The sequence below is a fragment of the Microcystis aeruginosa NIES-843 genome, assembly GCF_000010625.1.
Lineage (GTDB): Bacteria > Cyanobacteriota > Cyanobacteriia > Cyanobacteriales > Microcystaceae > Microcystis > Microcystis aeruginosa.
In genome coordinates this window covers 1032333-1090003 of record NC_010296.1, presented here as the reverse complement: position 1 = coordinate 1090003, position 57671 = coordinate 1032333, and the positions used below count along the sequence as shown (strand labels likewise).

Annotated in this window: 52 protein-coding genes and 3 pseudogenes (2 of these 55 cut by a window edge); 26 read left to right on the top strand and 29 right to left on the bottom strand. The window is 42.8% G+C overall.

Annotation, left to right across the window (positions count from 1 at the left end; genetic code table 11):
- The 4 genes from MAE_RS34735 to crtH form a co-directional block, all read right to left on the bottom strand.
- On the bottom strand, positions 1–4345 hold the 5' portion of the coding sequence (locus tag MAE_RS34735; RefSeq protein ID WP_012264681.1) for a Calx-beta domain-containing protein. It extends 3260 nt beyond the left edge of the window; 4345 of the gene's 7605 nt are visible here — the first part of the coding sequence; the start codon lies at positions 4343–4345; its stop codon lies off the left edge, out of view.
- Positions 4346–4625: 280 nt separating this feature from the next.
- Complete coding sequence (locus tag MAE_RS31640; RefSeq protein ID WP_148204728.1) at positions 4626–4814, bottom strand: hypothetical protein; 189 nt, start codon at positions 4812–4814, stop codon at positions 4626–4628.
- A 56-nt stretch (positions 4815–4870) separates the two neighbouring features.
- Positions 4871–6550: an ABC1 kinase family protein gene (locus tag MAE_RS05455; RefSeq protein ID WP_012264678.1), complete on the bottom strand. Its 1680-nt coding sequence runs from the start codon at positions 6548–6550 to the stop codon at positions 4871–4873.
- Between the two features lie 214 nt (positions 6551–6764).
- On the bottom strand, positions 6765–8276 hold the full coding sequence (gene crtH / locus MAE_RS05450) for a carotenoid isomerase (protein WP_012264677.1): 1512 nt from the start codon (positions 8274–8276) through the stop codon (positions 6765–6767).
- Between the two features lie 563 nt (positions 8277–8839).
- On the opposite strand from crtH, the gene MAE_RS05445 reads away from it, so the two are divergent.
- Positions 8840–10744, top strand: coding sequence for a polysaccharide biosynthesis protein (locus tag MAE_RS05445; protein ID WP_041804563.1), 1905 nt, complete (start codon positions 8840–8842; stop codon positions 10742–10744).
- Positions 10745–11077: 333 nt separating this feature from the next.
- Here the strand turns inward: MAE_RS05445 and MAE_RS05440 are convergent, their stop codons facing one another.
- The gene (locus tag MAE_RS05440; protein ID WP_002784873.1) at positions 11078–11266 is read right to left on the bottom strand and encodes a hypothetical protein; all 189 of its coding nucleotides are present in this window, start codon (positions 11264–11266) and stop codon (positions 11078–11080) included.
- Between the two features lie 203 nt (positions 11267–11469).
- On the opposite strand from MAE_RS05440, the gene cobW reads away from it, so the two are divergent.
- The 8 genes from cobW (at position 11470) to MAE_RS05400 (ending at position 20512) form a co-directional block, all read left to right on the top strand.
- Entirely contained in the window at positions 11470–12504 is a 1035-nt protein-coding gene (gene cobW, locus MAE_RS05435) for a cobalamin biosynthesis protein CobW (protein WP_004163337.1), read from the top strand.
- Positions 12505–12886: 382 nt separating this feature from the next.
- Complete coding sequence (locus MAE_RS36355; protein ID WP_002798471.1) at positions 12887–13189, top strand: hypothetical protein; 303 nt, start codon at positions 12887–12889, stop codon at positions 13187–13189.
- Positions 13173–15224 (top strand): M3 family metallopeptidase, encoded by a 2052-nt coding sequence (locus tag MAE_RS05425; RefSeq protein WP_002798473.1) that lies wholly within the window; start codon positions 13173–13175, stop codon positions 15222–15224. Before MAE_RS36355 ends, MAE_RS05425 begins: the two co-directional genes overlap by 17 nt.
- A gap of 301 nt (positions 15225–15525) precedes the next feature.
- Positions 15526–15750: a hypothetical protein gene (locus MAE_RS05420; protein ID WP_002784870.1), complete on the top strand. Its 225-nt coding sequence runs from the start codon at positions 15526–15528 to the stop codon at positions 15748–15750.
- Complete coding sequence (locus MAE_RS05415; RefSeq protein WP_004163338.1) at positions 15747–16028, top strand: type II toxin-antitoxin system RelE/ParE family toxin; 282 nt, start codon at positions 15747–15749, stop codon at positions 16026–16028. Before MAE_RS05420 ends, MAE_RS05415 begins: the two co-directional genes overlap by 4 nt.
- A 388-nt stretch (positions 16029–16416) precedes the next feature.
- The gene (locus MAE_RS05410) at positions 16417–18723 is read left to right on the top strand and encodes a sensor histidine kinase (protein ID WP_012264674.1); all 2307 of its coding nucleotides are present in this window, start codon (positions 16417–16419) and stop codon (positions 18721–18723) included.
- Positions 18662–19108, top strand: a complete 447-nt coding sequence (locus MAE_RS05405; protein WP_002758488.1) for a response regulator — start codon at positions 18662–18664, stop codon at positions 19106–19108. The genes MAE_RS05410 and MAE_RS05405 overlap by 62 nt, the downstream gene beginning before the upstream one ends.
- 228 nt (positions 19109–19336) lie before the next feature.
- Entirely contained in the window at positions 19337–20512 is a 1176-nt protein-coding gene (locus MAE_RS05400) for a hybrid sensor histidine kinase/response regulator (RefSeq protein ID WP_012264673.1), read from the top strand.
- 270 nt (positions 20513–20782) lie between these two features.
- Here MAE_RS05400 and MAE_RS05395 read toward each other — a convergent pair whose 3' ends face one another.
- The 4 genes from MAE_RS05395 to MAE_RS05380 all read right to left on the bottom strand — a co-directional run bounded on the left by MAE_RS05395 (position 20783) and on the right by MAE_RS05380 (position 25213).
- The gene (locus MAE_RS05395; RefSeq protein ID WP_012264672.1) at positions 20783–21658 is read right to left on the bottom strand and encodes an N-acetylmuramoyl-L-alanine amidase-like domain-containing protein; all 876 of its coding nucleotides are present in this window, start codon (positions 21656–21658) and stop codon (positions 20783–20785) included.
- Between the two features lie 272 nt (positions 21659–21930).
- Complete coding sequence (locus tag MAE_RS05390; RefSeq protein ID WP_012264671.1) at positions 21931–23427, bottom strand: P-loop ATPase, Sll1717 family; 1497 nt, start codon at positions 23425–23427, stop codon at positions 21931–21933.
- Between the two features lie 6 nt (positions 23428–23433).
- Positions 23434–24687, bottom strand: coding sequence for a KGGVGR-motif variant AAA ATPase (locus tag MAE_RS05385; protein ID WP_231859726.1), 1254 nt, complete (start codon positions 24685–24687; stop codon positions 23434–23436).
- Between the two features lie 94 nt (positions 24688–24781).
- Positions 24782–25213, bottom strand: a complete 432-nt coding sequence (locus MAE_RS05380) for a HEPN domain-containing protein (protein ID WP_012264669.1) — start codon at positions 25211–25213, stop codon at positions 24782–24784.
- Between the two features lie 712 nt (positions 25214–25925).
- Here MAE_RS05380 and MAE_RS05375 point away from each other — a divergent pair.
- From MAE_RS05375 to MAE_RS28570, 5 genes are all read left to right on the top strand, one after another.
- Positions 25926–29912, top strand: a complete 3987-nt coding sequence (locus MAE_RS05375; RefSeq protein ID WP_012264667.1) for a magnesium chelatase subunit H — start codon at positions 25926–25928, stop codon at positions 29910–29912.
- A 186-nt stretch (positions 29913–30098) separates the two neighbouring features.
- Complete coding sequence (locus MAE_RS05370; RefSeq protein ID WP_231859725.1) at positions 30099–30512, top strand: hypothetical protein; 414 nt, start codon at positions 30099–30101, stop codon at positions 30510–30512.
- An 8-nt stretch (positions 30513–30520) separates the two neighbouring features.
- The gene (locus MAE_RS05365) at positions 30521–31027 is read left to right on the top strand and encodes a hypothetical protein (protein WP_012264665.1); all 507 of its coding nucleotides are present in this window, start codon (positions 30521–30523) and stop codon (positions 31025–31027) included.
- Positions 31028–31554: 527 nt separating this feature from the next.
- A complete protein-coding gene (locus MAE_RS05360; protein WP_041803841.1) occupies positions 31555–32058 on the top strand; it encodes a hypothetical protein in 504 nt (167 codons plus the stop codon).
- Between the two features lie 8 nt (positions 32059–32066).
- A complete protein-coding gene (locus MAE_RS28570) occupies positions 32067–32240 on the top strand; it encodes a type II toxin-antitoxin system HicB family antitoxin (protein ID WP_004163352.1) in 174 nt (57 codons plus the stop codon).
- A 183-nt stretch (positions 32241–32423) separates the two neighbouring features.
- On the opposite strand, the gene MAE_RS05355 is transcribed toward MAE_RS28570, so the two are convergent.
- Positions 32424–33458, bottom strand: coding sequence for a hypothetical protein (locus MAE_RS05355; RefSeq protein WP_012264662.1), 1035 nt, complete (start codon positions 33456–33458; stop codon positions 32424–32426).
- Positions 33459–33842: 384 nt separating this feature from the next.
- On the opposite strand from MAE_RS05355, the gene MAE_RS05350 reads away from it, so the two are divergent.
- Positions 33843–34709, top strand: a complete 867-nt coding sequence (locus MAE_RS05350) for a 6-pyruvoyl trahydropterin synthase family protein (RefSeq protein ID WP_041803839.1) — start codon at positions 33843–33845, stop codon at positions 34707–34709.
- A gap of 99 nt (positions 34710–34808) precedes the next feature.
- On the opposite strand, the gene MAE_RS33960 is transcribed toward MAE_RS05350, so the two are convergent.
- Positions 34809–34946: a hypothetical protein gene (locus tag MAE_RS33960; RefSeq protein WP_002732996.1), complete on the bottom strand. Its 138-nt coding sequence runs from the start codon at positions 34944–34946 to the stop codon at positions 34809–34811.
- Positions 34947–34989: 43 nt separating this feature from the next.
- The gene (locus MAE_RS05345; protein WP_012264659.1) at positions 34990–35799 is read right to left on the bottom strand and encodes an SDR family NAD(P)-dependent oxidoreductase; all 810 of its coding nucleotides are present in this window, start codon (positions 35797–35799) and stop codon (positions 34990–34992) included.
- Between the two features lie 434 nt (positions 35800–36233).
- Between MAE_RS05345 and MAE_RS05340 the strand changes: the two genes are divergently transcribed.
- Complete coding sequence (locus MAE_RS05340; RefSeq protein ID WP_012264657.1) at positions 36234–36644, top strand: VOC family protein; 411 nt, start codon at positions 36234–36236, stop codon at positions 36642–36644.
- Here the strand turns inward: MAE_RS05340 and MAE_RS05335 are convergent.
- The gene (locus MAE_RS05335) at positions 36611–37795 is read right to left on the bottom strand and encodes a class I SAM-dependent rRNA methyltransferase (RefSeq protein ID WP_012264656.1); all 1185 of its coding nucleotides are present in this window, start codon (positions 37793–37795) and stop codon (positions 36611–36613) included. The two genes, MAE_RS05340 and MAE_RS05335, sit on opposite strands and share 34 nt — an antisense overlap.
- Positions 37796–37981: 186 nt before the next feature.
- Between MAE_RS05335 and MAE_RS05330 the strand changes: the two genes are divergently transcribed.
- The gene (locus MAE_RS05330) at positions 37982–38776 is read left to right on the top strand and encodes an MlaE family lipid ABC transporter permease subunit (RefSeq protein ID WP_012264655.1); all 795 of its coding nucleotides are present in this window, start codon (positions 37982–37984) and stop codon (positions 38774–38776) included.
- Between the two features lie 235 nt (positions 38777–39011).
- Here MAE_RS05330 and MAE_RS05325 read toward each other — a convergent pair whose 3' ends face one another.
- From MAE_RS05325 to MAE_RS36335, 6 genes and pseudogenes are all read right to left on the bottom strand, one after another.
- Positions 39012–40364, bottom strand: coding sequence for a TIGR03279 family radical SAM protein (locus MAE_RS05325; RefSeq protein WP_012264654.1), 1353 nt, complete (start codon positions 40362–40364; stop codon positions 39012–39014).
- Between the two features lie 103 nt (positions 40365–40467).
- Positions 40468–40800, bottom strand: a complete 333-nt coding sequence (locus MAE_RS05320) for a DUF4164 family protein (protein ID WP_012264653.1) — start codon at positions 40798–40800, stop codon at positions 40468–40470.
- Between the two features lie 852 nt (positions 40801–41652).
- On the bottom strand, positions 41653–41859 hold the full coding sequence (locus tag MAE_RS36350) for a hypothetical protein (RefSeq protein ID WP_002758504.1): 207 nt from the start codon (positions 41857–41859) through the stop codon (positions 41653–41655).
- Between the two features lie 9 nt (positions 41860–41868).
- Positions 41869–41979: pseudogene (locus tag MAE_RS36345) on the bottom strand (DUF2887 domain-containing protein); the annotation flags it as partial.
- Between the two features lie 269 nt (positions 41980–42248).
- On the bottom strand, positions 42249–42455 hold the full coding sequence (locus tag MAE_RS36340) for a hypothetical protein (protein WP_002758504.1): 207 nt from the start codon (positions 42453–42455) through the stop codon (positions 42249–42251).
- A 9-nt stretch (positions 42456–42464) separates the two neighbouring features.
- The gene (locus tag MAE_RS36335; protein ID WP_422730594.1) at positions 42465–42869 is read right to left on the bottom strand and encodes a DUF2887 domain-containing protein; all 405 of its coding nucleotides are present in this window, start codon (positions 42867–42869) and stop codon (positions 42465–42467) included.
- Positions 42870–43043: 174 nt separating this feature from the next.
- Here MAE_RS36335 and MAE_RS05300 point away from each other — a divergent pair, with 174 nt between their 5' ends.
- From MAE_RS05300 to MAE_RS05290, 3 genes are all read left to right on the top strand, one after another.
- Positions 43044–44042: a hypothetical protein gene (locus tag MAE_RS05300; RefSeq protein WP_012264649.1), complete on the top strand. Its 999-nt coding sequence runs from the start codon at positions 43044–43046 to the stop codon at positions 44040–44042.
- Positions 44043–44408: 366 nt separating this feature from the next.
- The gene (locus tag MAE_RS05295; protein ID WP_002739031.1) at positions 44409–44606 is read left to right on the top strand and encodes a hypothetical protein; all 198 of its coding nucleotides are present in this window, start codon (positions 44409–44411) and stop codon (positions 44604–44606) included.
- A complete protein-coding gene (locus tag MAE_RS05290; protein ID WP_004163371.1) occupies positions 44603–44989 on the top strand; it encodes a type II toxin-antitoxin system death-on-curing family toxin in 387 nt (128 codons plus the stop codon). The genes MAE_RS05295 and MAE_RS05290 overlap by 4 nt, the downstream gene beginning before the upstream one ends.
- A 301-nt stretch (positions 44990–45290) precedes the next feature.
- On the opposite strand, the gene gatA is transcribed toward MAE_RS05290, so the two are convergent.
- Positions 45291–46742, bottom strand: a complete 1452-nt coding sequence (gene gatA, locus MAE_RS05285; protein WP_004163372.1) for an Asp-tRNA(Asn)/Glu-tRNA(Gln) amidotransferase subunit GatA — start codon at positions 46740–46742, stop codon at positions 45291–45293.
- A 135-nt stretch (positions 46743–46877) separates the two neighbouring features.
- Here gatA and MAE_RS05280 point away from each other — a divergent pair, with 135 nt between their 5' ends.
- The 3 genes and pseudogenes from MAE_RS05280 to MAE_RS05270 form a co-directional block, all read left to right on the top strand.
- On the top strand, positions 46878–47888 hold the full coding sequence (locus tag MAE_RS05280) for a DUF6398 domain-containing protein (RefSeq protein WP_012264647.1): 1011 nt from the start codon (positions 46878–46880) through the stop codon (positions 47886–47888).
- Positions 47889–48084: 196 nt separating this feature from the next.
- On the top strand, positions 48085–48447 hold the full coding sequence (locus tag MAE_RS05275) for an ArsR/SmtB family transcription factor (RefSeq protein ID WP_002758508.1): 363 nt from the start codon (positions 48085–48087) through the stop codon (positions 48445–48447).
- A gap of 54 nt (positions 48448–48501) precedes the next feature.
- A pseudogene (locus tag MAE_RS05270) lies at positions 48502–48642 on the top strand (pentapeptide repeat-containing protein); the annotation flags it as partial.
- Positions 48643–48660: 18 nt separating this feature from the next.
- On the opposite strand, the gene MAE_RS05265 reads toward MAE_RS05270, so the two are convergent.
- Positions 48661–49929, bottom strand: a complete 1269-nt coding sequence (locus tag MAE_RS05265; protein WP_012264345.1) for an IS701-like element ISMae34 family transposase — start codon at positions 49927–49929, stop codon at positions 48661–48663.
- A 77-nt stretch (positions 49930–50006) separates the two neighbouring features.
- Here MAE_RS05265 and MAE_RS05260 point away from each other — a divergent pair.
- Positions 50007–50531, top strand: a pseudogene (locus tag MAE_RS05260) (pentapeptide repeat-containing protein); the annotation flags it as partial.
- Between the two features lie 139 nt (positions 50532–50670).
- Here MAE_RS05260 and MAE_RS05255 read toward each other — a convergent pair.
- The 7 genes from MAE_RS05255 to remA all read right to left on the bottom strand — a co-directional run bounded on the left by MAE_RS05255 (position 50671) and on the right by remA (position 55826).
- Positions 50671–50808, bottom strand: a complete 138-nt coding sequence (locus MAE_RS05255) for a photosystem II reaction center protein K (protein WP_008206475.1) — start codon at positions 50806–50808, stop codon at positions 50671–50673.
- A gap of 50 nt (positions 50809–50858) precedes the next feature.
- Positions 50859–51983 (bottom strand): tRNA guanosine(34) transglycosylase Tgt, encoded by a 1125-nt coding sequence (gene tgt, locus MAE_RS05250; RefSeq protein ID WP_004163377.1) that lies wholly within the window; start codon positions 51981–51983, stop codon positions 50859–50861.
- Between the two features lie 80 nt (positions 51984–52063).
- A complete protein-coding gene (locus tag MAE_RS05245; RefSeq protein ID WP_004163378.1) occupies positions 52064–52525 on the bottom strand; it encodes a hypothetical protein in 462 nt (153 codons plus the stop codon).
- A gap of 211 nt (positions 52526–52736) precedes the next feature.
- Positions 52737–53378 carry an ATP-dependent Clp endopeptidase proteolytic subunit ClpP gene (clpP, locus tag MAE_RS05240; protein WP_223210720.1) on the bottom strand — a complete coding sequence of 214 codons (642 nt, stop codon included), beginning with the start codon at positions 53376–53378 and terminating at the stop codon, positions 52737–52739.
- An 18-nt stretch (positions 53379–53396) separates the two neighbouring features.
- Positions 53397–54683 (bottom strand): RNA-guided endonuclease InsQ/TnpB family protein, encoded by a 1287-nt coding sequence (locus MAE_RS05235; RefSeq protein ID WP_012264645.1) that lies wholly within the window; start codon positions 54681–54683, stop codon positions 53397–53399.
- 306 nt (positions 54684–54989) lie between these two features.
- Positions 54990–55544, bottom strand: a complete 555-nt coding sequence (gene gmk, locus MAE_RS05230) for a guanylate kinase (RefSeq protein WP_004163380.1) — start codon at positions 55542–55544, stop codon at positions 54990–54992.
- Positions 55545–55556: 12 nt separating this feature from the next.
- Positions 55557–55826 (bottom strand): extracellular matrix/biofilm regulator RemA, encoded by a 270-nt coding sequence (gene remA, locus MAE_RS05225; RefSeq protein WP_002737924.1) that lies wholly within the window; start codon positions 55824–55826, stop codon positions 55557–55559.
- A 455-nt stretch (positions 55827–56281) separates the two neighbouring features.
- On the opposite strand from remA, the gene MAE_RS05220 reads away from it, so the two are divergent.
- Positions 56282–56488: a hypothetical protein gene (locus MAE_RS05220; protein WP_002735525.1), complete on the top strand. Its 207-nt coding sequence runs from the start codon at positions 56282–56284 to the stop codon at positions 56486–56488.
- Between the two features lie 128 nt (positions 56489–56616).
- Positions 56617–57102, top strand: a complete 486-nt coding sequence (gene psbV, locus MAE_RS05215) for a photosystem II cytochrome c-550 (RefSeq protein WP_012264644.1) — start codon at positions 56617–56619, stop codon at positions 57100–57102.
- Positions 57103–57154: 52 nt separating this feature from the next.
- Here psbV and MAE_RS05210 read toward each other — a convergent pair whose 3' ends face one another.
- Positions 57155–57671: the 3' portion of a DUF3226 domain-containing protein gene (locus MAE_RS05210; RefSeq protein ID WP_012264643.1), read on the bottom strand. The gene runs 5 nt beyond the window's last position; the window shows 517 of its 522 coding nt (coding positions 6–522); the start codon falls outside the window, past its right edge; it ends in the stop codon at positions 57155–57157.

The window sequence follows — 57671 nt, the reverse complement described above, 5'->3', positions numbered from 1 at the left end:
CTAAACTGGGGTCATTGTAGTCGCTGCCGAGGGTAGCAGTACCCGCCAGGGTGTAGTTAACCGTTAAGGCACTGGAGAGGTCGCCGGTGCGGGTGAGGGTAAAGACACTGCTTACTAAACCGGCTTCCTTACCATCGGTGGTTTTCCCCAGAGTGAGGGTGCCAAGGTCGTCATCGATGATTGTCGCCGTCGCCGTGTCGGGTCCACTGATAGTGTAGCCGGTGGGGGCGGTAATTGTGGTGATGATGGTTTCACTGGGGTCTACCACAATATCGTCGGTGGTGGGCAGGATGATGGTGGCTTTGTCCGCACCTGCCGCAAAGGTGGCTTGGCCTAAACTGGGGTCATTGTAGTCGCTGCCGAGGGTAGCAGTACCCGCCAGGGTGTAGTTAACCGTTAAGGCACTGGAGAGGTCGCCGGTGCGGGTGAGGGTAAAGACACTGCTTACTAAACCTGCTTCCTTACCATCGGTGGTTTTCCCCAGAGTGAGGGTGCCAAGGTCGTCATCGATGATTGTCGCCGTCGCCGTGTCAGGTCCACTAATAGTGTAGCCGGTGGGGGCGGTAATTGTGGTGATGATGGTTTCACTGGGGTCTACCACACTATCATCTATGGTGGGCAGAGTGATGGTAGCAGTGGGGGAACCTGCCGCAAAGGTGGCTTGGCCTAAACTGGGGTCATTGTAGTCGCTGCCGAGGGTAGCAGTACCCGCCAGGGTGTAGTTAACCGTTAAGGCACTGGAGAGGTCGCCGGTGCGGGTGAGGGTAAAGACACTGCTTACTAAACCGGCTTCCTTACCATCGGTGGTTTTCCCCAGAGTGAGGGTGCCAAGGTCGTCATCGATGATTGTCGCCGTAGCCGTGTCGGGTCCACTAATAGTGTAGCCGGTGGGGGCGGTAATTTTGGTGATGATGGTTTCACTGGGATCTACCACACTATCATCTATGGTGGGCAGAGTGATGGTAGCAGTGGGGGAACCTGCCACAAAGGTGGCTTGGCCTAAACTGGGGTCATTGTAGTCGCTGCCGAGGGTAGCAGTACCCGCCAGGGTGTAGTTAACCGTTAAGGCACTGGAGAGGTCGCCGGTGCGGGTGAGGGTAAAGACACTGCTTACTAAACCGGCTTCCTTACCATCGGTGGTTTTCCCCAGAGTGAGGGTGCCAAGGTCGTCATCGATGATTGTCGCCGTCGCCGTGTCGGGTCCACTAATAGTGTAGCCGGTGGGGGCGGTAATTTTGGTGATGATGGTTTCACTGGGATCTACCACACTATCATCTATGGTGGGCAGAGTGATGGTAGCAGTGGGGGAACCTGCCACAAAGGTGGCTTGGCCTAAACTGGGGTCATTGTAGTCGCTGCCGAGGGTAGCAGTACCCGCCAGGGTGTAGTTAACCGTTAAGGCACTGGAGAGGTCGCCGGTGCGGGTGAGGGTAAAGACACTGCTTACTAAACCTGCTTCCTTACCATCGGTGGTTTTCCCCAGAGTGAGGGTGCCAAGGTCGTCATCGATGATTGTCGCCGTCGCCGTGTCAGGTCCACTAATAGTGTAGCCGGTGGGGGCGGTAATTTTGGTGATGATGGTTTCACTGGGATCTACCACACTATCATCTATGGTGGGCAGGATGATGGTGGCTTTGGAGGAACCTGCCGCAAAGGTGGCTTTGCCGGCTCCAGGGTCATTGTAGTCGCTGCCGAGGGTAGCAGTACCCGCCAGGGTGTAGTTAACCGTTAAGGCACTGGAGAGGTCGCCGGTGCGGGTGAGGGTAAAGACACTGCTTACTGAACCTGCTTCCTTACCATCGGTGGTTTTGGCGATCGAGATTGATTTTGTCGTAATCCCCCCATCACCATAGATTTTGACATCATCAAGGTTCCACGAACTTACTGTAAATACATCAGTGCTACCAACATTGAACCCGAAACGAATTTGAGTTGAGGCACTCTTGTAGGCACTAATATCAAATTGTTGAGGGGTCCAAGCGTTATCTTGGACTCCTGGAGCCTCGTCGAAATTGTTAGGCAAAAGATTGACCCAGCTAGAACCGTTGAAGATCTCAACTTTGTTCTGCACAAAGGGAGTGTAGTCACTATTGAGCCAACGGGCAAATTCAAAGAACAGCTTATTAGCGGTGCTGGTGTTGATAACCGGACTGGTTAAATAATAGAAGCCGTGCAAGGCTGTAGAGGCATTTCCACCAATAACAACCCCAGCTACACCATTATCGGCTGTGGGAGTATTGTCCGTTCCGGGATCAGGGTTCCCATAATTTTGACCTGTAGAAGTTGTGGCGGCACCGATTTGCCATTCTTTCCCCAGAGTCCAACCCTTCGTGTTATTGGCAAAATCATCCGAGAAGTAGGTGGTAAACCCTTCCTCAGAAATAATAGTTCCCGTTGCTGTATTAGGAGAACCATCAATGTAGCCCGTCCCAGAATTGACGGTTAAAATAACTGATTCGCTGTTTTCCTGTACGGTGTCAGCAATCGGATCAACCACGACCGTTGCCGTTGTCGCACCGGCGGCAAAAGTGACGGTTCCCAATTTCGTCGTCGGGTCGAAGATGACACCACTACCTGTTAATACGTTGTAATCGGCTGGGTCGCTTCCCACCGGGGCGGCGTTGGCTATGCCACTCGCCCCGAAGTTAACGGTCAGGGGAGAACTCAGGTTTAAGTTAGTGCGAGTAAAGGTATAAACCAAGTTAGTCGTACCGTCTTCCTGCACACTGGCCGGGCTGACACTGACGGTGACAGAAGGTAAGTTAGCCCCCAAAGCATTAAAAACATTGAGCCGCTTACCAGAAACCGTTTTACCGGCAAGGGATGCCAGGGGGTCGCCCGTGTTCATTAAGGTGTTTTTCACCTGTTGGGCTGTCCAAGTAGGATTTTGTGACCACAATAAAGCCGCCGCCCCAGTTACATGGGGACTGGCCATGGATGTCCCTGAATAGGTGGCATAGTTATTGTTGGGAGTGGTGCTGTAAATGTCTGAACCAGGTGCGCCTAAATCTACGCTGGTTAAGCCATAGTTGGAAAACGACGAGAGAGCATCGGTGCGGGTGGTGGACGCAACCGAAATAATGTTGGCAAGGTTGTAGGCAGCGGGATACATGGGATTGATATCGGCGTTAGCCGAACTATTACCAGCCGCCGCAATAAATAAAGCCCCCGCCTGACCCGCCGCGTTAATCGCATCGTAGAGCGCTTGACTAAAACCGCCGCCTCCCCAGGAATTATTGGTGAGCTTAACTCCTTTGGCCGTCGCATAGTTAATTGCCTTAATGGCATTGGAGGTAGAGCCTGATCCTTGATCATTCAAAAACTTCAGCGGCATGATTTTGGCATTCCAAGCCACCCCCGTCACGCCTACCCCATTATTTCCTTTGCCAGCAATGGTTCCCGAAACATGGGTTCCGTGACCATAAACATCACTGGGGTTATTGTCGTTATAGGCAAAGTCCCAACCGCGAATGTCATCAATGTAGCCATTGCCATCGTTGTCAATGCCGTCGTTGGCAATTTCCCCTGGGTTTGTCCAGATGTTGCCAACTAGGTCTTGGTGATTGTAGTCCACCCCCGTATCAATAACCCCAATCACTAAATTAGGATTGCCGGTCTGAATATCCCAGGCTTCAGGGGCATCAATATCGGCATCGGGAGTACCACCATTTTGTCCGGTGTTATGCAGTCCCCAAAGTTGATTAAAACTGGGGTAATTGGGGAATGTGGCCTGGGGAGTAAATGCACCCACCGTCCGAATATAGTCGGGTTCAATGTATTCAAAAATCGGATTGGAGCGATATTGTGCCAGAATCTTCTCCACAGAGAGCGACCCGGATAACTTCCAAACCTGCGCCCCCGTCAGTTTAATCGTCTGGGTTCTGACAGCACCAAAGAGGGACTGAAACTGAGCAACTTGGGCACTGGCGATCCCCTGCTTAAACTTGACAATGAGTTGATTGGGAGCATGGGGGGCAAGAGTCCTAGTTGCTGCCGGTTCTAGCTCTGAGGTGACGGGGGCAGCGGTGGGTACAGAGGCAAGACCCAACCCTGGACTGGTGGTGACGGGGGCAGCGGCGGGTACAGAGGCAAGACCCAACCCTGGACTGGTGGAATAACGAGAAGAGTTAATACTAAGAGGAGCGGGAAACAATGGGGAACTCTTAGCAGTAGGGGAGGCTGAAACCGTGGGGGCCTCAGAGGATACTGTAGATGGGGAGGAGTTAGAGTTCAGGACTCCTAAGGGAGGGGTTTCGATGGATACACTTAAATCCCCAGAACCTGTTAAATCAGCCGTGATTGGGAAGGCTCCATCAAAACTCAAAGAATCTGCTAGAGATGGCATATATGTAAATCGGAGCTTACTTGTGTTGTTTTCATGGTTAGTGGGACTTAGGCGTTTTCGGTAAGCAAAAAAGGCTCAAACCATTACGGGACAAAGGGTTAACCTCGATTTATGATTTTCCCTTGATATATCTGGGTTTCAGCGATTTTGGGCTTCTCGAAGTAAATCCCAAGCGGGGATTGGAGTTGCGGCTTTTCTCGATTTGTTTTTTGTCTAAGTCCCATTAGGGAAAAGGACAAGCCCAACCTTTCTGCCCTGGGGCTAAATTTATTATTTACCATTAATTATAACGGTTCTTCGTTACTTGGTATGGTTCGATCAGGGGGCAGAAATCGGCTAAATCCTTATGGTTCTTCGTTGCTTGGTATGGTTCGATCGGGGGGCATAAATCGACTAAATCCTTATCTGGCAAAAGACTTAATTGATTAGTTCGTTCTAGATTAAAAACAATTGACAAAAATCGCCAAATACCTTATAGGGTTTGCTGACTAACCCCACCAACAAACTTTTTGCCGCCAACCCTATTTACTTTTCTAACATTTTATCTAATCTTTCCTGAATCAATAAAGCCATGGAAGAACGCAGAAAAAATAAAGCAAATAACCCAGCTAAACTGAAGGGAATAATGGCCAGTTTGCTATAGTTGCTGTCTAATAAAAATATGGCTGAGATAAGGCTAAATCCCAATAGACAGACATTAATTAATATTTTAATTCCCAGATAAATTCTTTTCAGAAGTCGTTCATTTTCCCGTGACTTAACTTGAAAAACTAAATTTCCTCGCTCGATTTTTTCCTCTAATTGACGGATCATTCTCTGGTTTTTATTACCTTTTTGCCATTGTTGTTTAAGAAAAGTGCGCGCTTGATTAGCTAGGGTAAGCATTGTGTTGGTAGTTCCTCCCGATACCGCTAGACTTTTCACAAAAGGTTGACTAGCTGCTAATAAATTATACTGGGGATCTAAAGAGCGGGCAATCCCATCCAAAGTGGTGACAGATTTAATAATAAAAGTCATTTGGGGAGGTAAGCGAAAAGGTTGCTGTTTAAACATTAAATACACTTGATCGCTAATTTGTTCAAAGGCCCTCACATCTACTGGTTTATCGCGAAATTCATCTAAGAGAAACTGCACGATATTTCGCACGGGTTGCAGCTCTCTAACGGGTTCAATTAACCCCATATACATCAAGGTTTTTAAGACTGTTTCCGTATCCTTTCTCAAGATAGCGAAAAAGGTTTCAATCATTTGATCTTTAGCGACGGACTTTAACTCGAACATCGTGCCGAAATCGTAGAAAATTAACTCCCCTTCCTGACTGACTGCCATATTACCCGGATGGGGATCCGATTGAAAAAAACCATCCTGTAATAGTTGTTTGAGATAGGAACAGATCCCCAGTTGAATAATCCCATCTACATTAATACCGTTAGCTAGTAAAGTCTCTCGATCATCCACTTTAATCCCCGGCACATACTCCAAAGTTAATACCCTGCGGGTGGTATATTGCCAGTAAACTAAAGGGACTTTTACTTGAGGATAATTCTTAAAATTTTCCCGAAAGCGATCGGCATTTTTGCCCTCATGAATATAATCGATTTCTTGAAAGAGTAGCTCAAAGAATTCTTGGTAGATAGCTTCTAAATTATATTTTTTCACCACGGGGAAAATATTTAACCAACGGGTGAGACGATGCAACACTTCAAAATCGAGATTAAATAGTCCTTCTAGATTCGGTCTTTGTACCTTAATAACGACCTCTTCCCCACCTAATAACCGCGCTCGATGCACTTGTCCTAAACTGGCACAAGCGAGGGGAGACACGCTAAAACTTGCAAATAAATTATCTAGGGTTTGTCCTAATTCTGTTTCAATAACTCGGATCGCTTCTTGACTATTAAATTCGGTAACTCGATCCTGTAATTGGGTTAATTGTTCGATATATTCGAGCGGAATTAAATCTGCTCGCGTCGATAAAGATTGCCCAATTTTAATAAAAGTTGGTCCCAAATTAATGAGGCGATCTACTAACCATTTCGCTCTCCTTTGCCGTTTTTTGCCCCTATTAGCCCCCGTTAAACGATCCCAGAGCAAAAAAGTCAAAAACTGCATTGTAAAGCCAAATATCTCCAATTGACGAACAATCGGCGCTCGCAAGCTTTGCTGCCAATGTAAAGATTTGGGGGAATCAAAGGGAGTAAGCATCAGTTATCAGTTATCAGTTATCAGTCTTCAGTCTTCAGTTATCAGTTATCAGCAAAACCGATCTACAGCGTTTCTCGTCAAGGTGACGTATGAATTAAACCTTGCCGAAGTAAAAACTCCAGTCGCAAAAATGCACCTCATCTATCTGAGAAACGCTGTCAAGTGTTACCTTCCCGTTTCAGAATTCGCAGGTGAAAATCCTGATTTTCAGCTTTTAATCTCTGCGAGTAGGTAAACCGAGATCTACCGCTAGACGATGACTGCAAGCAAAACCAGAAAAGGCCACCGCGTTTAATCCTTGACCCGGGAAGGTACTATCTCCCACACAATAAAGATTAGGAATAGCTGTACGATTAAAAGGCATTCCTAATAAACCTAACAGTTTTCTTCGCGGTATTGGGCCGTAACTGCCATCGATTCTATTCAAAAAGCGGCGATGGGTGCGAGCCGTGCCAATTTCGATATAATCTAATCCTGTATCTAGTTTGGGAAAGAGTTTTTTCAGGCGCTCGATGAGACGATGAGCAGCGGCCTCTTTTTTCTGTTGATATTCTTGGGGGGGCAGTTTTTGCCATTGATCAATCCAGCTAGGGGTGAAAGCATGAATGATATGATGGTCCGGGGGTGCGAGGGAGGGATCGAGTAAGGTAGGAATAGAAACAAAGATAGTTCCCTGTTCTGCTTCCATATTTTCCCAATCTTCTAGTAAAATATGGTGACATTCGCTTCCTGATGGTAATACATCGGCCTTAACTCCCAGATGCAAACTCAGGAAACTGGGGGATTTTTGATAGCGTTTTTGCCATTTTTTTTCGCTGCCGGGGAGAGATTCCGGGGGGAGTAGTTTCTCGAAGGTATCCCAACGGGTGGCATTAGAAACAATCTTTTTAGCGTAATATTCCTTACCATTGGTCAATCTTACCCCGATCGCTCGTCCCGCATCTAAAATAATCTTATTCACTCTCGCTTGATACTGGATTTCACCACCAGCTTTTTCCAATCCCGCGACTAACTTGAGAGCAATCTGTCCCACTCCCCCTCGAGGATAGTTAATTCCACCGTAATGGCGATCGCTAAAGACCATTCCCGCATTAATCATCGGAGTGCGATCGGCGGGTACTACCGACCAACAATAACATTCCATATCGATAAATTTCAATAATTTCGGGTCTTTAATATATTTTCTGGCCACATCTCCCGCATTTTGGGGTAAATACTTGACCAATCCCAAACAGGATAAAGGATGCTGGAAAAAAACCCTAGTCAGATAGCGGGGTTCTTCCAGCGATAGTAAATCCATACTATTGAGACAATTAAACACCTGCCAGCATTCATCGTAAAAGCGCCGGATACCGGTTTTTTCTGCGGGAAAATGGCTAATTAATTCCTGTAAAAATTGTTCGTAGTCGCGATGAACTTTTAGGTCTAATCCGTCCGGGAGATGATAATGGATCTGGACGGGATCGGCAATGGTTTCGATACTCATATCCACCGCTGCCAAAGCTTTGGTTAGGAGGTTAGTCGTCCCCTTTTTGCCAAAACCAAAAATCATCGAAGCACCCACATCAAAACGATAACCCTCTCGTTCAAAATAACCCGCGCTGCCCCCCGGGATCAGATAACTCTCTAGAACTAAGACTTTTGCTCCTTTTGCCGCTAATTGTGTCGCTGTCACCAATCCCCCGATTCCCGACCCAATCACGATCGCATCGTACTGATTACTCATAACTTGACTCGATAAATTTTTGTATCAATTCTTGATTGTAACCCTTGACTAGCGGTCATTTATCGGCTAGTTTGCGGGAGCAAAAAATTTTTTGCCAGCGATGAAAAGCTGGTGATCTGTATTGCATTGAAACTGCCTAGGGAAAATTTTAGAACAAATGATCGACCTCCCTCCTCGGCACTCCCAACTCCGGTGCAGTCTTAACGAGTAATTTAGATAGTCAACAGCTTAAAGGCAAGAGCGACGAATCTACTTTTGGGTGAGAAATACTTAGTGGTCTGTCAAGATTGAATTGCAGGATAAATATCTGCCAGCTTCCTCCCCCCGTCTGCTACCCCTGCTTGTCTCAACCAGTCATTTTAAAAGCCAAAACCTTTTGCTGTTTTTTCTTGCTCCTGTTCTTGTTTGAGATTAGAACTTGATTATGTAGTCAATTGAGATTGAGAATATCAATGCCAGAGTTTATAAGGTTTTCATCGGTCTAGAGCGTATCAGAACCATCTGAAATGATTATAATTTGTCAAGTACACTTTATACTAATTTAGATGAGCTTACCCCAGATGATGTATAGAAAACTGGCGAACAAAATCCTTAAATTGGCTAATTCCCTATCTAGGTCATCGAAGCGATCTCTTCTAATTATCACCGATGGCCTGATTTTTTGTCTAAGCATCTATCTGGCCTTCTCTCTCAGATTTAATCTGAGCCTCGAATATCAGGAAATTAGACCTTTTTTAGGGGAAATATTCGGTTTAATCGCCATTAAAACTCTAGTTTTCTATCTCAAAGGTATTTACAGTCCCGTAGTACGTTATACAGGATTAGAGTTTCTTTCCTCCGTACTGCAAGCAGTCCTCTATAGTTCAGGGGTTTTAATCAGTCTTGCCTACTTTCAAAGGGATGCCTTTTTGCCGCGTTCAGTCCTGATTATCGACGCCTTGTTAACCCTAGTATTGGTTATCGGGGTGAGATTGTTGATTCGTTCTGTCTTTCACCGTCTGAATATTTACATCAGTAGTGTGGATAGAGAACCGACAATTGTTATCTATGGTGCGGGGATTGTGGGTTGTCAATTGGCACGTTCCCTGCAAAATGACCCCCACTATCGTTTATTAGCTTTTGTTGATGATAATCCCGATTTGCAGCAGCGAGTGGTCCAAGGCATTAGGGTTTATCCCCCCTCTCAATTGGCACTACTGCACCAAAAACGGGCCTTTGACTGGGTTGTTCTCGCTATTCCGAATGTAGCCAAGGCCAAAAAGCGGCAAATCATCGAAAGTCTAGAAACTTTACCCATCGTCATCAAAACCGTCCCTCCCCTCTCAAAAATTTTATCGGGAGAAGCGGCCATCAATCAGATTCGCAGTGTCGATGTCTCGGAATTATTAGGACGGGAAGAAATTCTACCCCATCCCGAACTTTTGGCAAAAAATGTCACGGGTAAAGCGGTGTTAGTCACCGGGGGTGGTGGTTCCATCGGTTCGGAATTATGCCGACAAATCGCCTTCCTCAAGCCAAAATGCTTGGTAATCTACGAATTAAATGAGTTTTCCCTCTACAAAATCGATCTCGATTTAAGCGAAAATTATAGCGATTTACGCAAGTATGCCTATTTAGGCAATGTTCTCGACCGCAATCATCTGGCCCGAGTCATCCAACAACACCAGATTGAGACAATTTATCACACGGCCGCCTATAAGCACGTTCCTCTTGTGGAAGCCAATGCTAGTCAGGGGGTTTACACTAATGTTTGGGGTAGTTTAAATGTCGCTCAGACCGCGATCGAGAATTCGGTTAGTAATTTAGTTCTTATTTCCACTGATAAGGCCGTCAGACCGACTAACATTATGGGGGCCAGTAAACGCTGTGCTGAGTTAGTTATACAAGCTTTGGCCGCTTTACCCGACACTTCCACCTGTTGCGCTATCGTCCGCTTTGGCAATGTTCTTGATAGTAGCGGTTCCGTGGTGCCGCGTTTCCGGGAACAAATCGCCCAACGTAAGAATATTACCCTCACCCATCGCGATATTATTCGCTATTTTATGTCTATTCCAGAGGCGGTGCGTTTGGTTATGCAAGCAGGAGCCATGGCTAAGGGGGGTGAGGTATTCCTATTAGATATGGGTGAACCGGTAAGAATTTACGATTTGGCCCTACAGATGATCCGTTTAAGTGGCTTGGAATTAGGGCAAGATATCGATATTGAAATCACAGGATTAAGACCGGGGGAAAAACTCTACGAAGAATTATTAATCGATACCGATAAAGCTCGTCCCACCGATCACCCAAAGATTTTTTGCGCTAATGAACACTTTCTTGCTTGGGAAAAATTGCAAATCAAATTAGAGCAACTGCTTAATTATATTCAAGTTAATGACCGTCAGGGCTTAGTTAAGTCTCTACAAGATTTAGTTCCTGAATACCGGCCTCCGCAGCCAATGGCAAGTAATTTGTCAAGTAAAAAGTGAAAAAGAGGAGTTTTAGCGAGTGCATCCCACATTTGCAGAAATACCGACAATTAACAATTATCAGTGACTCTTAAATTAGTACAAAAATATGAACAATCGCGTGTAAGCATCCCACCGAAAAACTAATGCGCTCCGGGGTTTGGGCCCCAACGGGGGGTTTGGGTAGGGTTGATTCATGAATCAACCCTACTATCACTCAACCCTAGGGTTGAGTGATAAAACCGAAAGTAACGCCCAATTTTAGGAGAAAGTTTCCCCTTAAAAATCCCAAATTAGTAGATTTACAAAAATGAGATGCACCCGTTTTAGCTCTCATCTTTTTGACAAAATTTATTAATCTAATTGAACCGAATGCTCTTGTTTTAACTGCTTTTGGATAGTTTTTACCGTCTGCTCAATTTTATTGATTCCGCGAGAAGAAGGGCGATTTACCCTATCAGCTAGAGGAGAAGTTTGTTGAATAGCAATGCTTAAATAAAGGGGAAAAGCGAGGGTAAAGGCTAAAAAAAGACGTTGTAACATGATCCACTCCCAAAAAAGTTCTTCAGCAATTATTTTAGCCGGCTGAAACTTTTACCAGAATAACGACTAACTAGGAAAATTTCAGCTAGTTTGTGACAGTCCGGCAATTGGTGGGGCAATCCTAAAGAATTAGCGCTGAAACCCTCAACCCTAGACCGAGAGTCTGATAGATTGATCTAGAAACATGATCGATCGCTCTATCTATGCACAAAATTCCAGTTACTGTGATCACGGGTTTTCTGGGTGCGGGAAAAACTACCCTCATCCGTCATCTACTGCAAAATAATCAAGGCCGACGGGTGGCCGTTATGGTCAATGAATTCGGAGAAGTGGGAATTGATGGTGATTTATTGAAAAGTTGTCAGACCTGCGACGACAACCCCAACGATAATATTGTGGAACTGACCAACGGTTGTCTGTGCTGTACAGTACAGGAAGAATTTCTCCCCACCATGCAGAAATTGCTGGAGCGACGGCAACAGTTGGATTGTATGCTGATCGAAACTTCGGGGTTAGCTTTACCTAAACCTCTGGTTCAAGCTTTTCGCTGGCCGGAAATCCGCAACGGTGCCACGGTGGACGGAGTAATCACGGTGGTGGATGGTTTTGCCGTCGCTAGGGGTCGTCTGGTGGCGGATTTGGAGGCTTTAACGGCACAAAGGCAAGCAGACCCCAATTTAGAACACGAAACGCCCATTGAGGAGTTATTTGAGGATCAGTTAGCCTGCGCTGACCTGGTACTCTTAACTAAAACCGATTTAATCAGCGAAATTGAATTAGAAAAAATTATTAGTTGGCTGAAAACACAACTGCGATCAACGGTAAAAATAGTTACTTGTGCCGATGGACAAATTAGCCCCGATGTGCTATTGGGATTTAATGCCGCCGTCGAGGATAATTTAGCTAGTCGTCCTAGTCATCATGATCACGAGGAAGAACACGATCACGATGAGGAGATCAATTCTGTGCAGTTTTGCCTCGATTCTCCCGTAGATGCCCGAATTTTGACCCAACGGCTCAAAGAATTGGTGGCCCGAGAAGAAATCTATCGGGTCAAGGGATTTGTTAACGTGGCCAATAAACCGATGCGTATGGTGTTACAGGGAGTCGGCGATCGCTTTGATTCTTTCTTCGACCGACCCTGGCAATCCACGGAAATGCGGCAAACTCGCTTGGTCTTTATCGGCCGCTCCCTCGATGGTCAGAGAATCGAGCAGGCCTTAACTAGGGTTTGCTGAAGAAGTTTTTCCTAGGGACAGGGTGTGGGGTAGGGAGATTATTTTTATTTATTCTCCCCTCTCCCTTCTCCTTTCTCCCCCTCTACAATAATTACTCGCAGCCAGAAATACGTTGGGTACTATCATACTTTGTGCTTTTTGTCAAAAAAACTTTTTTTTTGCAATAAAACTACACAAAAAAAAGATCATCGTTATGGGTGAAATTGACTGATTTGACCGTCTTAATTAGGATCACCTTCTAGGTGTGGCAAGGGTTTCAACCATTGCTGCCCAAAAAAGCACAGAATAACCCATTGTGAAATTCTATCAAATCGCTGTAACCCTTGTAACATCGTTGTTAAATAAAAATCTTTCTCAATTAATTCTTAAGAATTTGTAAATATTGCGGAATGTTAATTTAAATATTCTCAAGTTTTTGCAGTCAATAAATAATTTTTGCTTATCTTTGATCAACAGAGGCAGTCCCAATGAAAAAATTTTCACCCCCACAGATGAAAGAGGTTTCTTTCCCTACACCCTACACCCCACACCCTACACCCCACACCCCACACCCCACACCCTACACCCCACTGAAAAAGCTCCGGCGTTCGATCGCCCGGATAGATGGTCGGGGATTTGGGTTAGGGTAGTAAAAGATACAGATTACCCACCCTTCCAGACCAACAATTATGACGAACACCAGTAACCCGCTGCTTGCCGGTCAAGGATTACCGGCTTTTGACCAAATCCAACCCGGCCTGATTGTCCCTGGCATGACGCAACTTTTGCAGGAACTGGCCAGAGAATTAACCGATCTAGAAGCGCAGATTGCCCCCACCTGGGAAAAATTAGTCGAACCCCTCACCCGGATCGAAGAACGTTTAAGCTGGAGTTGGGGGATTATCGGTCATCTGATGGGGGTAAAAAATAGCCCAGAATTGCGTCAAGCTTACGAAACCGTACAACCGCAGGTAGTCGAGTTTATTAGCCGTTTAAGCCAAAGTAAACCCATTTATGAGGCATTTTTGTCCCTGCGCCAAGGAGAAAGCTGGGGGCAATTAGACGAGGCACAACAGCGCATTGTCGAAGCTTCCCTGCGGGATGCTCAATTGGCCGGGGTGGGATTAGTAGGGGAGAAAAAAGACAGATTTAACGCGATTCAACTGGAATTAGCGGAAATCACCACGAAATTTTCCAATAACATCCTCGATGCCACCAAAGCTTTTCAACTGAAACTAACAACCCCAGAAGATATCGCCGGTTTACCCCCTAGTCTCCTTAGTTTAGCCGCCCAAACCGCCCGAGGCCAAGGAGAAACTAACGCCAGCACCGAAACTGGCCCCTGGGTGATTACCCTCGATTTTCCCAGTTATTTCCCCTTTATGAAGTACAGCGATAATCGGGAATTGCGCGAAAAACTCTATAAAGCCTACGTTAGTCGGGCCGATCTGGGAGAATTGGATAATAATCCCTTAATCGATCGCATTTTGCAACTTCGTCAGGAACAGGCCCATCTTCTAGGTTATAGTACCTACGCCGAGGTCAGTCTTGCCAGGAAAATGGCCAATTCTGTGGATGAAATCGAGAAATTGCTTGACAATTTACGCCAAGTAAGCTATGAAGCGGCAAAACAGGATTTAGAGGCCTTAAAAACTTTTGCGGGAACCGACGATCTCAAGCATTGGGATATAGCCTATTGGTCAGAAAAACAGCGTCAGGCCAAGTTTAACTTTAGTGCCGAGGAATTACGCCCCTATTTCCCCCTACCACGGGTTTTAGAAGGCATATTTAGCCTCGCTAAACGGATTTTTGGGGTAGAAATTATCGCTGCCGACGGTAAAGCACCTATCTGGCATCCCGATGTGCGTTATTTCCAGATTAACGACGAAAAGGGCGAAAAAATCGCCTACTTCTACCTCGATGCCTACAGTCGTCCCGCCGAAAAACGCGGCGGCGCTTGGATGGATGTCTGTATCGGTCGCGCCAAAACCGGCGCCGAGGTGCGTTTACCTGTGGCTTATTTAATCTGCAATCAAACGCCTCCAGTGGACGGAAACCCCAGTTTAATGACCTTTGAGGAGGTAACTACCCTATTTCACGAATTTGGCCACGGTTTACAGCATATGTTAACCACTGTGGACTATTCCGGCGCAGCGGGTATTAATAACGTTGAGTGGGATGCGGTGGAATTGCCCAGTCAATTTATGGAAAATTGGTGTTATGATCGCCCTACTTTAATGAGTATGGCCAAACACTACGAAACCGGTGAAACTCTCCCCGAACATTACTATCAAAAACTGCTCCTAGCTAAGAATTATATGAGCGGTTCGGCTATGCTGCGTCAGCTACATTTGTCTTTAGTAGATTTGGAATTACACCATCGTTATCAACCCAATGGCGGCGAAACTCCTAAACAAGTTAGACAGCGTTTAGCGGCAACGACGACGATAATTCCTCCTCTACCGGAAGATGCTTTCTTGTGTTCTTTTGGGCATATTTTCGCTGGCGGTTATGCGGCGGGTTACTATAGTTATAAATGGGCAGAAGTTCTCAGCGCCGATGCTTTTGCCGCTTTCGAGGAAGTGGGATTAGATAACGAAGAAGCAGTGAAAGCGATCGGCCGCCGTTTTCGCGATACTGTCTTAGCTATGGGGGGAAGTTCCCATCCTATGAATGTTTTTAAAGCTTTCCGCGGTCGCGAACCTAGTACCGAGCCTCTCCTCCGTCATAGCGGGTTATAAAAGTAGCCAAACACTTTTCTTTGTGGTGCGTTACGGCAATATTTAGCTCTTGATTTTTTCCCTAAAAACAAGGGATTGTCTGACGCACCCTACTTGACTATATTGTGATAAGTAGGTAGGCGTTAAAAGTTGTCAGATGCCCCCCTTATTAAGGGGGGATTAAGGGGGGATCCCCCCGCCTATCGGCACCCCCCTTATCAAGGGGGGCAGGGGGGATCGAACCTAAAATCCATTTTTAATTTAATTATAACCAGCTACTTAGCATATCAGGAAAAAAGTTAACTAACAGGAGGAAACTGTAATGAGTATCGCATTTTTTCAAGATATTATCGAATCGGTAGAGAGTCTATCCATTGAAGACCAAGATTATTTGTTTGAGCTAATTCGTAAAAGACGCATTGAGAAACGCCGGGAGGAGATGGCTAAAAATGGCGAAGAAACCTTAAAATCTTTAGCAATGGGAACAGCAAAAAAAGGCAGTGCTGAAGAGATAATGGCTTATTTGTTAGAGGATGAAGAAGAATGAAATTAGTTGCTGACAAAAGCTTTAAAAGAGCTTTTCAACGCTTAATCAGCAAAAATCCTCAACTACAAAGCAAGGTATCAGAGGTTCTACATTTGTTAGAAGATAATCCCTTTACCCCTTCTTTAAAATCTCATAAGCTAACAGGTAGATTAGAAGGTTATTGGTCATGTTCTGTTAGTTACGATTGCCGTATTATTTTTACTTTTCGTCAAGATACTGATTCAGGAGAAACTTTAATTGTTATAGTTGATATTGGCAAACACGATCAAGTTTACTAATTGATCTCTTGAATTTGTTCTTTCTTATCAATTGCACAATCACAGTGCGATATTGCCTACTTTTCTAGGGTGCTTTCCTTGCAATTTTTGGTTCTGAAACCCCTTAACTACCATATATTTTTATTAAGAATTATCTGTCCCTTGTAACATTAACTCTTAATTCTTAACAAATGACCCTAGATTCTCAGAGAAAAACTGATTATAATAAAGGGAACTGAACAGAACTGCTCGATCGATAGATAACTGATTAATTAAAGTTTTATTACTTTTGATGGCCTAGTATTAAGAGAAGTAAATTTATTCTTGATCGCTCCCTGAAAGTGAGAAGAAATAGTTTTAATAAACAAAGAGTTTTCAACTTGGCAAAAATCCTCTGGGGGCAATACACATGGAAGTTCTAACCGAGACAATTAACCCAACTTCGATCGAACGGGAACCGATCCATCTCTATAACCGAATTCAACCGCACGGGGTGCTTTTAGTTCTCAGCGAACCGGAGCTAAAAGTCAGCCAAACCAGCAGTAATAGCCGCAGTTTATTGGGCATTTCTCCGGGGGAAATTATCGGTAAAACCCTAGAGGAAATCTTCGATCCCTTTCAGATCGATCCTCTAAAATCAGCCATAGAAAATAACGATTTTGATGCTATCAATCCCTCCAAAATTTGGGCGCGGGTTAAAGGGGATGATTTTGCCGTCTTTGATGCTATTTTCCACCGCAACGCCGAACAAATGCTGATTTTAGAGTTAGAACCAGCTATCTCCTATGAAAACATTCCTTTCCTGAGATTCTATCACCTAGCCAAAACTTCGATCGATAAACTTGAAGCCACCCGTAGCCTGAAAGATTTCTGTAATATCATCGTTAAAGAAGTAAGAAAAATGACAGGATTCGATCGAGTTATGTTATACAAATTCGACGAAGAAGATAACGGTGATGTGATAGCAGAAGACAAAATAGAGCAACTAGAACCCTATCTCGGTTTACGTTATCCCGCTTCCGATATCCCTCTCCCGGCACGAAATTTATTAAGTGCTAATTGGATTCGACAGATTCCCGATGCTACCTCTGAACCCGTCGATCTAGTGCCTAGTCTTCATCCCGAAACCCAACAACCCTTAAATTTAACCCTGTCCAGTCTTAGAAGTGCTTCTCCCTGTCATTTAGAATACCTGCATAACATGGGAGTGGGAGCATCTCTAACCATTTCTCTGATTGAAAATAAACGTCTCTGGGGCATTATTGCCTGTCATCACCGCACCCCTAAATATGTACCCTACGAACTCCGTAAAGCTTGTGAGTTCTTAGGAAGAGTGATTTTTTCGGAAATATCGGCACGGGAAGAAACCGAGGATTATGACTATCGAGTGAAATTAAATTTTGTGCAATCGCAATTAATCGATTATATGGCGGAAGCTAATAACTTTATTGATGGATTAATTGCCCATAAACCGAATCTGCTCGATCTAACTAAAGCCACAGGAGCCGCTATTTGTTTAGGCGGCAATTATACCTTAATTGGAGTAACACCGAGCGAAGAAGAACTAAATTATCTGATTACTTGGCTAGAAAAAAACGTCCATGAAGATGTTTACTATACCAATTCCTTACCGCGAATTTATGCCGATGCGGGTAAGTTTAAAGACATTGCCAGTGGTTTACTAGCAATTCCCATTTCTAAACGTAATTATCTCCTCTGGTTTCGTCCGGAAGTAATTCAAACCGTGAACTGGGGTGGTGATCCGGGTAAAGCGATGGAAACGACTGCCATAGATGGTGATATTCGTCTCTGTCCGCGTAAATCTTTCTCCCTCTGGAAAGAAACCGTTCGCCTCAAATCTTTACCCTGGAAAGCAGTAGAAATCAACGCCGCACTAGAATTACGAAAAGCGATCGTCAATATCATCTTAAAACAAGCGGATGAGTTGGCACGTTTAGCGCGGGATTTGGAACTATCAAACGCCGAATTAAAAAAATTCGCCTACGTCGCCTCCCACGATTTACAGGAACCCCTCAATCAAGTCGCCAACTATGTGCAGTTGCTAGAAATGCGCTACACCGAAGAACTGGACGAAGATGCTAAAGAATTTATTACTTTTGCCGTCGAAGGTGTCAGTTTGATGCAAACATTAATAGATGATGTGCTGGCTTACTCGAAAGTGGATATGCAGGCGGTAGAGTTTAATACCATCGATGCTAATCTGGCACTGGAAAAAGCTCTCGCTAACCTGAAAGGGAGAATTCAGGAAAGTCAAGCTATAATCACCGTTGATCCTTTGCCAATTGTCATGGCAGATAAAACCCAGTTAATGCAATTGTTCCAAAATCTCATCGGTAATGCCATTAAATTCCGGGGAAAAGCAACTCCCACTATTCATATTGCTGCCCAACGTCAAGAGGAGGAATGGCTGTTCTCTGTCACCGATAATGGAATTGGTATCGATCCCCGATTTTCCGAACGTATTTTCGTGATTTTCCAACGACTACACACCCGCGACGAGTACCCCGGCACAGGTATGGGTTTAGCGATTTGTAAGAAAATTATCGAGTGTCATCGCGGACGAATTTGGGTAGAATCCCAATTAGGTAAAGGAGCGGTTTTCTGTTTTACAATTCCCCTAGGAGGTGACGAGCGTGAGCGCTGGCGAGGACGTGCCACACAAAATTATCTTATTAGTGGAGGACAGCAAAGCTGATATTCGCCTCATCCAAGAGGCATTAAAAACTAGCACCGTCCCGCACGAATTAGTTATCGTTAGGGATGGTGTCAACGCCATGGATTATCTGCGTCGAGAAGGGGAGTATCTCGATTCTCCCCGTCCTAATCTGATTCTTCTCGATCTGAATTTACCCAGAAAAGACGGACGGGAGGTATTAGCGGAAATAAAAAACGATCCCAGTTTAAAAAGAATTCCTGTGGTGGTTTTAACCACTTCTCGCAACGAGGAGGATATTTTTTATAGCTATGAACTGCACGTTAATTGTTATATAACCAAGTCGCGCAATCTCAACGATTTGTTCAAAATTGTCAAAAATATCGAGGCTTTTTGGTTAGAAACCGCTACTTTACCCGGGGAGTGAATCATGATCAGTTATCAGTTATCAGTTATCAGTTATCAGTTATCAGTTATCAGTTATCAGTTATCAGTTATCAGTTATCAGTGATCAGTTATCAGTTATCAGGAGTCGGTCGTCAGGAGTCAGCTTTATTCTCCCCACACCCCACACCCCACACCCTACACCCCACACCCCACTTCCTAACCTCCCAAATCCCTACCCTCCCAAATCTCTTTAACTCTTGATTAAAAAATGGGACTCTCGCAGGATATAAAAGTTCTTTTAATCGAGGATAATTTAGCCGAAGCTCGATTATTAAAGGAAATTCTTAAGGGTAATGAAAAAAAAGAATTTCATCTGGTTAATGTGTCAAGATTATCCGAGGCAATTTCTCTGTTACAACAAACAAATTTTGATGTAATTTTATTAGATCTAACTTTACCAGATAGTCAGGGTTTGCAATCCTTAGCTCCCCTTTTGATTAAGGCTCCGAAATTGCCGATCGTGGTTTTAACTAATACTAATGATGATAATTTAGCTTTGGCAGCACTGCGTCAGGGAGCGCAGGATTATTTAATTAAAAGAGAAGTAAGTTTAGAAATTTTAACTCGATCGCTATGTTATGCGATCGAGCGAAAACAGATGGAGGAAGCTTTACGAGAATCGAACGAAGCTTTAAAAATGAGCGTGATTGAACGCACTAATCAACTGGAAAAAGCTCAGGAATTAAATCAGTTAAAAACTGAATTTGTTTCCATGTTATCCCACGATTTTCGCAATCCTTTAAATAAAATTTTACTCTCGGCTGGATTATTAGAAGAAAGTCGCGATCGGTTGACAAAAGATCAGCAAGTTAGCTATTTTCGCATGATTCGATCGGCCATTAAAGACATGGATCAATTGCTCACAGAAGTGTTATTAATTGGCCGGGCCGATTCCGGGAGATTATACTGTCAATTTGATCCGGTGGATTTACTGGATTATTGTCAGAAATTGGTAGAATCTTTTATTGTTAAGCCGGAGCTGCAATCAGCAATTATTTTCCAAATTAAGGGCAGCTTAGAAAGAGGACTTTGGGATATAAATTTAATTAAACATATCTTGACAAATTTACTGGGAAATGCTCTCAAATATTCACCCGAAGGAAACCCCGTAGAATTTAAGATTATTGTCGAATCCGAGCAGGTAGTCTTTAAAATTATCGATCGAGGAATTGGTATTCCCAGCAAAGATCAAGAACATTTATTTAAACCTTTTTATCGCGGTAGCAATGTCGATAATATTCAAGGAACGGGATTAGGATTAGCCATTGTCGGACGCTGTGTGGAAGCGCACAAAGGACAAATTTACCTGGAAAGTGAGGAAGGAAAAGGCACAAAGATCACGGTGATTTTACCGATTATTACCGACATTGAACACCTAAATTGAGATGAACAATAGGGTGGAACCACAATTTTTTTCTGCTGCCCTCGCTCCCTATCTACCTAGGGTCTGCTGAAAAAGTTTTTCCTAGAAGCAGGGTGTAGGGTGTAGGGTGTGGGGTGTGGGGTTTTACCGATTTTGAGGGGGTCAATTACCTAATTTTCAGGGAAAAAGTACCTGAATTTCCCCCTGATCACTCCCATGCCAGGCACTTTTGGATTTCAAAAAGGTCTAAAAGTCTTATCCAACAAGGTTTTTAGATTTATTCAGCAAACCCTACCTATTTCTTGGATCAAGGGAACGAACGACAAAAATACCGATGGCTTTGTCCACTTTAGTGATATATTTTTCTAGGTCTTTAGCAATGGTAACTTGACCAGCAGGAGAGGCATGAATTAAGCCAATTTTGCCATCGGCAAAGCGATAAACTAGACCGGTATGGGTGGTATCTAAACCAGCGATATTAGTCACGACACCGATAATATCGCCAGCTTGCAGTTGTGGATAAATATCTTTAATCTTAGCGGTGGGAATATAGGTTAAGGATAAGCTTTCTAATTGCCGTTCTAACTGTTGAATACAATGGTAATTACTTTGAGTTTTTAACTGGGGATATAGATGGCGGTTTTTGCTGATAAAGTTGAGCTTTTTGTCAAGAGTAATTCCTCCTAATTTGTGAGTAATATTTTCTAGATTGCCTCGTTTTTGGTTGTCATTAATCCAATCGGAAAAGTAATGCAGGCGACTACAATAACCGTCGAGAATACCGTGGCGATAACGTTGATTTAAAACCTGTTGACTAAAAGCAGAATACTGATAATTTTTTAAAGCAAAATTGTGACTCAAAGCGAGAACTGTTTCCACAAAGAGGACACAATCAAACTCTTTTAAAGAGATAAATAATTTTTCTGTAGGAGAGCGATCGAGTAATCCTGCTTGATATTTTGCTCCTAAAAATTGAGTGGCCATATTCTGGATTATATCAGCCATGGCTAGGCGATCGAGTTGTGTATTTTGGGCGTACTGCACCAGTTTTTGATAATTAGGATCGCTGACTTCTTGAACAAGAATAGTTTCCGATCGAGCTATACTCAAGGGAATTAAAACAGGATTAATTAATAAATAGGGTAAAGTTATCCAATTAAAAAACATTGTCGATCGATTACTGAAAATAATAGGGTTTATCACCGACTAATACAAAATAACTACCAAGATTATCAACTGTTAAAATCTGCCAGTATTAGTTATTATTGTTTCATGTATTTTACTATTTAAGTAGGTAGGGGTTAAAAACTACCAGATCCCCCCGCCTATCGGCACCCCCCTTATCAAGGGGGGAAGGGGGGATCGAACCTAAAATACATTTTTAATTTAATTATAACCAGCTACTTATTCTACATAAAATTATTGTCGATATCCTCAAGTTATTGAGGACGTTTAACCCCACCACGACGTTTAACTTGAAACCCATATAGATAAATTTCAGGTATATTAATTCGACCATCGAGGAGACTTTCCACCACACCCAATTGTATTAGATATTGCATAATTTCTTCAGGTTCCTTAACAGGAGGTTGTTTTTCAGTACTCCAGTGAGTTGAGCGCACAGCCTCTAAAAAAGTTTCTTTTAATATAGGAGCTTCTAACCCTTTTAACTTAGTTTTTAGAGATTCTAACCAAGGATATTCTTCCTGTGCTAATTCTTTAATTCTATCCTCTGAAGTATCCATTAAAGCACTCTGGAGATCAGAGGGTTGTAGAAGGTATAGCTCAGTCAGTTGTTCAAAACTTTCAAAATGTTCTAATCTTTTGGCTGCCGCTTTGTCGAATAATTTTAGAAAAGAGCGAGGAGCAATTCTACCCCCAGTATCCTGAAGATGATTAGGTATCCATCGGTAGGTAATGCCTTTTTTAGGACTAGCTCCCATATATTTACCGATCATTATTTCGATTAATTCTTGAAATAATTGTTCATCACTTCTAACATTCCATCCTAGTTGGGTTGAGCTTTCATAAATTAAATTAGGGATAATCTGTAAATAGTCTCTCATTTCTTGAGCCGAATTAGCTAACCGTTTAATCCAGAGTTGATAGAGCCAAGAAGGTCGCCATTCTAGCCGATGGGATTGTAATTTAGAAGCATCAGGAAATCCCAAAAATTCCTCTCTAAATAGGTCGGTACGAAGAAATATTTTTGGTCGAATTCTCTCCCAACGACGAGAGCGATCGAGCCAAAAAGCTAATAATTCTCTAATCGGATTAGCTAGAGCATTATAAGTAGTCAATAACCGATCTAATTCATCATAAGTAATAAATAGCCAGTGGTCAGAAGTAATTAATCGTTCGTCTAATTTGTCAAGAACATAATTTAGATGTTCAAAATTATCTTTAACTAAAATTCTCCATTCTGATAAAAGCGATAACCTATTTTGAAGAATAGTAGTAATATTTGAATCTAATTCTTGACCTATAATGCTGGCAATATCAGATTCTTTTTCCTGTAAAATGACACCTAAAATCAATCCTAACCAGAAACTACGCCATTCAAGATTAGTAGCGTTTTGCATTTCTTCTTCTATAATTTCTGGTATCGGAAATCGTTTTTCAGTTTTGAGAGTGCGACCAAATCCTGCCATCCATCTGGTCTGATTTAAAGGAGCAAGACCTCGAATATTTAAACTATTAACTAAAGCTTCTCGTCCAGAAGGAATGGCTAGTAAACGAAATAATTCTGTTTTACCCACACCCCGACCACCTTGAATTAATAAAATGCTTGGTTCCAATGCCCGTTTATAATCAACCACAGGCAAGAAATTTTTGAGAAATACTTCTTCATTATCACTTTCCTGTTCGGCTGCTGCTTTTCCAGGAGCAATTTCTCTCATTAATTCCAGTAACTTTTTTTTATCGAATTCAGCCATAATTTTTTACCGATTGTTTATAATCACATCACGTCCAAATAATTGACAAAGCTTTTCAGCAATAGTTTGATAAGGAGAATCGGTCATAACTTTCACGAGATTTGCTAATCTCTCTTTTTCTTCTGGAGTTGAGTCACGAGTCAAGAGGGCAATATCCCCCCGCAGACTATTATCGTAAGGGACAACTATCGGGACAAATGATTCACCAGTATAATTATCATACTTTTCTTGGAAAATTGTATAGGCGGTTTCTCGAAACTTTCGTAACTCTATTTCTCGGCCAACTGTTCCTAAAGATGGAGCGAGAGCATGAACTAAAATTAATGGTAAAGGATCCTCAGGGTTAGATAGGGCTAAATGTTGGATAACTTGGGTTAATCCTGCCCAACTTTGTCGAGATTCCGTACCAAAAATAACCACTGCATGGGAAAAATAAGTAATAGCTAAACCACCAATATCATGAAAACCTGCTCTTGCATCCATGAGAATAAAATCCAGTGGTCCGTTTAACCTTTCTATTTCTTCTAGCATTTGTTTTAAAATGCCTTGTAGTTGACCATTGACAATATTTTGAAAGTCTAAACGAGCCAATTTTTCTAAATAATCTTGATCCACATTTCCTGCTGGTAGCAATTTTAATATTTCACCTTCATCTCCTAACAAATACAAGTCAGTAATAGTTTTTAAACTCAGTTTCCATTTGTCTTTTTGAACTTTCTTTTCTAGCAAATAGTCCATGACACCAGAATTATCGGCAAAATCCTCAGAAAAAATTGTGGCCAGACCGGGAGCTTCTAAATCAAGATCAACTATAGCGACTCGATGACCATTCCGCGCTAAAGTTAAGGCAGTAGCGGCAATAGTAGTGGTGCGACCAACTCCTCCTTTGAAGGAAAAAAAGGAGACAATAGCTGGTTTATATCCTTTTTCAACTTTTTCAAAATCCCAGGGCAATTGCTGCCCAATTTTATTCTCTGTCCATGCTTGTTTAGCCAGATGACGTTCTAGAATATACCATTTCAAGCTTGCCGATTCATCGAACCAAGGTGTCTGAACTCTTTCAGCTATGATAAGATCAATCAGGGCTTTATAAGCATCTCCTTCTCCTTTTTGCCACCAAATATCATGGCCATAGTAATACTCAAGTTTTTCAGACAGGAGTGTAGATAGATGGTTTTCTTCGTTTGATTCTATCTTGTTTTCCTGTTTTAACTCTAGAAATAAGCGAATTTTTCCCTCAACATCACGAATAATAGTCACAGATTTTAGTTTGGCTACAAGAGAACCAAGACTGGAATCCAGAAAGCAGTCCCTTACCCTAGCAAAAGTTTCACTAAAACTAATCATCAGAATCTTAAATATCCTTACTAGAAATATAACCGTTTAGCACTAATCTGGGAATAATATCTCGATAAATTTCTTCAGCACATTCAACGGCCGAGTTAGCCTGATCTTCAGTCCAATATCCAGATTGATAATATCTTCTTTCTGGGTGATTTTGCCCTAGAACAGTTCCCCGGATGCGAGAAACTGGTAACTGTTGCTCTAAACGAGGATAGAGAATTCCTAATCTTTCCCTCGCTTTACCTTCTAATTCCTTGAGATCATGTCCGAATTTTTTAGCGGCTCTTTGATCATTTTTAAAATACTGTTCTACTAAAAGCTTAAAAGCGCATTCTACTACATAACCAGCTAGGTAAATGGCATTGTCCCAACGGTTTTTAGACAGCAAAATTTTGGCATCTTGCAAATGTCGTCCCGCTGCACTAGCAAATAACTCGGTCATAGATGTATCGAATCAAATAAAAACTTTTTAGCCATAAACAAATTCTACCACCATAACGAAACTCTAAGAACTTTACTTCCTTGTTGTTGATTTTTCAACCTAAACTTGCCAAATTTTCTGAAACTATTGCCTGATTTCCTCACTATAATTAAGCTGTTGACTGTCTAAATTACTCCTTAAGACTGCACTGGAGCGCCGGAGTTGCCAGTCCAAGCATTTGTACTAAAATTTCCCCTACTCAGTTTAAATCCAGTACAGCTTACCTGCTACTGAATCCTAACCCTAACAACAATTTTTGATTTTTACCAGAGGTCTAGGACAAGGACAAAAAGCTGATCTTGATTGAGTTATAGCACTTGCGGCCCTGTACGAGACGACCTCGAATCCTAACCCTGATCATCTTTGAATAGGGACATCTCGTCTGAGGTGCTAATGAATAACACTTTTGGAATTAAAAGTCAATAGATTAAATATTAATTTTTGTAAAGAAAAGTCTGAGCATTTACTCCGAAAGCTCTTTACCATCTGTTACAAAATATGGCAAGATATTTATCGAATTGTGTCAAAACCCAGAGTAAATGCTCATTGGGGTGACATTTTCTGATACAAAACAGAAACATATATCTAAACACCTTAAACAAAGGGCGATCGTCATCAGATGACGAAAATCACTTCATACCAGACTCAGCAATCCTAAGGAGAACCATCATATATGTTCACTCACGTCAAGTCCACCATTCGTCACATAGTTCCCGACGCGTTGAATGGTCGATCGCTGGTCAAGGTGGTCTATGTCGTGCTAGAACCTCAGTACCAAAGTGCGCTGAGTAGTGCCGTCAGGGAAATCAACTCTAACAACCCAAAACTAGCGATCGAAATTAGTGGTTATTTAATCGAAGAACTGCGCGATGGGGAAAATTATCGCAATTTTCAGGAGGATGTAGCCAAAGCTAATATTTTCATTGCATCTCTCATCTTTATCGAAGATTTAGCCGATAAAGTCGTGGCCGCTGTCAGTCCCCATCGGGATCAATTAGACGCGGCGATTGTCTTTCCCTCTATGCCCCAGGTAATGCGCTTAAATAAGTTAGGCAGCTTTTCTATGGCACAATTGGGACAGTCTAAGAGTGTCATCGCTAATTTTATGAAAAAGCGCAGGGAAAACTCTGGCGCTGGTTTCCAAGATGCGATGTTAAAGTTATTGCGAACCTTACCGCAAGTCCTGAAATACCTCCCCATGGAAAAAGCTCAGGACGCACGCAACTTTATGTTAAGTTTCCAGTATTGGCTAGGAGGTTCCGCAGAAAATTTAGAGAACTTCCTGTTAATGTTGGCCGATAAGTACGTCTTCGACAACAAAGATGACAGCGTAGTTTACAAAGAACCGGTAGTTTATCCGGATCTGGGTATCTGGCATCCTTTATCCATGAAAATGTTCGAGGATGTCAAGGAATACTTCACTTGGTACAATAACCGCAGTGATATTGCCGATGACCTCAAAGACCCCTTGGCTCCCTGTGTTGGCTTAATTTTACAGAGAACTCACCTCGTTACTGGTGATGACGCTCATTATGTCGCTCTCGTGCAGGAATTCGAGTCTATGGGTGCGCGAGTCCTTCCCGTTTTTGCTGGGGGATTAGATTTTTCTAAACCGGTAGAAGAATACTTCTGGGATAAAAGCTTAAAAGGAGTGGAAGCGGTTGCTATCGTTGACACAGTAATTTCCCTGACGGGATTTGCTTTAGTGGGAGGTCCAGCGCGACAAGATCACCCGAAAGCGATAGAATCCTTAAAACGTCTCAATCGTCCCTATATGTGCGCGTTACCGCTAGTTTTCCAAACCACCCAGGAATGGGAAGAAAGCGATTTAGGTTTACACCCGATTCAAGTGGCGCTACAGATTGCTATTCCGGAATTAGACGGTGCGATCGAACCTATTATCTTATCGGGCCGGGATGGGGCCACGGGTAAAGCGATCGCTTTACAGGATCGGGTAGAAGCGATCGCTCAACGGGCGCTAAAATGGGCTAACCTAAGAAAGAAACCGAAACTGAATAAAAAGGTCGCCATCACGGTCTTTAGTTTCCCCCCCGATAAAGGGAATGTGGGAACTGCAGCCTATCTAGATGTGTTCGGTTCTATCTACGAGGTGATGCAAGCGTTACAAAATAATGGTTATGACTTGCAGGACTTACCCGCATCTCCGAAAGAACTGATGGAAGCGGTGATCCATGATGCTCAAGCACAATACCATAGTCCGGAGCTAAATATCGCCTATCGGATGTCTGTACCTGAATACGAGCGTTTAACCCCCTATTCCGTCCGTTTAGAGGAAAATTGGGGACCACCACCGGGACACCTCAACAGTGATGGACAAAATCTATTAATCTACGGCAAAGAATTCGGTAATGTCTTTATTGGGGTTCAACCTACCTTCGGTTATGAGGGGGATCCCATGCGTCTGCTCTTTTCTCGTTCTGCTAGTCCCCACCACGGTTTTGCAGCCTACTATACCTATCTCAATCAAGTCTGGAAAGCAGACGCGGTTCTTCATTTTGGCACCCACGGTTCCCTAGAATTTATGCCGGGGAAACAGATGGGAATGTCTGGAGAATGCTACCCCGATAACCTCATCGGGATGATTCCCAACCTCTACTATTATGCCGCTAATAACCCCAGCGAAGCGACGATCGCTAAACGTCGCAGTTATGCGGAAACCATCTCCTATCTCACTCCCCCCGCAGAAAATGCCGGACTCTACAAAGGGTTAAAAGAACTAAGCGAGTTGATCGGTTCCTACCAAACCCTGAAAGATAGTGGGCGTGGGGTGCAAATTGTCAATACCATTGTCGATAAATGTTTCTTAGTCAATCTTGACAAAGATATAAGTTTACCTGATGTTGATACCGCCCATCTCAGTCAAGAGGAACGGGATAATATTGTCGGTTCGGTCTATCGTAAACTGATGGAAATTGAATCGCGTTTACTTCCCTGCGGACTTCACGTTATCGGGAAACCCCCCTCAGCGCTCGAAGCGGTGGCAACTTTGGTCAATATTGCCAGTTTAGACCGGGAAGAAGACGATTTACTCTCCTTACCCCGGATTATTGCCAACAGCATCGGCCGGGATCTAGAGGAAGTTTATCGCAATAGCGATCGAGGGGTGTTAGAGGATGTGGAATTACTGCAAAACATCACCCTAGGGACTCGCGCTGCCGTTGCCGCTTTAGTCAAGTCCCAAACCGACGCGGAAGGTCGGGTATCGATGCTTTCTAAGCTGAATTTCTTGAATATAGGCAAGAAATCGCCTTGGATCGAAACTTTACAGGAGATGGGTTATCCAAAAGTTGATCCGGTCGCATTAAAACCCCTGTTTGAATACCTAGAATTCTGTTTAGAACAGGTCTGTGCTGATAATGAATTAGGGGCCCTATTAAAAGCATTGGAAGGGGAATACGTTCTTCCCGGTCCTGGTGGCGACCCCATCCGTAACCCCGGAGTTTTACCGACGGGTAAAAATATCCACGCTTTAGATCCCCAGTCTATCCCGACCCTAGCGGCGGTAAAATCGGCTAAAATCGTGGTGGATCGCCTGTTAGAACGGCAAAAACTGGATAATGGCGGTAAATATCCCGAAACCATCGCTTGTGTTCTCTGGGGAACGGATAATATCAAAACTTATGGGGAATCCCTAGCACAAATTCTCTGGATGGTGGGGGTTCGTCCTCTTCCCGATGCTTTGGGACGGGTGAATAAATTGGAATTGATTCCCCTAGAGGAGTTAGGAAGACCGCGCATTGATGTGGTGGTCAACTGTTCTGGTGTCTTCCGGGATTTATTTATCAATCAGATGAACTTGCTTGACCAAGGCGTAAAAATGGCTGCGGAAGCAAACGAACCGATGGAGATGAATTATGTCCGTAAACACGCTATGGAACAAGCAAAAGAAATGGGTTTAACGGTTCGACAGGCAGCCACCCGCATCTTTTCTAATGCTTCCGGTTCCTATTCTTCTAATATCAATCTCGCGGTGGAAAATAGCAGTTGGGAAGATGAAAAAGAGTTACAGAATATGTATCTCAACCGCAAGGGTTTTGCTTTCGACTCGGATAATCCTGGGATGATGGCCGATAATCGTCAGTTGTTTGAAGCATCTTTAAAAACTGCGGAGGCAACTTTCCAAAACTTGGATTCCAGCGAGATTAGTTTAACCGATGTTTCCCACTATTTCGACTCGGATCCCACCAAAGTTGTCGCTAGTTTGCGCGATGATGGCAAAAAACCGGCGGCCTATATTGCCGATACTACCACCGCTAACGCTCAGGTGCGTACTTTATCGGAAACCGTGCGCTTGGATACCCGCACCAAGTTACTCAATCCCAAATGGTACGAGGGAATGTTAAGTCACGGTTACGAAGGAGTCCGAGAATTATCGAAGCGTTTGGTTAATACCATGGGATGGTCGGCAACTGCTGATGCGGTGGATAATTGGGTGTATGAAGATGTCAACACCACCTTTATTCAAGATGAGGAAATGTGTCAGCGTCTGATGAATCTCAATCCTAATTCTTTCCGCAAGATGGTGGGAACCCTGCTAGAAGTTAATGGTCGCGGTTACTGGGAAACTTCTCAAGAGAATTTAGACCGCTTACAGGAACTTTATCAAGAAGTGGAGGACCGCATCGAAGGAATCGAGTAGAATAGATAGATAAGACTTGAGAGACTGGCTAATTACCGGTCTCTTGAGTTGTCAAAAAAGATGAAAAATAACTTTTGGGGGTTAATTTGGTCTAGTTTTAGAGAAGTCAACAACTCGATTTTGACGATTCTATCCTATGCCATTTCGATTTTACTGGCTGTAGTGGCTAGTAAGGCATCAGTTCCTTTGTATCTTCTAATCATCATCGTGACTTTATCTTTACTGATAATCGCTACCTTGGTTAGAGCTTTGGAAAAAGCTTTAGAAGAATACGCTAAAATGAAACAGAGTATGATTCCTAAGATATTGCGAGTTCAAAAGGACGCAAACAATAATATTGAATGCTTACTGGAAGCATCAGATTTATTCGCCGCTCAATCTATGATATCTTTGTATTATACAGATGAAGATGATTTCGAGAGGTTGATAGGAGTAGGATTCGTCCAGTCTATCAATAATAAGAAACGAATTCAAGTGGTGATCGATGAACCAAAAATAACCTATCAATATATTTTAGATAAACTGGCCAACAATGATTTAAAAGTTATGCAACAAACTAGAGTTAGTCCGAGCGTTATTAAGAAATACAATCAACCATAGAGGTAGAAATGGAAAACGTCACAGAAACTCCCCTTTTATCCCCCAAAGGAACTTTTCCTGCCACTGTCGTTAAGGTTATTGACGACTATAAATTAGTAATGAATAGAGGTGAACAAAACGGAATTCGAGAAGGTCAAAGAATGATGGTTTATCGTATCGATGACGAAGAAATATTAGATCCGCATACTGGCGAATCTTTAGGGTTTCTCGAATTAGTAAGAGGTACGGGAAGAATTATTTTTGTTCAAGATAAAATATCTATTATAGAATCAGACAAAAAGCCAGACATAGATTTAAATAAACTTTCTTATTTGGTCGTAGAATATTTGCAGAAACCTAGAGAATTGTCTGAATTATCTTATATCCCTCCCTTGACTCCTTCTGGAATTGAATACTTAGCAAAGAAAGAGTTACAATCAAATAGAGAAAGAGAGTTAAAATCAATGATTGATAAATTAGGAGAAAGACTACCGTTTGAAAATCCTCAAGTTGGCGATCTAGTCAAGCCTATTTAATCGTTATAATCAAAAATTAGTCCAGTTGTGCATTTTATTCAGCAAAAAAAGGATTAAGAGGGTTTCTGTCGGGTTGTCGGGTTTCGTAGCCTCAACCCGACCTACTAATTTACTACTTTTTTGCCCACACGAACACGACAACGATAATCTAGATTGGCACGATAAGTCCCCCCTATATCTAGAACAGAGACCAGACCATCCATAAAGTACCGTCTAGGAATAGAGTAATTTTGGGAAGAAATGTCACGATAGTATTTTTTTACCATAACACCCTCGTTTAAGTTATGTTTACCCCTTCATTCTAGCATTTTATCATACCAATTTTTTGAATTTATTAAGAAATTATCACGCTTAACCCCTTTTTTGCAGTTACAATACATCGCTCCTACATTGGTACTATTAATGATCAAGGCAATTGACCGACCTTATCATTAAATCCTGACAAATATAAGTTTAAATTATAGCTATTGCGCCCTAAGAGCGATAATATTTAATATTAACCAGATTTATACCAAAGATAAATCATTATGGAAAACGTCACAGAAACTACCCTTTTATCTCCTAAAGGAACCTTTCCCGCCAAAGTTGTCAAAGTTATTGACGACTATAAATTAGTGATCAATAGAGGTGAAATTAGTGGAATTCGAGAAGGTCAAAGAATGTTAGTTTACAATACAAGTGAAGAGGAAATAAAAGATCCTCAGACTGGTGAGTCTTTAGGCTATCTTGACTTAGTGAGAGGGACGGGGACAATTACTTTTGTTCAAGAAAAAATATCGATTTTACAATCGGATAGAGCCAATAATAAAGGATCTAGATTGCTGGAGTTGTTGCTTAAAGAACAAGAAACCCCGTCCGATTTGATAGGAAAATTCTTAAAAAGAGCCGTAGGAGCGAATTCTAAGAACGATAAAAAGCCAATATCCGAGCTAATAAATCGTGAATTGTTAAATAAACTGCTAGTACGGGAATTATCCGAAACGTTACCTTTTGAAAACCCTCAAATTGGCGACTCAGTTAGACCTATTTAGACCTATTGATGGAACAACCAATATTAGAATACTTTCTGTCTCTTAAATATCCGATTTCAATTTATCCCGAAGAAGAAGGAGGATACACGGCATTAATTCCCGATTTACCCGGATGTATGAGTCAGGGGGAAACTTTAGAGGAAGTGATGATTAATATTGAAGAAGCGAGCGAATTTGGATAGAGACAGTTTATTTTAGTGGTAAAAAAGCAATTCCCCTGGCGTGCCTCTGAGAAAATTGAAAAAAGTGCCAAGTCAATCTCAGTAACGAGTCGCCATCTAAGAGAGATAAGTGAATACTACCCCAAAAACTGGGTAAAAAGAGGACTTCAAACATTACTGTCCGCAATCACCGAGAACCATTGGCTATTGAGCAGTGATGATTTTCAGGGTTTTCATTTGCAGTTGATTCAATTTCGACAGGACACGACGACGCAAAAAGAACTGTTGTTGTTGCCAGAGAGAAAGGGAACACCATTGATTATAGGCGGGAACACATTCATTCAAGATAAACTGATGCCAACATTGAACAAGATGGCTAATAGTCACGGTTTTCGACCTTTCTTGATAATGAGACTTTATTTGCTGCCTTAAATAATTGTTGTCCCGCAATTGTTTGAGATAATAAATAATATCATTCTCATTATTAGCAGTAAAGAAATCTAGCTCACTTTTGTACTCTGCTTGAAAAGCAGATTCATTTCCTAAAATGGCAGGAACACCTGCTAACCAGGCATTATACAGCTTAGTGGCGGGTTTCCAAGGATAAGTCTCCTTGGAGTCGAAACAACGAACAGCGACGATTGCATCTGCTTGACGATAATCATGCCAAAACTCATCATTAGTTTGAATGCACCAGTTTAAACCTAAATGATCTACCTGCTGTTTCCATTCCGGTTTGCGTAAGGGGGGAGCTAAATTGTAGGTAATGCCAAAATAAACTACATTTTCAAACCGATCGCCCCGTCGGGGATCGCGAGGAATTAAGCCCGGTTGAGTCCAATGGGGTAAAAAGTATCGCTTACCAGGTAAAAGATATTGATCTGCGGCTATTGATTGTATATAAAGTTGAGAAGCAGTTAATTCCTGTCGATTCTGGACGATATGAATTTGAGCGTAGGGTTGAGGATTTCGATCTCCTTTAACACAAGCCAGTAATAACTTGGGATAGGGTTGAAAATCATAAGCTAACGACACTCTATGGCTAATTACGATACCTTCTTTAGGGATAGTATCTACTAATTCACAGGGAAAGTTCGATTCGCGTAATCGCAAATAAGTTTGTAAAATCCAAGCCCATGAACCTCGACCCTTTCGTAATTGATCGGCGTGATCGGGCAAAGGGTCGGGTCGATCGGAAGCGGGAAGATGAAAATAAATAGGAGGTATTTGCTCGACCATAAATTATAGTACTTACGCATTGACAAAGTGCCGATTCAGATCTTCAGATCTAAAGTGCAACGAAGTCTGAAGTATGTTTGTAGAATACTTGATCGGGGGTTTGATAGTCAAGGGATTTTCGGCCTTGCTGATTTGAGACCTGAATCTTATTTTGTGGGATTTTTAAAACCTAGACCCAAACTAACTTTTGGATACGATGCACGGTTGGCATTCATACCTTGATTCAGCAACGCCAATTTTCTCACTATCGACTCACAGCGATCGCATTCTGCTGGAATTGAGGGATAACTTTCTCCGGTCCGCAAGCCGGAGGAGACAAAACTGGTTTATGCTAGAAAAAGTTGCTCTTAACGTAACTTTACAAAGTCATCGATCCCCACATTTATGGATTGCATCATCAATCGTCGAGCGAGGTTTTCAGCCAGCCATCGCTATTATCTACCAGAATGGGACGAAGCCGAAAATCAAAGACGTTTTGGTCTTGGTAGCCGTTTTCCCGGTCATGGTCACAATTACGAATTATATGTCTCCCTACACAAAGAACTCAATCTTTATGGCATGGTGGAGAATCTCTCCACCGTGAAACAGGTAATTAAACGAGAGATAACCAGTCAATTAGACTACTCCTATCTCAATCAAGTCTGGCCGGAATTTCAGCAAACCCTACCCACCACAGAAAATATCGCTAGAGTTATCTGGCAAAGATTAGCACCCTATTTACCATTAGTCAAAATTCAACTATTTGAACACCCCGAATTGTGGGCAGAATATCAAGGAAAAGATATGGAAGCAACTTTAACCGTCAAAACCCATTTTAGCGCCGCCCATCGTTTGGCTTTACCGCAATTAACCCTCGAACAAAACTCGGAAATCTACGGCAAATGCGCCAGGGTAAACGGTCATGGCCATAATTATCACCTAGAAGTATCCGTGGCGGGGGAAATCGATCCCCGCACCGGTATGATTGTAGATCTAGGGGATTTACAAAAAGCGATCGATGAATTGGTAGTAGAACCCTTCGATCATACTTTTTTAAATAAGGATATTCCCTACTTTGCCGAAGTGGTTCCCACCGCGGAAAATATTGCCTTACATATCGCTCAACTATTAGGGGAACGGATCCGCCAATTAGGAGCCGAATTAGATAAAGTTAAACTGATTGAAAGTCCCAATAATTCTGCGGAAATCCACTGTCGTGGTTTGGTTCAAGCTCCCCGACAACTTCTAGAAAAAACCCTGACAGCCGTTTAATTGCCTGTTAGTTAAGGTGATTAGGGTGAGCATGGCTCACCCTGATGGATTTAATTAGGGTTTGCTGAATAAATCTAAAAACCTTGTTGGATAACGCTTTTAGACTTTTTTTGCCTCAAAAAGTGCCGACCTTTGGAGTGATTGGGGGGAAAATCCCTGGACTTTTTTCCTGAAAATTAGGTAATTGACCACATGAAAATGAGTAAAACCCCACACCCCACACCCCACACCCCACACCCTACCCCCAGGAAAAACTTTTTCACCAGACCCTAATTAAACCCTAGTTAAACACTTCTCGCCATCCTCGCTTTCCTTTGCTTTGGCGTAAGGGAGAGGCTAAATCGACAATTTTCTCGAGCAGTTTCGGGGCCAATTTTTGACACCAAAGAGCTAGATGACTTTGCCAACCGACGACAATTTCCGTTTTTTCCCTATTTAACCCGGTAATTAGGGTTTGGGCGACTTCTTCGGCGCTCATCGGTTTTAACCATCGAAATAACTGCAATTCTCGCACCATATCCGTATCGGTTAAAGAGGGTAAGAGGGTGACAACTTTGATGTTGTGTTCCCGTAATTCTGACCTGAGAGCTTGACTAAAACCCAAAATGGCAAATTTGGTGGCCGAGTAGGTAGCGAAGCTAGGAGCGGCAATTTTACCCATCATGCTGGAAACATTGACAATCGTTCCCTGTCCCCGAATTGCCATCCGGCGGGCAATTAAGCGAGTAACCGTGTACAGGGCCATCAGATTTAAAGATATTTCTGCTTGCACTTGCGAAAATTGCGAGCGTAGAAAGGGGGTTTGATGGGCAATACCGGCACAGTTAACGAGGATATCAATGCCACGGCATTCTTGCCAAACGCGGATAATTGAAGGACTAACAAGGTCATTTTCGGTTAAATCTAGGGCTAAAGGTGTGGCAATGACCCCTAGGGACTCAATTTCTTTGGCTAGTTTTTCTAATCGCTCTTGATCTCTGGCAACAATCACAATTCTGCTTAAACCTTGTCGGGCTAATTCTAAGGCGATCGCTCGTCCAATGCCCCGGGATGCCCCCGTGACTAGGGCAGTTTTTCCCTGTAATTTCATGATCAAACTCCTGTTTTAAGCAACAGTACGGGAATTTATTGGTTTTGCTTCTGAAATCTTTGATTTGTGCATCTATACCCTACATAAGTAGCGAAGCAATCGAGGGATAGATGGATAGGTTAGGGTGCATGGGATTTTTCCTCCTTCAAAGCGCACTCTTGAACCCACGGTAACAGTTGTCTTTACAAACAGCAATCTTTTTTAACACTTTTTCCCCAAAATCACTCGATCGGATGAACGCTCAGGGTGATCCTCGATCGGATGGAAACCCCAGGGGACTTGCAGATATAGGTATTTTAAAGAGCTTACTACCGAGGGAGATAGAAAGTCTGGCAATGGACGCGACTACTATTGGCAGCCCAAGGGACTTGACATCTTCACCGCACTGAAGTAGATCTTTTGGGCAATCTCCCCTCTCCTAATCCCCAACCCCAATGAATAACCCCCCCGATAGTCCATTCAATTACACAGAGGCTTTTATTGCCCTAGGCACGAGTAATTTTGATCGCTCGGTGCAGTTTTATCGTCAACTGTTGCAACAGGAACCAAACCCCTACCTTGCCGACGTTTATGCGGAATTTAGGCTGATTAACCTTAAATTAGGTCTTTTTTGCCCTAAAGAGTCCCACAGAGACGAATTTAGCGATTCTAGGGGCAGTGGCATGAGCATTTGTTTCGAGGTGGAGAGTCTCGAAAAAGCCCTCGAGCATTGGAGCGAAATCGGCTATGGTGCTAGGGGAGAAATTAGCCAGGCTTCCCACGGTCCGGAAATCTACATCTATGATCCCGATGGTAATCGTTTAATTTTCCATCAATCCACCGCTAAAACCAATCCTTTCAGGTAGGAACCTTCCGAGTGATAGATACTGGTGGGATGGTCTGCCGGTTGGCTTAAACGTGCTAAAATTCGCACTGGGCGAGCCGATTCAATGGCTGCCGCCATGACAGCCCCCTGAAAATGTTCTTCGTTAACCACTTGGGAACAGGAAAAGGTGAAAATAATACCTTGGGGGCGAATTTTCTGGAAAGCTTGGTAATTTAATCTTTTATAAGCCATAACCGCCTGATGACGGGATTGGATACTTTTGGCAAAAGCGGGGGGATCAAGAACAATCAGATCGTAATCCTCCTGACAGTCGCGCAGGAAGTTAAAAACATCGGCACTGTAGGATTGATGGGGAACTTCACCGAGATTATTCAGGGCGATATTTTTTTCGGTAAGATCGATCGCACCGTGGGAACTATCAACGGAATGGACTAGGGCAGCCCCCGCTTGCATAGCATAGACGGAAAAGCCGCCAGAATAAGAAAAAGTGTTTAAAACCCGTTTATTCTGACAATATTGGGCTAATATTGCTCTATTTTCCCTTTGATCGAGGAAAAATCCTGTTTTTTGTCCTTTTTCCCAATCAATAATAAAGCGATGACCGAATTCTAACACCTCATTGCCGTTTTTTTGACCAAATAAGTATTTATTCTCAGAGATATGGGCGCTTTTCGCCAAAACTGCGGCACTTTTATCGTAAACTGCCCGTAAATTGTCAGCGTAGATAGTTTTCAGGCAATCGACAATCAGATCGAGACGTTGGTATAAAGCTAGAGAATAAGCTTGAATAACCGCCGTGCCATTGTACCAATCGACGATTAAACTGGGTAAACCGTCTCCTTCCGCGTTAATTAAGCGATAACAGTTAGTTTTCGGGTTATCCACTAAACCGATTTGTTGCCGCAGCTGATAGGCATTCTGGAATTTTTCGAGAAATAATTGAGCAATATCGCTGACTTTTTGGAAAGAAAGAATTTTAACGGCAATATTGCTAGGATTATACAGTCCAGTGGCTAGATATTCGCCTTGATCGCTATAAACCTCTACGATAGCACCCTCTTTGACTTCTCCCTCCATCTCTTTAATCGCCCCGGAAAATATCCAAGGATGAAATCGTTTAACAGCATCAATTTTATGGTTTCTCAGGATAATTTTCGCTAAATCTGGCATGGATAAAGAATCAGGGTTGATAGCTGACGACTACTAGACAATTCTATTATCCCCTGCCAGCAGCACAAAACCATGGTTTGTTATCCCTCGATCGAGTGGCATCAAAGCAAGTCCTAACAATCGAGGGATAATCAGAGGGAATTCTCGCCTATAATAAGTTAGATTTTAGCGATAGTCCCTCGACAAATGCCAAGAAAAAGTGATGCTGCCGGTGGTTTAAGTTTATGGTTTCAGCGTTTGGGGGCTGCCGGTTTGTTAGCGGGACAAACTTTTTTACATATTCTTAATGGCAAAATCCACCGGCGTAATACTCTGGAACAAATGAGTATTGTGGGGCCAGAATCCTTGACAATTGCCCTAATTACTGCTGCTTTTGTGGGTATGGTTTTCACTATTCAGGTAGCCAGAGAATTTATTTTTTTTGGGGCGGGTAGTTTTGTTGGGGGAGTCCTTTCCTTGGCTTTAACAAGAGAATTAGCCCCGGTTTTAACCGCGGTGGTGGTGGCGGGGAGAGTTGGCTCGGCTTTTGCCGCCGAAATTGGTACAATGCGAGTAACAGAACAAATTGACGCTTTATATATTTTAAAAACCGATCCGATCGATTATTTGGTCATTCCTCGGGTGATTGCCTGTAGTTTAATGTTACCCCTGCTCACTATTATCTCTTTAGTCACAGGGCTACTCGGTGGTTTATTTATTTCCGATAGTCTTTACGGTATTTCCTATTCCCTATTCTTACAATCAGCCCAAAATTTTCTGGAAACATGGGATTTAATTAGTTCTATGTTAAAGTCCCTAATTTTTGGGGTTTTAATTGCTATTATCGGTTGCAGTTGGGGTTTAACCACCACCGGCGGTGCTAAAGGAGTTGGTCAATCTACTACCACGGCTGTGGTAACTTCTTTATTAGCGATTTTTGTGGCTAATTTTTTCCTCTCTTGGCTGATGTTTCAAGGGACAGGTAATGCGGAGCTAGGCTAAGACAGTAATCAGTAATCAGTGATCAGTGCCAAGAAAACGGCAATTTTCTACTTAATACCGCTCACTAAGTAGGGAGGCACAATTATTTGTAGGATGGGTTAGCGGTAGCGTAACCCATGCGGGAGTTGGGTTTCATGCTTCAACCCAACCTACGTTCATCTTATATTTAATTCCACCCACCTACTTAAAAACTCAAATCTGATCACCGATTACTGATAATTGTCTATTCTCAAGATTAGGATTTGTTCAAGGGATTGAGAGTAAGACAAGTTTTAATTAATTCCTCCACTCCCAGGACTGGATAAATAGGGACTCCTAACTGATTAATAACAGTTTCTAGGGTGAGATCATCTAAAAATACCGATTCCCCATGCTTGAGCATGAGGGAGGGTAATAAAACCCCATCCCCAAGATTTTTACCTTGTAATCCTTTGAGAATATCTTGCCCGGTTAATAAACCCGTAACCGTGATTTCCTGCCCCCAATAATCACTATTTAAAGCCACTAATTCCACGGTTAAACCTCGCAGATTATTTAACTGTTTAACTAGGGGTTGAAAAGCTTGTTCTACCGCATTTCCCACTACCCATATTAACCGTCTAGAAGGATTAATTTGAGCAGGTAATAACTTCTTGGCTGTCTTCTGGAAATCCCTAAGAAATTGACGAATCGAGCCAACCCCGTTACCGATTTGGGGATAGTCTTCGTAGTGAGATTGAGGTGGTAAATCGACTCGGGCAATTAAAAACCATTCATCGGCTAACCATACCACATTACTGCCAAATTCTTGACAAAATTGTTTCTGTAAAGTTTGGACTTGTTCGATCACTTCTCGCGCTTTTTCTTGGCTAACGGGAATTAATTCATCTTCTTGGGGACGAAAGCGGGTTAATCCCACGGGAACTACGGCAATCGACTCCACACAGGGAATATCTCCCCGATGAAAAGAAACCAGATCTAACAGGGTTCTTTCGAGATGAATTCCATCATTAATATTGGGACAAACTACCACTTGGGCATGAATTTGTAATTGTCTGGCTTGTAGCCATTTTAAATGGTCTAAAATTTGACCAGCGCGGGGATTTTTTAAGAGACGAATCCTCAGATCGGGTTCCGTGGCATGAACGGACACAAAAAGCGGTGATATGTGCATCTTTTCGATCCGCTGCCATTCTTTTGAGGTGAGATTAGTTAAGGTTAAATAACTGCCATAGAGAAAACTTAAGCGATAGTCATCATCTTTATAGTATAAAGTTTCTCTTTTGCCCTCTGGTTGTTGGTCGATAAAGCAAAAAGGACATTTATTATTGCACTGAATTAAGCCATCAAAAAGGGCAGTTTCAAACTCTAAACCTAAGTCTTCATGATAATCTTTTTCGATTTCTATCCGGTGAGTTTTGCCCTGACTATCAAGCACTTCTAGGGTTAAAAATTCATCGGCACATAAAAATTGATAATCGATTAAGTCCCGGGGACGATTACCATTGATAGAGAGGAGCGCATCCCCGATTTCAAAACCCACCTCGGCGGCGATCGAATCTGGGATGACACCACTAATTTTAGCTGGACGAATAGTTAATTCACTCATATTTTTAGGTCGCCATCCAATTATTTAACTGCATTTCGAGAGAGTCTTTGGCCTTGTCTCACTTTTGTCAAGCTAATTCTACAGCATTTTAGGGCGATCGCTGTTAGGGATTGGGGAAAAAACCAAAAAGTTTAGCAGCCCCTCCTAAAATGGCCACAACCAGAGCGATGAGAATCCCCCGATTGGTAAATTCCTGATAGGCGACTCTTGCAGTTAACCCTTTAATTTCTGTGGTTAGTCGCTCATCTAAGGCTTTAATCTCCCCTTTGAGTTCGACTTGTCCTATTTCCACTTTCGTCAACCGTTCTTCTATCTTATCAAATCTCTTATCTACCTTATCAAATCTGTCATCGATCCGTTTTTCCAGAGAGTCAATTTTCCCCTCAATCCTTGTCAGAACTGCTTCTAGGGAATAAGTGACGGTTTCGTTATCCATTTTCTGTCTCCTTTATCTCTTCTGGATTCACCATCGTGATCTCAATATCAGTATCGCTGATTTTTGCCTCCAAGTTTCAATCCCTAATAGGGATTAAGATTAATTGGAACTACCTTTTCTTGGAATCACTTGTATTTTTTGCATGACTTTTATTTAAATAAAGTTAAAAATATTATAGCACCAACAAAAAAGTAAGTAATTAATACTCAAATACTAAGATTGGTTTAATAATCTTAATAGTTATAACGTACATAATTTAAAAATGTTATAAAAAATTTTCAGTAAAAATACAATAAGGCGTTGTGGAATATTTGTATTAGTTTTGAAGTTGTATATGATTAAAGCTTTGTCCACATTTTTGTTGGTTGCCATGCAGTAAGCAGTAATAGCTAGTCCAGTTAATACTCTCACTGGATCTATGACAATATTTAAACAAGTAATGCCAATTAATAATCAATGGCAAGAACGTAGGTTGGGTTGAAGCATGAAACCCAACGCCCGATTATGTTACGCTACCGCTAACCCATCCTACAAATAATTGTGCCTCCCTACTTAATGCCAATTAATAATCAATGGCAAGTCGGTAGTCCGTGTATAGCAACTGGCGGATTTACGGATATATACAAAAATGGGACAATTGTTTTAAGAAATACTGATAATCAAATAGTGGCAGTCAGCGAATTAGAAGAAGGCAGATTAGGAATAATTTTGTCTTATTGGGTTTGTACTTTTGATTTCTCTTTAGCTACAGAAGACTTGAGAGATTTTCGGGGTTGCCGATTTTTACTTGATGGCTACCGGCAAAAGATAGCCACCAGCAATTGTATCAATTTGTCAAAGTTTGAACCTTTCCTATTCCCTTTGAGTTGCTTGTCTAACCTGTTCGATATCTAATTCTAAAGCTTGTGCTATCTGTTCAAAGTTTAATCCTAATGCCAATAAACGAGGAATAGAGGCTAATTTTGCCGCTAATTCACCTTCTTGTCGGCCCTCCTCTCTACCTTCTTCTAAAGCTTCCTGATACACTTTAGTTTGTTTTAAATCACTTAAACTAAACATCGCTTCTATCTACTTTCTACTGACTTGGGGTAACTTATAAACCAAGATTGTCTCTATCAATTCTAAAAGTTCTTGCTGTTGTTTGAGATTAGGGAATTCTTCTCTAATCCGTGGAATTAATTGTTTTCCCTGCCATCAAATCATTACAGATATGCCAATAATCCCAGATGATAGAGAATAGATATTTCCGAAAATTAAATATGCGTAATCTGAAACCCTTGGTAGGGACAATTCATGAATTGTCCCTACATTTTTGGAGTAAAATTCATGAATTGTCCCTACGTTTTCGGAGATGTCTAATGATGACACAGCTAGTCTCTCTGCTATAGTACAAAAGTCGTTTAGCATGATACGCTATCTAACCTTAGTGCGATCGCTTTGAACCTTTCCTATTCCCTTTGAGTTGCTTGTCTAACCTGTTCGATATCTAATTCTAAAGCCTGTGCTATCTGTTCAAAGTTTAATCCTAATGCCAATAAACGAGGAATAGAGGCTAATTTTGCTGCTAATTCACCTTCTTGTCGGCCCTCCTCTCTACCTTCTTCTAAAGCTTCCTGATACACTTTAGTTTGTTTTAAATCACTTAAACTAAACATCGCTTCTATCTACTTTCTACTGACTTGGGGTAACTTATAAACCAAAATTGTCTCTATCAATTCTAAAAGTTCTGGCTGTTGTTTGAGATTAGGGAATTCTTCTCTAATCCGTGGAATTAATTGTTTTCCTTGCTCGATCGCTCTGGCGGTTGGTGCTACAATTAACTGTAACATTGATATTCCCAGGGATTCCCCTTCCCTTAATTCCTCGAGATAAAAACGTAAAATCCTGCTGGAGTTGATTAACTCCCCATAACAAGCAGTCTCTACGCTTTCCACTGAACGCCGAGGATAAATAACTACTCCCTGCCAGTTGTTGCTTAAGTCCGTTTGGTGGAGATAGAGGAAGATTTCACTGAAGAAACGGGAATAAAACCTCAATTGTACTTCTAGGAAATTGTCTTCTTTGGCAATTTTTAAAACCTAGAACTAGGCTAACTTGTGGATAGGTGCATTCATTAGTATTCATATCTTGATTCAGCAACGCCATTTTTGATTACCACCGCTGACCATGGCCGTTAGCTGTCTTACTTGGGTTCAGTTTTAACTGTATAATGTATAAATCATTGTCTAAAGCTAGTGGAACTCATGCCTCTCTATACTTTCAAAGATAAACAAATTACTGAAGTCCAGAACACACAGTTTGGCATAGAGAAAATTCAAGAGCGTTCTGACCTCCAAGCTGCTCTAAGAGATAAAATCACAGTCATCTCTCCAGATACGTTGGTCATTTCTGAAGAGTTTTCAGAATGGACTGAAGGAGCTAGAAGAATTGATCTGCTCGGCATTGATAAACAAGCGAACTTAGTAGTCATTGAACTTAAAAGAGATGACACTGGTGCCCACATGGAACTTCAAGCACTTCGCTATGCCGCGATGGTTTCTACATTGACCTTCAAAAGAGCTGTTGAAATTTACCAGCAATATCTTGAAAAACGTTGTATTGGTAAAAATGCTGAGGAAGAAATCCTCAACTTTTTGGGCTGGAGTAATGCCCTAGAAGAGCAATTTCCAAAGGATGTCAGAATTGTTTTGGCATCGGCTAACTTTTCTAGAGAGCTAACCACAACGGTAATGTGGCTAAACGATCGAGATTTGGATATCCGTTGTGTTCGGCTACAACCCTATAAGCTTGGGGAAGAGCTTCTGCTTGACATTGAACAAATTATCCCATTGCCAGAAGCAGAAGAGTACCAAGTGAAGGTGAGAGAGCAAGCATCGGCTCAGAGAACGGCTGCCAGTTTTAGTAAAGATAAGACGCAATATCAGTTCCTTGGAAATATTTACAATAAGCGCCAGCTCGTACTAGCTATCGTTACTCATCACCTCCAAACAAATCCGGACACAACTTTCGACCAATTACGCCAGATATTCCCTGATGAAATTCATCGTAGCTTTGGTGTTGTTGCCCTACTAGAAAAAGCGACGGAAAAGGGAGGGGCTAAACGCTACTTCTTAAACGAGGAGCAGTTACTCCAAACCGGAGATGGTCAGACAATTGCCGTTTGTAATCAGTGGGGGATTGATAACATCAACCCAATCCTTGAAATTGCCAAGAGACAGGGATATCAAGTAGAAGAACTCTAAAAAATGGGTCACATCTACCAGCAGATAATCCGGTCAAGTTGGCAGTTGCGTTATTGCCAGACAGCTAACTTCACCCTTAGAGTGAGATGACAAAGTGAAAGCTTTTTTGGCAAATTGTCCCCAATTAAAATATAGCGTTTCCTAAGCTAGTGAGGTACACCTATTTTTCTTCCCTTTTGCCTCTTGCCTTTTGCCTAAAACCCATAACTTTTGTACCTCAGCAGACTGAAAAACGCTATATCAACTTTAGAGCATTGCTGGGCCACAGAGAAGACTTGAGGGGTGCGTTAATTAACTGTAACAGGTTCCATATTTAGGTTTACGGAGGTTATAATGTTAAATATTTAGACTATTGAGAGGTTTTTGATGGCTTCCATTACTGTTAATATCTCAGATGAGCAGTTTCGACGATTACAACAGTTAGCTCAGAACAGCCAAGTTTCCCCTGAAGACTTACTCAGTGCCAGCATAGAAGATTGGTTGGTTGGTCCTAAAAACGAATTTACTCAAGCATCAAGCTATGTACTCAAGAAAAACGCTGAACTTTATCGTCGTTTAGCATGATACGCTATCTAACATTAGTGGAAGTCCTCGATTTACATCATCAAATTATTCAACAGTCCCAAGGAGCTATGGGTATTCGTGACCTAGGTTCTTTAGAGTCTGCTATTGCTCAACCACGCATGACATTTGGCGGGCAGGATCTTTATCCGACAATTGTTGATAAAGCTTCAGCTTTGGGATTTTCAATTGTGATGAATCACCCATTTCTTGATGGCAACAAGCGCACTGGTCATGGGGCAATGGAAACATTTCTGGTGTTGAATGGACTGGAGATTAATGCTTTTGTAGATGAGCAAGAACGAGTCATTTTAGCTTTAGCCTCTGGTGAATTAGAACGTGTTGCCTTTACCAATTGGTTACGGCAAAACGTTGGAGCAAGCTAACACCGTGTTGGATTCGACCTTACCAAAGTGATTTATAAAAGCCAAAGTTTGGCGGCTGCCGCTCAACTTAGAATGGGATGATGAGGTAAACGCTTTTTTGGCAAATTGTCCCCAATTAAGAGAAGACTTGAGACATTTTCAGTGTTGCTGATTTTTACTTGATGGCTAAGTACCTAAGCAAAATTAATTACACATATCTAAACACCTCTTGCCTCTTGCAAGAGTGCCTCTTGCCTATCTTCACTAGGAAATTAATTTTGCACGACTACTTACCAGCAAAAGATAGCCACCAGCAATTGTATCAATTTGTAAAAGATGGTTGACGTTTGTGCCAATCGGTGGCCTGTTCGTAGGCGTGGGCGACGTGAAATAATTGATCTTCGCGCAGCACATTACCGACTAATTGTAAACCAATTGGCAAACCTTGCCCATCAAAACCGCAGGGAAGACTTAACCCGGGTAAACCGGCTAAATTGACGGGAATAGTCATTAAATCTGATAAATACATACTCAGAGGATCCGCCGTTTTTTCCCCGGCTTTAAAAGCTGTGGTCGGTGAAGTGGGAGAAACTAACACATCTACCGATTGAAAAGCTCGATCGAAATCCTCTTTGATCAAAGTCCTTACCTTTTGTGCTTTCAGGTAATAAGCATCATAATAACCCGCCGAGAGGGTATAGGTTCCCAACATAATCCGGCGCTTAACTTCCGCACCAAAACCCTTGGCGCGAGTCTTGGTGTACATATCAATCAAACTATCGGCATCTTCCCGAATACCGTATTTAACCCCATCGTAACGGGCTAAATTCGCTGATGCCTCCGAGGGGGCGATAATGTAGTAGGTGGGCAATCCGTAACGGAAACGGGGACAGGAAATCTCTTTAATTGTGGCACCGAGGGCCTTTAACTGCGCTAAAGCTTGATTAACTGCCTCAGCAACGACCTGATCCAAACCTTCCCCGAAAGTTTCCTTAATTACGCCAATTTTTAACCCTTTTAAACTGGTTTTCAGGAATTGGCTATAGTCGGGAATCGGCAGATTGAGACTGGTGGAATCTTGGGGATCGTAACCTGCGATCGCTTGTAATAAAATCGCCGCATCTTCTACGGTACGACCAAAGGGACCGATCTGATCGAGAGAAGAAGCGTAAGCCACCAAACCAAAGCGAGAAACCAAGCCATAGGTCGGTTTTAGCCCGACAACGCCACAAAATGAAGCCGGTTGACGAATTGAGCCACCGGTATCCGATCCTAGGGCGACCACACATTCTTGAGCGGCCACAGCCGCAGCCGACCCCCCCGAAGAGCCTCCCGGCACCCGGGATAAGTCCCAGGGATTAGCAGTAACGTGATAACCGGAGTTTTCTGTGGAACTACCCATAGCAAACTCGTCTAAATTGGTTTTACCGACGATAACTGCTCCTAAATCCCGTAATTTTTGGGTAACGGTGGACTCGTAGGGGGGGACAAAATTCTCTAAAATCCGGGAAGCGCAGGTGGTGGGGATACCCTTGGTGCAGAGATTATCTTTTAATGCGATGGGAATACCTGCTAACAGATGCAGCGATTCACCCCTGGCGATTTTCTCGTCCACTTTTTGGGCTTGTGCGAGGGCTAAATCCGGGGTTAAATGGAGAAAGCTTTTTACTTGTGGTTCGAGCGCTTGAATACGAGCGAGAAATTCTGTAGCGATTTCGACGGCTGTTTTTTCTTTATTAACGAGTTGTTGATGCAGTTGACGAATCGAAGTCATGTTCAGTTACCGGTTACAACCACCGTCAGGAGCAAGCAACAACCCCGGACAGCAAAGACTATTTTAGCGTCAGTTTGGTCGTCGGTCAGCTAATCCCCTAAAATTAAAGGAAAGCCTCGGAGGAAAACTAGAGTTATGACTTTTAATATCCGACAATTAGATAATTTAGACTACGATGAAGCCGAACCCTTATTAGAAGATTATATTACTGGAGCGATCGAAGAATATATCAATTCGCCAGAGGGAGAGGCCTATTATCAAGAAAAAGAAGAAGGTGGTGGTTGGATTGCTACCTTGATTGAGTTGGGCTATCTCTATGAAGGTTATACCCTTGCTACCATGACTAAGGCAGATGTGCAAATCTTAATGGAGAAGATTTTACCACGCAAAATTACTATACTCGATCCGACGGAAACCGAAGATGCTATCCCTGAATTAATTAGTTTTTGGCAATTTTTGGGACGAGAATATAAATTAACTCAGGCTAAGGCTATTATTAAATATTTAGAGCAATTAGGAGATCGCTTTGGTCAACTGATGAACGATACCAACAGTGCCGGTTTTATGAAAAATCTCCTGTTACAAGCGCATCAGCAGGGTTTTGATATCACCAGTCAGGAGGGTTTAACAGCTTTTCAAGAAAAATATAATGCTGAACAACGTGCTAAACAGCAAGCGGCAGCAACATCGAAAAAAACGCTTCCAGCTGTTTCTAAATCGGAAAATGTTCCCAAGGCAATGCAGGTCAAATATCAAGAAATTACCGCTATTACCGATAAATTTGCCGCTCAATATCTTAATGAAGAATACGCCCAACTTATTCGCCAATTAACTGCAACTTTAGCTCGTAAGCGTCCCTCTCCCCTAGAAAAAGGTAAGGCTAATTCCTGGGCTGCTGGCATTACTCACGCCCTAGGAATGGTCAATTTTCTCTTCGATCCTACTCAAAATCCCCACATTTCGGCCACAGAACTTTATCAGGCTTTTGGGGTTGCTCAAAGTACAGGACAAGCTAAATCAAAACAAGTGAGAGATTTACTGAAGATGTCCTATCTTGACTCAGAATGGGCTTTACCAAGCAATTTGGAGAACCATCCTAGCACTACGGTCCGGCAGTTAATCAGTACCATGCTCGGTTATAGTTAGGGTTTGCTGAAAAAGTCTGTTGGTGGAGCTAGGAGGCACTCTTGCAGCAGTAGATTCCTGAATGACCCAATCTCGATCGAGCTTGCAGACTAGACTCTAGTTACCTCTCCAGTTAAACTATAGTAGTCAATAGTTATAAAGTTTTAAACGATAACCTATTGTCAGCCTTTTTAACTGGTCACTTTATTACCTACCTATGTTGGACAGTTTCTCCCCCCAAACCTCTAGCGTCGTCCTCGCTTCGGTGGCGGACTATTTCAAAGTCCTGTCGGAAGTCAGTCGCCTACAGATTCTCAGTTGCTTGCAATTAGGCGCGATGAATGGTAAAGAAATCGCCGAAGCTACCGGACTAGGTCAGGCCAATCTCTCCAAACACCTGAAAGCTTTAACCCAAGCGGGAATTATCTCGCGGCAACCCCAAGGAGTCAGCGTTTACTATCAAATTACCGACCCCGTGATCTATGATCTCTGTAAGGTGGTTTGCGATCGCATTAGTCAGCAAATGCGTCAACGGGCCCGAGAATTCGAGAGTCTGCCAACTTTCCATCTCCCTAAATAAAAATTACCAAACCCTTGACATTTTGCCTCAATTATGATATAGAAAAAAATTTCCATGCTCCTAGAAGAACTTTGTCAACGCTATCGGGAGGGAGAAAGAGATTTTCGGGGTATTAATTTGCGGGAAAGCGACTTAACTAATATTGCCCTCCCAGGAGTCAATTTTTGCCGTGCCGATCTGCGACAGGCGCGGTTAGTGGGACTTAAACAAATTTCAAGCCCAAACAAAGCCTAAACTGGCTTTGTAAGCGGCAAACACATCCCGATTCTCGGTCAGCCACTCAAAGAAACGGAAAGACATCGCTGTCCGAAAAGCTTCCAAGGCTTCCACAAAAGTGTTTAAAGGTCGATTCGCCCACTGCCTTTGCAATCCCCCAGTTAACTTATGCCACAGGATAAATGTATAGGCACAAAACACCAGGATAAAATGACGAAGTAAGCTTCGTTTATCCCTGACTTGATATTCCCTTAACCCTAACCATCCTTTGGCTTCTCGGTAGAATACTTCCACCCAATTTCTTTCGGTGTAAGTCCTCACTATCCACGAAGCTGTTACTGTATCTGCCTCAACTACATTGGTGATGAAATAGTCCACCTCTGTGGCTTTTTCCATTGAACTTGCATTCATGACGATCGCCAAGTTCCTTTCTCCTTCTAGTTGAGATATTTTCGCTCTGAATACCGCTACCCAAACCGTTTTTTCTTTATCTAGATTTAGGGTGATTTTCTCCCAATCCTTTTCTGATAGGCTTTTTGCTAGTTGCTCAAGCTGGATTGTTTCTTCCACACCCCCTTCTTTTTCAATAATTACTTTTCGATTTTTTGCCAATCCTCCTAAGTATTTTAGCTTTCTTTCTTCCAGGGCTTTGAGAAAATTTGTGTTGTTGCCATAACCAGCATCTATTAAGACGATTTTCGGTCGATAGCCTCTGGTTAAGCTCCGGTCAATTAAATCTATCGCTATCTCTGGTTTCTTCTTAAATTCTTTGTCTTCTTTCCCCTCGGCTAAGGAACTAGCCGGTTGATAAATTTCAATGTCTAGGGGGACACTTTTTTTGCCGTCGTAGAGATGGGTAGTGACGGCGACTATTCCGTTGTCTGTCTTGCCAATTTCTCCTAGGTACTGCCTGCCAACTCCGGCGGTCAGATTGCCACTTTTTCGATGTCCTGAGTCATCGACAATCAGGGAAAATCCTCGGGGGATTTGCGTCTGGCGGCATTGGTTCATCACTTGCAACCGACATTCATTCACCTGACGGTCTGACCAGGGAGATTCGGTCAAAAAGTGATGTAATCGGTTATAAACTACTCCGACGGCATTATTGGCCATTTGAGTGAGGTTTTTCCTCTCACTTTCCCCTAATAATCCTCCTAAATATTGTCTGAAGCCGTTTTTTTGCGCTTCGTTTTTGAAGCAATTGTCAAACCGCCGACACCATCGGTCAAAGCATGGGGGCATCGCGGCTGGGGTTGTCTCTTTCATCGCTGATCTTTCAACGTAAAGTGCTTACTCTTTAACGATTATACTCGATTTGATCTTTATTTGGCGTTTAAGTCCCATTAGGAAAAATACGCCTTGCGCGATCGCTGTTGAGAGAAGCGGATTTAAGTGAGGCGATTCTCTGGGGAGCAGATTTAAGTCAAGTGGACTTTTATCGAGCTTGTTTACGAGATGCGGACTTAAGCGGGGCTAATCTCATCGAAGCCAATTTAGAAGCCACTTATTTAACCAAAGCAGTCTTAAACGGTGTTAATCTCAACAGTGCTAATCTCCAGCAGGCCGTATTAATCGATACGGATTTTCGCTCCACTTCCGACCAACGCACGGACTTAGGCAAAACTAACTTTTGCGGAGCCGATCTCAACTATGCCAATCTGAGTGGCTCCCTGTTATATCGAGCTAATTTCGCTGATTGCCGACTTTGCCTGGTTAATTTTCGTGCTAGTCCCGAAAGAGACGGATTTATTACCGATCTCACCGGGGCCAGTTTCAGGGGTGCGGATCTCAGTTATGCCGATTTGCGCGGGGCAATTTTAGAAGATGTGGACTTGACTGATGCTGATTTAACCTGGACTTTGTTTTAATCTGGGAAGCTTTTTCAATAAACAGTGATCAGTAAACAGTGATCAGTGATAATTGAAAAGATGTCATTTCACTTAAAACTCAAATCCGATAACTGATAACTGATAACTGCTCACTGATAACTGATAATTGAGGGTCGATTTATTTAAAACCGACGGATGCTTGCCAAACAAAGGCCAGCAAGAGGAAAAATAGGGGAATCAGGGGCAAGACATCGACTAAGGGGTCGAAAATTTGGTATGCTTCCGGCAATTTGGCCAACAAAAGTGCAGTTTCCATCTCTCTATCTACCTTGACAAGAAAATTTTCAAACGTTTCCTGAAATTTTATCACGTTGGGGTAACATCTAAGGCATCCTCAAGCCAAGGGGCAAAATCTTGGGCAAAAGTCCCCCCTAGGATAGATTGACGAATTTCACGGGTAAATCTGATTAATTCGGCGATATTGTGCAGAGATAAGAGAATATAACCCAACATCTCCCCCGATTTAATTAAATGATTTAGATAGGCACGGCTAAAGTGTTGACAGGTGTAACAGGGACAAGTCTCGTCTAAAGGGGCGAAATCCTCCTTAAAACGGGCATTTTTGAGGTTCCAACGCTCTCCCCGCACCAAAGCCGTGCCATGGCGACCAAAACGGGTGGGAATGACGCAATCAAACAGATCTATGCCACTAGCGATCGCCTTGGCCATTTCTCGATAGGTTCCCACTCCCATCAGGTAACGGGGTTTATTTTCGGGGAGTAAAGGGGCAGTTATCTGGACAATGCGATGAATTAGGCTCGTTTCTTCCCCCACACTCACGCCACCGATAGCATAACCGGGTAAATCGAGTTTTACTAAAGATTCCGCCGCCGCTGCCCGTAAATCCTCATAGATTCCCCCCTGCACTATGGCGAATAAAGCCTGTTGTTGGGGTCGTTGATGGGCCCTCAGACAGCGCTCTAACCAGCGATAGGTGCGTTCTATGGATGCTTTCATGGTCTCATGACTGACTCCCGTGGGGGGACATTCATCGAAGGCCATAATCACATCAGCACCGAGGGCATTTTGAATCTGAATCGATTTTTCTGGCGTAATTTCGATTATTCTACCGTCCCGGGGCGATCGAAAGGTGACTCCCGATTCTTTAATTTGCCGCAGTTGACTGAGGCTAAATACCTGAAATCCACCAGAATCTGTTAATATTGGCTGATTCCACGCCATAAACTCGTGTAAACCTCCCGCTTTCTCGATAATACTTTCTCCAGGCTGCAGATGCAGGTGATAGGTATTAGCGAGAATCATTTGCGCCCCCGTGCTGGCGATTTGAGCGGGGGTCAAACCTTTCACCGTGGCCAAAGTTCCCACGGGCATAAAACGGGGTGTTTCTACCGGTCCGTGGGGAGTATGCCAAACCCCAACCCGCGCACCAGTTTGGGGACACCGGGCGATTAATTCAAAGGAAAATCCCACTGTTTCAGTTATCAGTTATCAGTTATCAGTTATCAGTAACCAGTTATCAGTTATCAGTAACCAGTATTTTTGCTCGCTGCCTAAAAGGGGCAATCGTTGTCGTCTTCGTCTTCAAACTGCACATCCCACTTAGCAGAAAGTACCTGAGTAACCATGGCTTCGAGGGTATCGGCATTGAGACGGGCTTTCATATCGGGGTCTTGGAGTGGATTACTCAGGGGAATTAGCCGTAATTGCCGATTGTCTTGGATCAGATCAAAATAGGTTTCACCGTCGGGAGAGCGGGTTAAACGCAGACAATCGAAGCTATAGGTATTGAGATAAAGACTGTAGTTAGCAACTAGGGTGCTTTGCTGATAATCGGCGAAAACTTCCACTATCCATCCCTCCCCTTCACTCTGAATCACTCCTTCGAGACTATGGATGTAGCGAACTCGTCCGAGATCATCGAGGAGACGACGCATATCTTCTTTAGCGATGACCACGCCAGAATCAATAATACAGGGGGCGGGCAGGGGCTGTGAGGGTGGATGATAGTTCATAGGGATTGCCAGTAAAAAAATTTCCTTTTATAACCCACCGGGGGGTTTCTACCGATTCCTGTTGCAATTTTCTTCGGGTTACGTCTCGATCTTAACCCAATCCGCTAGAACTTTTCATTGTTATTTAATATTAATAACGACGATCGATGATTAATTTCCGCTTACTAAATATTTACAAAAATCTGGGTAGACAGAGCCTACCCAATCATAACTATTTACTGGGGGGGTTAGAAGCGGAAGGACTGCGATCGATCACCTGATCGATTAAACCATAGTCTAGGGCTTCTTCGGCGGACATAAAGAAATCCCTTTCCGTATCCTCGGCGATGAGGTCGAGAGGTTTACCCGTATGACTAGCTAGGTGTTCATTGAGTAATTGTTTGAGATAGAGAATTTCTTTGGCCTGAATTTCGATATCGGTGGCCTGACCTTGGGCGCCGCCGAGGGGTTGGTGAATCATGATCCGCGAGTTGGGTAGGCTCATTCTTTTGCCCGGTTTGCCGGCACTGAGGAGAAAAGCCCCCATACTGGCAGCTAAACCAATACAAATGGTGCTGACATCGGGACGGATTTGATTCATGGTGTCAAAAATCCCTAATCCGGCCGAAACGGAACCACCGGGGGAGTTGATATACAAGTAAATATCTTTTTCGGGGTCTTCTGCTTCTAGAAAGAGTAATTGGGCGACGATTAGGTTAGCTAGGTCGCTGGTTACTTCTTGTCCCAAAAAGACGATTCTTTCCCGGAGTAGTCGGGAGTAGATATCGAAGGCGCGTTCGCCCCGGCCTGTGGTTTCAATAACGGTAGGAATCATTGCGCTTTCTTGTCTTGCTGCTGCGGTTAGTTTTTTGATTTTGACATACTCCCACCGTCAAGCTACGCTGTGACGGGGGATTCTTTCCAGATCACTATCGGAAATTCCTTGTTCAACGAGACAGCTTAGATTCTCAATGTCTCCACTGAAAATCCAGAGGCCGGACTCTCCCAAGGCGTTTGGGTCGGTTTCTGTTTGCCCAACAGTACCGTTGAGATGATTTCCCAAATATTTCAACCCTTTTTTAAGAATATTTATTGCTGCATTATGATCCCTATCTAAGACTGTTTGACAATTAGGACATTGATGAGTTCTAGTGCTTAAGGTTTTTTGAACTCTCGTCCCACAAACTGAACAATCTTGAGAAGTGAAATGCGGTGGTACAGCAACACAAACAATCCGATAAATCTTAGCAAAATAATTCAACCATTCAGTGAATTGATACCAAGAAGCATCGGAAATCGACTTGGCAAGCTTACGGTTTTTGACTAAGTTTCTTACCTTTAAAGCTTCATAGACTACCAGATCATTAGACTGGACTAACGCCAAAGCGTCTTTAATTGCTTTGTCTTTACGTTGTCTTGATACTTTAAGATGAAGCTTGGCTACCTTTACCCGTTGCTTATGATAGTTTTTAGACTGTTTCTTTCCTTTACGGAATTTCTTAGATAATCGTCGTTGTGCTTTTTGAAGTCGTTTTTCTGACTTTCTTAAATAACGTGGATTCTCTACAGTATTACCTTGAGCATCGGTATAAAATTCCTTTAACCCTAAGTCAATTCCTGTTATTTGTCCCGTTGGTTTATGGTATTCTTGCCGTTCTACGTCAATCAGAAACTGGCAATAATAACCGTCAGCACGTCTAACAACTCTTACCCGTCTAATCTGTTGTTCTGAATAATAAACTAACGTCTTTTGACTACACCATAAATCAAATTCTCCTGCTTTAAAGCCATCAGTAAATCTGATTTTACGTCTATCATCAGATAGTTGGTAGCCTGTTAGTTTATACTCAACGGAACGACTATGCTTTTTGAACCGAGGAAACCCCTTTTTTCCCGGTATCTTGGCATGACAATTCTGGTAAAACCGATTAATTGATTGCCAGGCTCTATCAGCAGCCGATTGACGTGCTTGTGAGTTTAATTTATTAACCCAAGGGGTCTCTTTATTGTTAGCTAGTACCGAGCAAAGTTTTTGGAGATCATTGCGGGTTGTACCCTTATGATCCATCCAATAACGAACACAAGAGTTACGCACAAACTGAGATGTTCTAATTGCTTCATCAAGCCGGTGATATTGCTCTAGTGTCCCGTTTTTTAGCTTTGCTTCTACGACTAGCATCTAACAATTCTCGACCATTGGTTAAGTAGATTATAACACAGTTTGTCCACAGATGGTGGAATTAAACCGATGCTCCGTTGCTGACCCTTCGACTTCGCTCAGGGTCATTGATATTCTGGTCGGATTTCATCCCCCGCTAATTTTTGTGAGTATCTTATCGAAAAATGTAGCGGGGGTATTCATCCGATATTTTAGGTAACTTAGGGAATGGGGGATAAGGATTAGGGGAAGTGGGGAAGTGGGAAATTTCAACTAAAACCCTAAAACCCTAAAACCCCTAAAACCCCAACACCTAAACCCCAACAGCTAACGGCTAAAAATAATCTTCTCGATGGCATCTAGGGCGGTTTCTAGGTCATCGTTGACGATTTGATCGGGGAATTCCTCGCTGGCGGCTAATTCTTCTTGGGCGCGCTCTAGACGGCGGGCGATCGCTGTTTCGGCATCTTTGCCCCGGCCGCGCAAACGACGTTCTAATTCCTCGAAACTGGGGGGTAGGATAAAGATTCTCCTCGCTTCGGGGAAGCTTTGACAGACCTGTCTGGCTCCCTCCAATTCGATTTCTAGAATTACGGTCTGGCCTGTTGCTAATTGAGCGGCGATCGCTGATTGGGGTGTCCCATAGTAGTTGCCCGCGTATTCGGCCGATTCTAGAAATTCTCCGGCTGCCATTTTCTCCTCGAAACTGGGACGGTCGAGAAAGTAGTAATCTTCCCCCTCAATTTCACCCGGTCGAGGTGGGCGCGTAGTGGCGGATACGGACAGGTAGAGGTTAGGGAAACGAGTTAGTAAATGCCGGACTAGCGTACCCTTGCCCACACCGCTAGGGCCGGTAATGACAATTAATTGACCGGGTTGCATGGGGTTAATGACTTAGTTGCTACTATTAACAGGCGCTTCCTTGTTGACCACGAAACGGTGAGCCACGGTTTCCGGTTGAATGGCCGACAGCACTACATGACTAGAATCGGTGATGATCACCGCACGAGTCCGTCTTCCGTAGGTAGCATCGATTAAACAGCCTTTATCCCGAGCATCACTGATGATGCGTTTGATAGGAGCAGATTCTGGGCTAACGATGGCGATAACCCGATTAGCGGAAACAATATTACCGAAGCCGATGTTGATCAGTTGTATATCCATAAGTTAACAAAGGTGCAGTCCTTTGTACAAAAGAGTGTGGAGGTATGATTACAATGTTATCGAGAAAGATTTAGCCTTACAACGCTAAAAATAACATTCTTAATCACATTTTAGTATTTTTTCAGGTTTTTTGCGATTTTAATTAAATTTGTTTACACGAGTCTCTATCTTAGGGAATAAAAAGGCAAAAGTCGGGAAAATTAGGGAATTTTGGGGGAATGGGGTGTAGGGTGTGGGGTGTAGGGTGTGGGGTGTGGGGAGATGGGGTTTAGGGTGATGGGAGCTTTTTTCAGTGATCAGTAAACAGTAAACAGTAATCAGTGAACTGAAAACTCACAACTGATCACTGATCACTGATCACTGATAACTGATCACTGTTAAGAATGTCCCCGGCAATGGCATGATAATTATGGTGACTAATAAGTATTCTCTATCCTTGGTGGGTGTGTTAGACTATGGGTTTTGCTGATCTATCGATCGCTGATATTGCGGCAGAGTACGATCTGGCCGATGAATCTGTGTTGTCACTTTGCGACCAATTAGGCATCTCCTATAAAGATCGGCAGACTAATCTCGCCCTAGAAGATGCTAAAGCAATTATCTCACTGATTTTATCCCAACGCTCAGGAGTAACCGCCTCTAAAACGGAAACGTCCCCTTGACTTTATTCCCAACTGCGATCTTCTCGGTGTCCGTGATCACTTAGAATCGATCGATACCCTCCCAGAGGAGAAAATTTTTTAGTCACCTTAAAATCCCCTTTCTTGGAACAATTGCGAGTAGGAGAACAATGATCAAACGTTTGATTGTAGCAGCGATCGCTGTAGTCTTTTTTGTATTACAATTCAATCTTAACGGCGCTAGTGCCTTAGAACTCAATGAAAAAACCCTCACCATCACCCTCAATGACGCAGGGGAATCGGTGACTTTGACTTCTGAACAAGCGACGGAAGGACAGAAACTTTTTGTCGCCAATTGTACTAAGTGTCACCTGCAAGGTAAAACCAAAACTAATAATAACGTCAGTTTGGGTCTGGGTGATCTAGCAAAAGCGGAACCTCCCAGAGATAATCTGTTAGCATTGATTGATTATCTAGAACATCCCACCAGTTACGATGGTGAAGATGATCTAAGCGAACTCCATCCCAATGTTAGCCGTCCGGATATCTTCCCAGAATTACGCAATCTGACCGAAGATGATGTGTATAACGTCGCCGCTTATATGTTGGTTGCTCCCCGTCTAGACGAGCGCTGGGGGGGTACAATTTACTTCTAAATTGCCCTCCATATATCTCTCAATCCCTCTAGATTTCTAGGGGGATTTTTGATTAGACAGCAAATAGTTGTAAAAATTCTTTGAGTTCATTTAATACTTCATGCTCAAAGTTCCAAATGTCTTTTTTGGTTAAAGCATGGGATAAATTACAATATTTCTTAGCCTCTCTTTTTTCATTCTGTGATGGTGTATCTTCCCTGATATAGTTTTGAATCCACAATTTATCAATTTTTTTACGATTTATATCAATATTTTTTTGTGCAAGACAGGATCGCCAAGCTTCTACACAATCAGCATGGGGAGAATCTTGGGTTTTAATTTCTCTCAACACTGTCTCTAGTTCCCCCTGTTCATTAACATGAAGAAAATGACAACCTATTTGAGTATTCGTAGAAGCATTTAATTGAAATAGCTTTTGGGTATCATCTATCCTGACTGCTTCTCTAAAAACTCTTTGAATACATTGACTAACCAGAGCAAGTCTTTCTTGTCTGGTTTGTTCGTCTAAATCTAAAACAATACCTATCTTTTGAATATCATCTTTGAGCAGGGTGTTATTAAGGGAGCAT

What these genes read in the sequence shown, in the direction of transcription:
- MAE_RS05455 (WP_012264678.1), bottom strand. Translation starts at nt 6,550, where the DNA reads ATGCTTACTCCCTTTGATTCCCCCAAATCTTTACATTGGCAGCAAAGC.
- crtH (WP_012264677.1), bottom strand. Translation starts at nt 8,276, where the DNA reads ATGAGTAATCAGTACGATGCGATCGTGATTGGGTCGGGAATCGGGGGA.
- MAE_RS05445 (WP_041804563.1), top strand. Translation starts at nt 8,840, where the DNA reads ATGTATAGAAAACTGGCGAACAAAATCCTTAAATTGGCTAATTCCCTA.
- MAE_RS05440 (WP_002784873.1), bottom strand. Translation starts at nt 11,266, where the DNA reads ATGTTACAACGTCTTTTTTTAGCCTTTACCCTCGCTTTTCCCCTTTAT.
- cobW (WP_004163337.1), top strand. Translation starts at nt 11,470, where the DNA reads ATGCACAAAATTCCAGTTACTGTGATCACGGGTTTTCTGGGTGCGGGA.
- MAE_RS05425 (WP_002798473.1), top strand. Translation starts at nt 13,173, where the DNA reads ATGACGAACACCAGTAACCCGCTGCTTGCCGGTCAAGGATTACCGGCT.
- MAE_RS05420 (WP_002784870.1), top strand. Translation starts at nt 15,526, where the DNA reads ATGAGTATCGCATTTTTTCAAGATATTATCGAATCGGTAGAGAGTCTA.
- MAE_RS05415 (WP_004163338.1), top strand. Translation starts at nt 15,747, where the DNA reads ATGAAATTAGTTGCTGACAAAAGCTTTAAAAGAGCTTTTCAACGCTTA.
- MAE_RS05410 (WP_012264674.1), top strand. Translation starts at nt 16,417, where the DNA reads ATGGAAGTTCTAACCGAGACAATTAACCCAACTTCGATCGAACGGGAA.
- MAE_RS05400 (WP_012264673.1), top strand. Translation starts at nt 19,337, where the DNA reads ATGGGACTCTCGCAGGATATAAAAGTTCTTTTAATCGAGGATAATTTA.
- MAE_RS05395 (WP_012264672.1), bottom strand. Translation starts at nt 21,658, where the DNA reads ATGTTTTTTAATTGGATAACTTTACCCTATTTATTAATTAATCCTGTT.
- MAE_RS05390 (WP_012264671.1), bottom strand. Translation starts at nt 23,427, where the DNA reads ATGGCTGAATTCGATAAAAAAAAGTTACTGGAATTAATGAGAGAAATT.
- MAE_RS05380 (WP_012264669.1), bottom strand. Translation starts at nt 25,213, where the DNA reads ATGACCGAGTTATTTGCTAGTGCAGCGGGACGACATTTGCAAGATGCC.
- MAE_RS05375 (WP_012264667.1), top strand. Translation starts at nt 25,926, where the DNA reads ATGTTCACTCACGTCAAGTCCACCATTCGTCACATAGTTCCCGACGCG.
- MAE_RS05365 (WP_012264665.1), top strand. Translation starts at nt 30,521, where the DNA reads ATGGAAAACGTCACAGAAACTCCCCTTTTATCCCCCAAAGGAACTTTT.
- MAE_RS05360 (WP_041803841.1), top strand. Translation starts at nt 31,555, where the DNA reads ATGGAAAACGTCACAGAAACTACCCTTTTATCTCCTAAAGGAACCTTT.
- MAE_RS28570 (WP_004163352.1), top strand. Translation starts at nt 32,067, where the DNA reads ATGGAACAACCAATATTAGAATACTTTCTGTCTCTTAAATATCCGATT.
- MAE_RS05355 (WP_012264662.1), bottom strand. Translation starts at nt 33,458, where the DNA reads ATGGTCGAGCAAATACCTCCTATTTATTTTCATCTTCCCGCTTCCGAT.
- MAE_RS05350 (WP_041803839.1), top strand. Translation starts at nt 33,843, where the DNA reads ATGGATTGCATCATCAATCGTCGAGCGAGGTTTTCAGCCAGCCATCGC.
- MAE_RS05345 (WP_012264659.1), bottom strand. Translation starts at nt 35,799, where the DNA reads ATGAAATTACAGGGAAAAACTGCCCTAGTCACGGGGGCATCCCGGGGC.
- MAE_RS05340 (WP_012264657.1), top strand. Translation starts at nt 36,234, where the DNA reads ATGAATAACCCCCCCGATAGTCCATTCAATTACACAGAGGCTTTTATT.
- MAE_RS05335 (WP_012264656.1), bottom strand. Translation starts at nt 37,795, where the DNA reads ATGCCAGATTTAGCGAAAATTATCCTGAGAAACCATAAAATTGATGCT.
- MAE_RS05330 (WP_012264655.1), top strand. Translation starts at nt 37,982, where the DNA reads ATGCCAAGAAAAAGTGATGCTGCCGGTGGTTTAAGTTTATGGTTTCAG.
- MAE_RS05325 (WP_012264654.1), bottom strand. Translation starts at nt 40,364, where the DNA reads ATGAGTGAATTAACTATTCGTCCAGCTAAAATTAGTGGTGTCATCCCA.
- MAE_RS05320 (WP_012264653.1), bottom strand. Translation starts at nt 40,800, where the DNA reads ATGGATAACGAAACCGTCACTTATTCCCTAGAAGCAGTTCTGACAAGG.
- MAE_RS36350 (WP_002758504.1), bottom strand. Translation starts at nt 41,859, where the DNA reads ATGTTTAGTTTAAGTGATTTAAAACAAACTAAAGTGTATCAGGAAGCT.
- MAE_RS36340 (WP_002758504.1), bottom strand. Translation starts at nt 42,455, where the DNA reads ATGTTTAGTTTAAGTGATTTAAAACAAACTAAAGTGTATCAGGAAGCT.
- MAE_RS05300 (WP_012264649.1), top strand. Translation starts at nt 43,044, where the DNA reads ATGCCTCTCTATACTTTCAAAGATAAACAAATTACTGAAGTCCAGAAC.
- MAE_RS05295 (WP_002739031.1), top strand. Translation starts at nt 44,409, where the DNA reads ATGGCTTCCATTACTGTTAATATCTCAGATGAGCAGTTTCGACGATTA.
- MAE_RS05290 (WP_004163371.1), top strand. Translation starts at nt 44,603, where the DNA reads ATGATACGCTATCTAACATTAGTGGAAGTCCTCGATTTACATCATCAA.
- gatA (WP_004163372.1), bottom strand. Translation starts at nt 46,742, where the DNA reads ATGACTTCGATTCGTCAACTGCATCAACAACTCGTTAATAAAGAAAAA.
- MAE_RS05280 (WP_012264647.1), top strand. Translation starts at nt 46,878, where the DNA reads ATGACTTTTAATATCCGACAATTAGATAATTTAGACTACGATGAAGCC.
- MAE_RS05275 (WP_002758508.1), top strand. Translation starts at nt 48,085, where the DNA reads ATGTTGGACAGTTTCTCCCCCCAAACCTCTAGCGTCGTCCTCGCTTCG.
- MAE_RS05265 (WP_012264345.1), bottom strand. Translation starts at nt 49,929, where the DNA reads ATGAAAGAGACAACCCCAGCCGCGATGCCCCCATGCTTTGACCGATGG.
- MAE_RS05255 (WP_008206475.1), bottom strand. Translation starts at nt 50,808, where the DNA reads ATGGAAACTGCACTTTTGTTGGCCAAATTGCCGGAAGCATACCAAATT.
- MAE_RS05245 (WP_004163378.1), bottom strand. Translation starts at nt 52,525, where the DNA reads ATGAACTATCATCCACCCTCACAGCCCCTGCCCGCCCCCTGTATTATT.
- MAE_RS05235 (WP_012264645.1), bottom strand. Translation starts at nt 54,683, where the DNA reads ATGCTAGTCGTAGAAGCAAAGCTAAAAAACGGGACACTAGAGCAATAT.
- gmk (WP_004163380.1), bottom strand. Translation starts at nt 55,544, where the DNA reads ATGCAACCCGGTCAATTAATTGTCATTACCGGCCCTAGCGGTGTGGGC.
- remA (WP_002737924.1), bottom strand. Translation starts at nt 55,826, where the DNA reads ATGGATATACAACTGATCAACATCGGCTTCGGTAATATTGTTTCCGCT.
- MAE_RS05220 (WP_002735525.1), top strand. Translation starts at nt 56,282, where the DNA reads ATGGGTTTTGCTGATCTATCGATCGCTGATATTGCGGCAGAGTACGAT.
- psbV (WP_012264644.1), top strand. Translation starts at nt 56,617, where the DNA reads ATGATCAAACGTTTGATTGTAGCAGCGATCGCTGTAGTCTTTTTTGTA.